This window comes from Pseudomonas sp. MWU16-30316 (assembly GCF_020515645.1).
GTDB lineage: Bacteria > Pseudomonadota > Gammaproteobacteria > Pseudomonadales > Pseudomonadaceae > Aquipseudomonas > Aquipseudomonas cerasi.
In genome coordinates this window covers 1-54,430 of record NZ_JAIZAZ010000012.1, presented here as the reverse complement: position 1 = coordinate 54,430, position 54,430 = coordinate 1, and the positions used below count along the sequence as shown (strand labels likewise).

Genomic DNA, 54,430 nt, shown 5'->3' with positions numbered 1-54,430 from the left:
GTCCTCCAGTATTTCCTGGATCGTGATCATGCGACGGTTAACCGGAAACATGTCGATCAGCGACTTGCCGAAAGTGGTTTTACCCGACCCTGGCCCGCCAAAAATGATGATGTTCTGGCGATTAGCGATGGCGATTTCCATGAATCGGTGCCACTCGCCGGCTGCGTGGGCTTCCTGCATATCGCGCTGCCAGGCTTTCAGGGTCAGTATCGGTGAAGCGATGGCCCTGGCTCGGTCATAGCGGCCACTGTTGACGTAATCCATATGGGTGAAGCGATCCAAAGAGGGTTTTCGAAACGTCATCGACAAGGTGCCCTCTTCGCACGCCGGGGCCATGACGATCTGGCCCCGCTCCCCGCCAGGTAATTTCACAGTGTGAATCGGTGAGTGAGGAGCCAATACGCGGTATCTCAGCGCACAGAGCGCATTGGCCAGCCGCCAGCACAGGTTGTAGGTGAGCCAAGGCGCTTCTTCGTGTTCCCAGCCGTTTGGACCGTCCACCCACAGCTCGTAAGGCCGGTTGATGGCCACGTCCTTGGTGCCCTGACGATTTAGGCGCTCGGTGGCACCTGCCTGGTCGAGGAAGTCCAGGACCAGCGTGTCTTCGGTAAGTCCTTGCTCTTGCGTCATGAATACTCCTTAGCGGTTCTCGAAAACCGATGAAAAGTCGATGTCTCGGGCCACGATGACAGTGATTACGGTGCCCGGCAGCAGGTGTGCGGTGTCCGGAATGTTGATGGTGCTGTCCAACGCCTTGTTGGCCATGCTCTCCACGTTCTGCTCGCTGTTGTTCACCGTGTAGCCTCCGGACCCCGAGCTTTTCTGCGTCGTGTTGGACGCGGCCTGAAGCGCGTCTTGGATGAACGACAACATCACTGCACCGCCAAAGCGCTGCATGTAGTGGCGATTGATCCAGGCTTCGGTCCCGCTGGCTCCCATGGGGCCTGCACCCAAGCTGTCGATCTTGGCCCGCACACCCGCTTGGGTTTCGATTTCGGTCCAGGTGGTGAACACGCTGGTTTCGCCTGGCCCAACCTCAACCGTCTGTTCACCGGTGAGCTTGTCACCTGCTGCCGCAATCACCGTGGAGCCATCAGCGGAATACAGCGGATCGGTCAGACGACAATCCACCATTCCTGGGTGTGTACTGATGATTTCGGTGTACAGCGCGCAGCGCGTGTAGGTGTTGTGGCTGACCAGGTACTTGCGGTTCGGTGCCAGGTAAGCCTTAGCCGGGGTAAAGGTGGTGCCGCCCAGATTGCTCAGGCTGCTGCGTTTTCTGCTGGACGATTCACCACCCAGACCGCTGCTCGATCCGCCCTGAATGTCGGCCAGCATTGAAGGCGGCAGGGATGGCTGCTCGCCGGAAGGCTGTTGCGGCTGAGTATTCCCAGCACCAGTACCCTGCGCGTCTTCCGAGGTGACCAACATTTCACGTCCCAGTTTGCGTTGCCGGGGGGTCTGTTCCACGGGCGGGTTCTGGCCGGGCGAGCCGGGCGGAGGCGGCGCACTACCGGCATGGTCCTGACCGTTTTTTCCGCGCTCGGCATCCTCTTTATCTTTTTGCTCCTTGGCCAATCGCTCCCTTTCCGCTCGGGCTCGCCTGTCCTCTTCGGCTTTGTCTGCGGCCAGCTTGGCTTCCCGTGCCTTTTTCATGCTGTCATCGGTACCCAGATTCACGTCCAGGGTCGCGTCCTTCTTGACGTTGGTTTCATCGACCTCGGAGCCGGTGGTTTTCATCTTGGAAATGGTGAAGTACCAAAGTCCGCCTATCCCCAGCAGACCAACCAACACCAGCCCGACCAGGCCCAGGTAAAGCGTTCTCTTGTTTTGGGCATCGCCTGATCGTTTGGCCCGCACGTCAAAGGCGCCGCGGGCCTGAGTGCTATCAGGCTCGGAGACCGGGGCCGGTTCCGGAGAAGCTGCTGTGGACGCTGCTGCTTCGGGCGGCCCGATGCTGTCCGGCCCTTGAGTGTTCTCCGGAGCCTGGTCGTTGTCATTGTTCTGCATGCTTGAGCTCCCGAATCTCGCCGGTGGTGGTCCCGTTGAAGTTGTACCCCGTGTTCACCTGGGCAGTAGGCCGGGCCTCTACAAGCAGACCGTTCAGGCGAAACCGAAACAATCGGCTGACCCCATGCACCACGACCACGTTCTGTTCGTTGTGCATGTCGGCCACCGTTTCGGTGCCGTCTGGTAGAACCTGGTACAGCACCGGGCGCGGCCCGTTGCCAGTAAAGCGGAAGCAGGTCAGCATGCCGTTGTCCCAGCCCTCATAGGGCGCGATGGATCGACTCTCTTCGTTCGAGCGCTTTTGGTAGGGGCCGTTTTGCACCGGGCCGTCACAGGGATTGCCGGGATCACGGCGGGCTGCTCCAGACTTTTTCGGCGGCTCGGGGTAGGTGAAGCGCAGCAGATAGGTCGAGTCTTGGTAGCGCTCGACCAACTTCAGCTCAATCAGATAGGTACGCCGATTGGTGTTGATGGTCAGGTTCGTATCGGGCTCTTTATCGGTAACCGGTTTGAGCGAAACCATATTGCCCGCTTTGTTTGGACCAATAGACCAAGCTTTCGGATCGCCCGATACCATCAGCCCGGTGTCTTGATTGATCGTCTCGTTTGATTGAAGCTGGACCAGCGCTCCACGGCCCACCGTCGCTTGAATCCTGTACACCTCGTCAGGTGAATAAATGGCCGTCTGCACGCGCCGGTCCAGTGCCGAGCCAGTGCCCATGCTCTCGGCAAAGGCAGGCAGACCGAATGTCATGAGTAACAAGGCCGTGAGGCCTGAAGCGGCTTTATTTGCCATTGGACACCCCAACTTCCTGAGTCATTGTGTAGGCCTTGATCCCGAAGCCACGGGGGTTTAGCCACTGGTCACCGGCTTTTTTGGCAGGGTTTTTGTAGTCGTAGGTCACTGTGGCCACCCAGGTCACCGGGTGCAGCTGGGGGTCGGGGACGCCGTTGCGGTCCAGCACGGTTTTGGTGATCCGCACCTGGGCGGTGCCTTCCCGATCTTTACGATCAAGGAAGTTGATATTGTTGATATCTGTGCGTATTTGCCGGTTGGTCCCCAGCACTTCCAGATAGCCCTTGGAGGACAACTGGAAGTTGCGGTACTCGGTAAAGGTCTCGTCATAGGACATCAACTTGACCATGCTGTAATTGGCATCGTTACTCGAAAAGTTGTAGCTCTCGCGGAAACGCGTGTACGCGGAAAGCCAGAACTCGTCATCGATCTGCTCCTGTGGCTTGCCTTTGTCGTCGGCCCACACCACATCCGTGTAGCCGGAGTTTCTGTCTACACGTACCAGGCCCAGTTGAACGGTCTTGAGTGGGGTCAGGCCCATCACGGCGGCAACCGACATGACGGCAATGGTCCCAAACACATAATTCAACCGCGTTGCTCGTTTGGTCTTGGCCTTTTCATCGGCGGCGATGCTCTTTTCAAAGTACCGCGCTGCATGGATCCAAGCCTGTTCAACCAGGCTGATTTCTTGTGCGGTGGCCGCGTCGATGCTGGTACGGGCGGCCAGTTGCCGCTCCTGCTCGATCACGTCCTCTTTGGATTTTCGAAACTTTTTCATAAGTCACCTAAACCTGGACAAACACGTGCTGCGCGGATCAGTTCGCGGAGCATTTGGAGTCGTTGGGCGGAGCCTCTGCGGGCTTTGCCGGGGAGGCAGGCGCCGAACGCTTTGGACTGGTGGTCTTGAGCGACTGGGCCTTGGGCGCAGGGCTCGCTGCTGGCAGCACCCGGCCAGGCACGGGAGCAGGCGTTGTCACCGGGGCAGCGCGAGGCACAGGGGCATGGGTGAAGGGCATGTCTTCCCACTGCCCTTCCGGTTCAGACAGTTTGGGTGCAGAGCCACACCCTGACAGCAAGGCAGCCGAAAGCAGCCCGCTCAAAGCAAGTTTGAAATTCATAGTGGAGTACCTGAGAGAGGCTAGGATGTTGCGAGTAGGGAGAGGGCGTAGCCGGTAACGATGGTGCTATTGGATCAGAGAGCTATTTGATGTTGTTGCCTCCCCTCCCACGCAGTTTGGAAATACCGGCGGCGACACCGCGTGTCATGCCTCTTGCTGCACTAAATCCTGAGATTTTACTGACAAGTCCTCCTCCGGAGGGACCACCGCCCATGATGGAGGATGCTTGGCTTGGAAGTTCGATGACAAGTGCTGTAAACGTGCCAAAGACAAGCAGGATGACGAAATTACCCGCCAGAGAGGTGTTTAAAGAACCATCTTTGATCATCGCAGTGTTGATAAAGCCAATCTCGATAGCAAGCACGACCGAAACCAGTACCTGAGCCAACATAAAGCCTCCGATGGCTGATGCCCAACCCCAGAAATACTGCTTGGTCTGATCAAACAACAGAAAGGCAATGAATAGAGGCCCTACGGATACAATAGCCGTTGTCGACACCTTCAGCACAAAAAGCGTAGCAACGGCGGCGAGCAAGAACGGGATACCTCCGAGCACATAAAACACCACTCCTTGAATACCCAACCAAACATTAGCAAAACTGGTTGTTATGATATTGAAGTTCATGGCACTTATAAGCGCTTGCAGGTTCTCGATATACGTAGCAATCAAACTGTCTATCTGGTTGGTTTGCAAACCCTCCTGGCCGGACATGGCCCCTCCCATGGCCCCCCCCATCCAATTGGGGAGGCCGGTGACAAAGGGTACGATTGTATTTACGTACCACTCCAGGTTGAATGCACATGCGGTGATAAAAGCCATTTTTGCAATTTCTTTCGCCACGTCTTCGAAAGCGACGTTCATGCCACGGTACAACCATTGAATGTTTCGAAGCGTGAAGTTGATCAACCACATGGTTCCGAATAGCGCTCCAAGTCCCAGCATCACTTTTGCCATGCCGGTGACCAAAGCGCTCTGCAGAGCGGCATCAACGAAATCAAACAACGTCTGGGCTATTTTTGTTACGTCCATGCCGCCTCCGTTATTTTGATCGGCTATACGTTGTGCCGTCGAAGTGAATAACCTTACCTTCCAAGCGCATGGTTGCAAGACCACCGGCCATGCTTAGCACACTGTCTGACTCTGCTTTTGCTTCAAGTCGCTGCAGGTCTTTTTTCATTTTCCCATACCCCACAATATCAGCTGTGGTTTCAAGGTTAATGTGGAAGACTTCTCCATCCTTTGATATGTCCATCACATAGGTTGGCTTGCCCATTCTGGTTTTGTTTTCACCGGTCCATCGCCCAACAAATTCTTGCCCTTTATCATCACCGCACCCGGACAGTGCAAATGCAAACAGCACTAAACAAAAAAAAGAACTCATTTTTTTAAGCATAGGTCATATTCCCTTGTGAACTTAGTAATCAATCGTAGCTAGGCCGTACGCTAGTTTTACCTTTCATGTAATCACTAAACGCTTGGGCCCGCTGTTCATTTTCCATTTTCTCTTGCTGCTGCTGGAGCATCTGCATGTTGGCCAGCCGCATCTGCTGGTTTTGCTGCTCGATCAGCTCCTGTTGGTAACGCAGCTGTAGATCTTCCTTCTGTTGTGGGGTCTGCACCTCGTTTAACCGGGCCCTTAGCAGCTCGGCGTTCTTGACCCGTTCAGTGCTGGCGTTGTAATTGCGCTCCAGCGCATCGGCAGCCGACATCATCTGATCGAATTTCGCCTGCACGCTGGCATTATCCGAAGTTAAGCCGTAGCGGTCACGCAAACTGGCGATATCCCGTCCCGTGCTATACACATCGGCCCAGTCCCCCAGAGGCATTACCTTGTTCAAGGCTGGGTCGTTCAGGAACCCACCCAACATGTCGTTGCCGGTGATGATGCTTTTGTAGTGGTTGTATTGCTGCGCGGTCTGTGTGATCGCGTCTTTGGCCGTGCTCAGCGCGTCCATCGCCTGCTTGGCCTGGGCCAACGCATTCGCCTTCAGCGCTAGCAGGTTAGACGGATCTAGGACCGGAACGCCTGGTACTGCCGCATGCGCAGCAGGCAGGACTGTGGTCAACATGAGCGCGCTAAGCGCGTAAGCCATCACGTGATTTTTCATGACGAAACCTCGATTTCATACTGTTCCTGAAGGGCTTTCCAGGCTTTTTGAAAGGCCGGCATCCAGCGCTGTGCATCCCGCGTCTTCATGGACTGGCGCAGGCCCTCGGCATAGTCGAACGCGGGCAGCCATACAGCGGGATCGTCGGTGTTCAACCATTGGCGCACGGCCTCGGCCACCAGGAACGCATCGACCCAGACCATGGGATCGGTCGTGCCCAGGTGTTGCCGAATACGTTCAGCCACTGCCAGGTTCTTTTGAGTGGCGGATAACAGCGGCAACCAATACTTGAGCGGGCCGTCCAGCTCCATTTTCAGCTTCACCGTCTGGTGCCCCTGTTGCACCACCATTTCCCGGCTCAGCGGTCCCATATCACGCACTGCCTCAAACACCTTGCCGGTGACGCCGAACTTGGCGTAGCTCTCGGCCTGGGCTTTCTTGTTTGGGAGCCAGATAGGCGTTGTCACTTGCTGAATGACGGCTGCTGCGTAAGGCGTCGCCAGTGCTTGCTCGGGGTACTGGGTGTCCATGATCAGGATTTCCCCGCGCATGCGTCCGCTCTGCAGGACCTCTTTGATTGCGTCCGCCGTGCTTTTGAACGACAGCGGTGCCCAATACTCGGCCACCACGTTCAACAGCAGATTGCCGGGGCGGGCTTCGTGCATTTCGCGTTTCATGTAGAACAACGTGTTCAGAAACGCTTCCATGACTTCGGGGTGCTTCTCGGCGTAGTCGTTTTTGAGCAACTGCGTGCAGTCAAAGGCCAGACGCCGGTAGGTCTGCGCATTGAACTGGTTGATCGGCGAGTCCAGAACCCAGGCGTACTGACCTTCGCGGCCTTCACCGGCCAAACGGCACCATTTCGACAGCCGGGTGTGCAGGCAATTGCCACCTCGATGGGGGATGTTTTGCAGCAGCAGCGACATGCCCCGAAGTCGTACATTGGTATGCGCCATGACCGCTTCGACCGAATCCTTGATCGTGCGCTGGTCGGCTTCATCGGTCTTCGCTGGACCACCGGCGCAGCACAGCACTAGATCATTCAGCATTTGCCGCAACCCAGGACTGTCGTGAAACTGAAACGGGTTGACGCCGGTGAAGTGCCCAGGCTGCACGGTGTAATACTCGGCACCCAACCCACACAGCAGATGTCTCAAAGACTCGTTGTAGTCGATGCTGAAAATCAGCGGATCGAAGCGGCTGAGAAAGGTCAGCAGGATGGCCTCAGCGGTGGTTTTACCCACCCCCGTTTGGCCTGTGTAAACCGCATGACCTGGCAGCATTTCACCGAGGTTGTTCTGGCCGGGTGGGCTGTCATGCACGTTGAGCACATATAAGGCCTTGTTGACCGTCAGCACCGGCATCACGCCCGTTCCATCACCGATGGGGTTGCCCTTGACCTTGCCCGTGGGAGTGGAGTGCAGGGAAAAGCTGCACGCCAGGTTCTCGGTCGACTTCATCATGGGGTACATGGCCTCGGTCACACCGGGGAACTGCGTGTACCAGGTGTCGATGTTGCTCATGGTCGAACGCACAAAGGTCGCGTCACGCACCGTGAACACCGACGCCATTTTCGTGCCGTTCTCGATGGCCTGGTCCGGGGTGTTGCCGTAGACGATCAGCGAGGCGTGATAACGACCAAACGCCTTGTCGCCCAGGGTGATGGCATCGATGGCATTTTCAAGCTCCACGGTTTGCTTTGAATCGCGCTCGACCGAACCCAGATCCGCCACGTGCTTTTTGAATTTGTCCTTGGCCTTGTTGCGGTCTTCGAACAGAAACGTTTGCACCAGGGTGAACTCGAACTGCTGCTCGATGGCCTCGTCCCACATACCGGGGTAGGTCCCGCCACTGGGGTAGTCACGCAGGTCAAAGGTAGTCGCGAAACGCTGGCCACCCCGATTGGGCCGGTTCTCGACAAAATCGTAGTTTTCGAAGTTGGTGACGCTATCAATGATCGCGTCACCCAAGCGGGTGTCGCTGACCAGCACGTCTTTTTCGTGCCCGTTAATCAACAGGCTGAAGTAGCGCCCGATCTGCGAGAACAATGCACCGTGTTCGCTTTCCTCAAGGCCCATGATGACCGGGTCATATTCGGCCAGCAACGTAGAGGAAAGTGACAACAGGTCGCTCATACGCTCGATCCCTTCATCAACCTCGCGGTACTTGAGGATCAGCGCAATGCTGTACCCGACCTGGAAGAAGGTGCCGTTGCGAAAGGGTGTGGTGTAAGCGTCCACGAAGTCCTGCAGCGCGGGCAGCGGCAAGGTGTATTGCGTGTCCAGCTCGATGCCTGTCTTGGTGATGTAGGTTTGCAGCATCAGGTGCTTGCCTTCCTTTTTGCCCAGGGCCAGGAAGTAGCGGTTGAGGTTGTGAAACAGTTGGATCAGTTCGTTATCACTGCGGGTTTCACTGGAAACCCCCTTTAACTGGATCAGGCTCACCAGGCGATTGCCGGGTAGGGTCACCATGTGTTCGTGGACCGGATAGCGCATCAATGGCACTTTCTTTTCCGGGGGCATAACGCTTGTGTGAAAATCGTGCGCCATAGAATTCGCTCCATTGCGGATTAAAAGGGGTCAGCAATAACGGTTTGCCGTACTTGAGATTCAGCCAGAGACGCCGCCGTGCAAAGCGGATACGGCGCAAATACTGAGGATCGATCAGGCCCACGACCCTCAAGGCAATGAGGGCAATCAGGAACGGGGAGGCAGCAACCAGGCCCCACACCCAGGACAGCAGGAACGTCGCGGCAACACTGAAGACCAAGCCGCCCATCAGCAACCCCACCATCGGCATGATGGGAATGTTCCAGAACATCGCAGGCCGACTCATGGCGTTGTAGCTTTCGAAGGTCAGTTTCTTGAGTACTTCGTTACTGGCCATAAGCGCTCCTGGTCAACCCGGCACGCCGGTGCCGAACACCTGCCAAGCCGCTGTGCCGAGGAGCACAGATCCACCAACGACCAGCAGCACACCTACCTGCTCCAGGTAGTCCATGAAGGTGTGCGAGCGGTCGCCCGTGGAGCGAGCAATCAGCCACTGGGCACCTGACCAGATCAGGCAAATCAGGCCCAGGGTGCCCGCCAGGGTGTAAAGGCCCAGGCGGATATTGCTGCCCCACTGGTTCAGCGTGGTGAGCCAGTCAGCGGAGGCGATACCGGGCAGGTAGGCCAGAGCCACCAGCAGAATGCCCAGCTCGCCTTTGTTTGGCACAAGGGTACGTTTGATCATCATTGATCCTCTTTGGGGGTGGTTGAGGGCTCTTCAGTGGATGCAGCGGGTGGAGCTGGTGCAGCGGGAGTAGCAGAAACAGCCGGTGTTGCCGGTGGCAGATAGCGCGGGTACTGGCGCAGTACGTCCCAGCTTTCGTAGGTCGGATCAACGGTGGACGCAGGGGCCTGAGCGCGCTGGTGCTTGTTCGGTTCAGGTGATCCGCCTTCTAGCGCAGGGACCGTCACGGTGGTCGTGCCTGCATTGGCCAACACACGTTGCACGTGGCTGCTGCCACCAAATTCGGCCTCGGCCTTAAAGCCACGTTTGGGGTTGCCGCTGTAGTAACAGGAAATGGCTTTGTGCAAAGCGCTTTGCACATCAGGATCGGTTTTCCTGGCCTTTACATAGCAGGCCTGTAGCTCTCGCGCTGCCATGCGCAAGTTGGTGCAGGGTTCGAACACAGGTTCGGGTCGGCTGACATCGAAGTGCTGCCGGTTGATTTGGCCCAGGCCGATGCTGAAGTCAGCGCCCTCTGCGACCAGCTTTTTCACCGCCAATACGGCTTCATCCAGGCTCTGCGGTTGACGCGGCAACACTTTGCCGCTCACGCCGATGGCATAGGGATTGAAGGAGGATTCTGTCTTGACGATGGGGGTCAGCGTGTCTGGGTGTATCGAGGGAGCGCATTGCATAGCCAGGGCCAGAAAGGCACTGGTGGTGAGCATTACAGGTTCCTTTTAATCTGGGGACGTAAGAGGTTTGCCGGGTACCGATTTTTTGGAGTCTTCAATCAGCTGCCCAACGGCCATTTCAAGAAAATTATCGATCAGATACCGAGCGAGCTCCGAGGGTGAAATCTGCCTGGAGCTTTGGGTTTCATAGCTCACCCGTATCGCAGCTTTATTCAGCGCCTCCACCCTGATCGGTCGGATATATACGCTTGATGTCTTGGTGGTTGCTTCATCTTCGGATGACGCCATGGGAACTCCTAAGGGCTGTGAGAACGCAAAAAAACACCGCCAGGCGAGACCTGGCGGTGAAATGGGAAATCGTGGAAATAGGTAATGCCTAGGCGGCATTCACCGTCGAATAGAAAACGGTCCCAGAACGCCCGACAAGGCGCTCCAGCGCGGCGTTCTGCGATAGAAGCGCGAAGAAAGCCGCCCTGCGGGCAGCTTCAGATTTCATGTCTATGATCAGACGGAGCGTTTTTTCTAGCTCTGTCGGCACATTGCGAAACTCGATGCAATCGAGTGAACGGTTAGATCGAATCAGCGAAGCAGCCTTTAATTCCTCTACCGTAGAGTCCTGCAAAACACAGGTTCGACCGCCGAACTGAACGAACCCATGAGCACCATTCAACGCTGTGATGGTTGTGGTGTGTGTCACCTCGGGATCGAACCGTAGCAGCAGATAGCCAGGAAACAAACGAACCTCCTTTTCTATCGACGAAGGGCGATCCGTACGTTTGCGAGAGGTAATTCTGACGGGGGAATACACCTCAACGTCTAACCGTTCTATCAATGTCATAAGTGACTGATAAACGGCAGAATTATGCATCAAAACGTGCCAGTTTTTCATAATCAGAACCTTTTGATCAGGCGCTCTTTCGAATTCCGGAACCGCTGGGCCCAGGGGAGAATCATGAGCCATGGAGAGCCGGCTCTACCCGCTTCTGGATCGAAGGAGCTCAATCAGGAAACGGATTTCTAGGAAACAAAATAGATGGAACAGAAAAAAAAGTAAACACTTTTGTATCTAATAGACATATTTGTGACTTTGTGAAGGCGCAAGCAGATGAAATTATTGGTTTTTTTTGGAGACACTGTGGACACTCTCAGGAGCGTGGTAGGAGCAAAAATCAAAGCCCTTCGGAAGTCTTCTACGTTGAGCCAAGCGGACTTGGCGGAAAAGATTGGCTGCGACGCTCCGCTGATAGGACGTTACGAACGAGGCATAAACCTGCCTGGCATCGAGCAGTTGGTAAGAATCGCAACCGTTTTCAATGTCTCTCCAGGAGAGCTGCTACCTGGTGGCCAAGATGTTCTACGCACGCGATTGATATCGCTCCGACAAGAACTTTCAGAAAAAATCAACCAGGTCGATTCTCCTGAAAGTCTTGAGGAAATCATCCGTCTTACCGATAAATTCATCGCATACAATAACCCGTCCAAAAAGACACAGTCTGAATAGATGAAAACTCGTTAAATCAGGCCATATTTTTGAGATAACTCCTCTATACGGCTTTTTCTCTGGAAGTTATATATACTCGATTGCACATCTAGAGGTAAGAAACCGTCTGCAACCAACGCAGCATATTTCTCATCCATTCTAACGAGTTGCACCAGCTCTTTGATTTCATCCCGGTGTGGTTTTTCTAGTACAGCGACTGAGGTAGTCATAGCTGATTCTGTCCTCGAATCTATACCATCACTTTAGCGTTCTACTTAGACGAATCTACGCAAACGCGCTCAATATTCACGGCAAAAATTTCCGGCTTAAATACCACTCTTCACTTTGACCCAAGCGCGTGTGCGAATTCGCTCTAGCTTCAACGGAAGGGGCTCTAAAGGGAAAAGCCTACTAATAGTATCTTTATCCAAATAAACCGAAGCGTTATCTCTAAGTTTTGGCTCTACAAACTGCGTTGCATCTTTATTAGCACTAGGGTAAAGGGTGTGATTTGAAGTTTTAGCAATCACTTCAGGGCGCAAAATGTAGTTTATAAACGCCATGCCTTCTTGTGGATGAGGGGCATCCTTCAACAACACCATATTCTCTGACCATACCAAAGCGCCTTCGCGAGGGATGGAGTATGCTATCCGACGTCCAGTTTTGTTTTTCTCATTCAACTCTTGCGCTGCAAGCGCACCATTTGCCCATCCTACAACCATACAAATATTACCATCAGCAAGATCAGCATCAATTTTAGATGAGTCAAAATAGCGTACATAAGGACGAATCTTGAGCAATAAGGCTTGAGCTTTCTGATAGTCGTCTGGGTTTTTGCTGTTGTGAGGCAGACCAAGGTAGTGCAAGGCAATGGAAATAATTTCACTCGGAGAGTCGAGCATTGCTACACCGCACTGCTGGAGCTTACTAATATTTTCTTCCTTGAACACCAAATCCCAACTATCCACCGGAGCGTCATCACCTAGTGCGGACTTTATCTTATCGACATCATATCCGATTCCGGTAGTCCCCCAAAGGTAGGGCACTGCGTACTGGTTTCCAGGGTCATTAACAGAAACCTTAGCCAGTATTTCGGAATCAAGGTGCGACCAGTTGCCGAGCTGGCTACGATCCAGAGGTTGGAGCACTCCTGCAGTGATCAAGCTCGGCAACACGTTTGAGGTAGCTACTACTACATCATACCCCGTGCGCCCAGCCATGACCTTGCTCTGCATGATCTCGGCGCTGTCAAAGGAGTCAATGAGCAGTTTGCTGCCGGTTTCGTGCTCGAATTCTTTAGGGGTATCTGGTGCAATGAAGGCATACCAGTTGTATAGATGCACGCTGGTTGGGCTCGCAATCGCAATATTTAGCCCAGCGCTGAACAAAGAGGCAGTAATGATGGTCAACATACGAACGCTTTTCATAGGCTTACTCCATGCCATTGGTCAGTCCCCATTGGTAGGTACCGAATCCATGAGGGCGCAATATAAACGTATCAAGTCAGGTTTTAAATAACCCAATAGGGGTAGACGATGCCAAACCAGCTCCAGGGCCAAATTTGGCACAGATCGATAGCAAAACTAATCGAAAAGCTCAACAGGCCTGAGTTTTGGAATTCGCTAGTCAGATTGCTGAAGGAATATGCACCAGTCGACAACTGGGTTGTGCTGATGTTTGGCAGCGAAGGGGTACAGGCAATTTGCTATCCTGATACCGCTGACGAAGAAGAAATAGATGGGCTGCTCAACCGGTATGTCAAAGGGCTATACATGCTTGACCCCTTCTACATAGCTAATCGAGAAAATCAGCAAAGCGGTTTCTTTCATCTATTGGATATTGCACCGACTCACTTTTTGGAAACAGAGTATTATCATCTTTATTTTGAACAATTCGTATCAGTAGATGAAGTTCAGTATAACGTTCAGCTTGACTCTGAAAGAACACTTTGTTTATCCATGGGTAGCAAAAGTCGGTTTACTCAGGAGCATATTGCTATATTTGACTTAATCAAACCTTGGGTATTGGCTTTGATGAAGCAACGTATAGCTTCTGATGTTGAAGAAAAAGAAAGCTCTCGACCCCAGCAATGGCAGGACAAGATTATAGAGCTTGCTCCACAACTAACGGGGCGTGAAATTGAAGTTTTAAAGCTGGCTTTGAGTGGTTTTTCAAATAGCGAAATTGCTGGAAAGCTATCAGTATCGCCAGAAACAGTGAAAGTACATCGAAGAAACTTTTACAGTAAGCTCAATATAAAATCTCAATCAGAACTTTTTGCTTATTTCTTTCAAAGCACTATCAGTTAATATCAGTGCCCTACTTATTGTCCCAACAGCCAGAATACGTCTTTACTCTGCGACGCGAATTGGGGGCAGGACAGGGGCGCGTATAACGCGCTAGCAGTGAAAGCGAACGCGCTAAGCTGTGAGCTTGATCCAGCTAATGCGCTGCTGGTCAACATCAAGCCAGGCAGAGCCTCTGTGTAAGACTGAAACTTACGCTTCAGAGCGCTCTCTGACTGTCACTTCAATCTGCAGGCCTGCGCCGGGCAACATCTTCACTAAAGCATCAAGGGAAAATTTATCAATTTTCCCTTTAAGCAGGTCGTTCAGCCTAGGTTGCGTTACCTTCAATCTCAGCGCTGCGTCCTTTTGGGCAAGCTCCCAAGAGCGTACCTTTCGGGTGAGTGCCCGCATCAGCGTCGAACGTAACTGCAAATTTTCAGCTTCTTCCGGCGACTCAACCAACGCATCCCAAATATTGGCGTGGCGTTCGTTTGTCATCATATTTACCTCGATTGATGAATTTACTCGATACATACCTCATAGGGTTAGGGCTATCGTAGTGCACCTAATGCTTAACCCCTAGCAGATGCAAGGGGGTGCCAGTCCGTCTTAGCCCTGCGACTTCAATCTTGTTTTCGCAAGATCAATGTCACGCTTTTCCGTCTTTTTAGTGGTTTTCTGAAACGCATGCAGTACCGAAATCACGCCTGCTCGATTCGCCACATAAAACACGCGAAAAGCCCCTTGTTTTGCTCGAATTTTAATCTCGTATACGCCTGGTCCAACAGTTTTCACAGGCTTGAAGTTGGATGGATCTTCTCCGTGCTTTACCAAGTCAAGCTGGTAGACCACTCGGTCACGAATAACGGGTGGAAAGCTCGCGATATCCTTTTCACTGCTGCCACAAAAATCTACTAACTTCGATACCTCTGCCATTGGTAACACCTTAGTAAGTTTTTGATAAAATTGAGTTTTTTCTCAGTATATGAGTAAGCCATCAGCGTTCCCCAGCTTGGTCACCTGCTTGTTTGAACTGCGACGGCGCGCCGCAATCCAGAAAATCTTGCACTCCCGGCAGGAATGCCATAGGTCCACACCTATGTCTTGCTTTACACCCGAAGGTGTACATGCACATTATATCAAAATCAGTATAAGTCAAGGCATTTTGTGGCGTCTCGTGTGCGTAAAGAGAAAAGTCGCTTAGCTCCGTCAAAAACTGGTGATAAAATAGGTTATCACCACTTATTGCCGTTTATCGGTTTTAGCAACGGCGGACTGATATAGCGATGATTTTGTGACCGAAAGCTTTGAGAGCGATTGCAGGATAGCCAATGATGAGAACGATATGCAGGAACTGACGAAAAACCATACGAATGATCAGCGTCGGCTCACGGCGGTCGAATTTCAGACGCTGGCCAAGGTTCCAGCCGCGGTCGAGTGGTTTGCCAACCTGGACAACCCTCGAACACGACGTGCTTACCAAAACGACCTGGAAGACTTCTGTAGTTTTATCGGCTTGGCTTCGGCCGATGAATTTCGGGTCGTGACCCGATCGCATGTTTTAGCCTGGCGAGCCCACCTCGAGCATCGCGGTTTGGCCGGAGCCACGATCCGGCGCAAATTGGCCGCGCTGGCCAGCCTCTTTGATCACCTCCTGGAGAACAATGCGATCGCCGGCGGCAATCCAGTGCATGGGGTAAAACGTCCCAGGATAGAAAGCAATGAAGGCAAGACGCCGGCGTTGGGTGACCACCAGGCGAAGGCGCTGCTCGAGGCGCCGGATGAAACAACACTTAAAGGGCAGCGCGACCGGGCGCTATTGGCTGTTCTTCTCTATCACGGACTGCGCCGTGAAGAAGCGGCGCTGCTGCAGGTGAGCGACATTCAGGAGCGCCGCGGTATTCAGCATCTGAAGGTTCACGGCAAGGGCGGCAAGGTGCGATACCTCCCGTTGCACCCGATCGCAGCCGGGCGTATTCATCAGTACCTGGAAAACTCAGAGCATCATCTGGCCGAACGGAAGGTGCCACTGTTCATGCCGCTGCGAGGTAAATTGACCGGCGCCGGTATCACGGCAAACGGCATCTATGCCGTCGTCACGGCCTACGCGAAAAAGGCCGGGATTGAGGTCGACGGCCTTGGGGTTCATGGACTCCGAGCAACGGCAGCCACCAACGCCTTGGAGCATGAAGCCGATATCGCCAAGGTCCAGGCCTGGCTGGGTCATGCCAACATCAGCACGACCAAGATCTACGATCGGCGGGAGAACCGGCCGGAGGATTCACCCACCTATAAAGTGAAGTATTAATTGAAGTGATCGAGGCCTAAGCGGCAGCTCACCCACGCGCACTGCCAAGGATGTGGTGCAACGCTGCCCATGGATGATGACCTTCCACATCGCTGGCTGGACAGGTGTCGGCATGTAGAAAGGGGCTTTCGCAGTCTTCCAGCGCTTGGCTTTCCATGCAGCCAGTGCATACAGCACGTCCGGCAACGATCGACCATCGACCGTTCCGTTCCTCAACACCTCGTTCAGTCTCCACTGTTTCGACTCCTCAGCGTACGTTTGTTAGATGCTGAAGGTAGCGCTGTGCGGGCCGATTTGATACGCCCAAAACCATACCCTTGTTTGAGTTGTAAGCCATGCGCACCAACCAACAAAGCGACGCCTGTTGGTCGGCTTATTAACGGCAGCTTTCGGCCATAAGCAGACCTTCGCCCGCATATTTACGATGCCCTACCGTTCTAATTGGCGTTGCCTCAGAATATCGGTCCACTAGCGGCTGGATGGAACCACCATGCGCATCGTCACAGACTCCCGGCCAAACGAAATCCTCAGGCTGGCGTTACGGGAATACGTCCAAGGTGTACCGTACCTCGGCCCCATTTTTCGTTGAAATGATCCATCAAAGATTTATGAGGCGCGGCGGCTGTATGTTGGCGAAAATATCAGGTGTGTATTCTTCTGGTTTGCGCCACTGACAAAGCCAGTGGCGTAAGCCAGCCTATTAATTATTTGACGTTACGGCTTGGCAACGTGCCAGACTTGGTTGACGCCGTCACCGGTTGTATCCCCTGGCTTGGTATCTTTGACCCAGCTGTAAAGTGGCATGCCTTTGTATGCCCATTGTTTTGTGCCATCGTCTCGAGTGATGACAGAGTAATCATGACCCGCTTTCGCGTCTGCGGATACCGGTAGAGGTGGCCAGTTTGAAGCGCATGGCCCATTGCAGACCGACTTGCCCGAGGTGTCCTTACCGAAGGTATAAAGAGTCATACCTTTTGCGTCTACGAGTACTTTTCCCTTGTCCGTTTCAGCAAGCTTGACTGGCGCATCGGCGAGCGCCAAACCCGACATGCAGCTGGCGGCAACAGCGACGGTGAGAATCATCTTTTTGAACATATGTATTTCCTTTGGTCATTTTTAATTTTTAGAAGACCCACCTGCCTCTGAAACGGCAAGCGATCAGACAATAGACGAGCCACAAACAGGTTAATTCGACTCCATAGAAAAAACGTCCCGATATCATTTTTTGCTGGAATGCTGGGCTCTCCCCCCCCCCGGACCCTGTGCCTTCCTCAATTGAGCAAAGCGACGCTCACGGTCAAGCATCATTGGCTCATCTCAATGAGCGACGGCGATCCATCATCCAGGACTCATCATTTTCACTCATTATTATTCACTTGGTCGTGGAGTATCAGCAGGCCCCCATGAAGGCCTGCGCTGTTCAATCAGTCGGCCTTGAGCGTCGACACCACCTTGTTGCTGGCGAGATCGACTGTGGAGATACTCAAGTCCTCATTGAGGACATACGCCTTCGACTTGTCTTTGGTGAAGACAATGGCCTGGCGGGGTGCCTTCAAACCGGTCACAGTGGTGGTCACTTTCAGCGTTTTGGTGTCGATCACTGAAAGGCTGTTGTCACCGAGGTTACCCGAGTAGACGTGCAGCCCGTCTGGAGTGAGGGCTGCGCCGTAGGGGTCTTTGCCAACAATGACGGTGGTTGTGATGGCGCGTTTTTGAGTGTCGACAACTGCGATGCTGTTACTGCCGCTGTTAGCCGCGTACAGCGTATTGCCGTCCGCCGATATGGAGATGGCGCGCAACTTGTTGAAGCCAGTGATCTCACCTTCAATCGTATTGGTCTTGCTGTCGACCAAGGTAATTTTGTCCCCAAGAAAGTTGGTGACATAGACGGTTTTGCCGTCAGGACTTACTCGGATGCCCTGGCGCGGTTGGGAGAAGCCAGGTACCACAGCTACTGGCCGCTGGTGATCAAGGTCAATGACCGACAGCGTGCTGGCCGCTTCATTGTTGACGTAGAGCAGGCTTCCGTCCTTGCTGAGTGTGGTACCAAAAGCACCTGCGCCCAACGGAATATCTGCGATCACTTTTAAAGTCTTGGTGTCAATCTTGCGCACGACCCCCAAACTGCTGTCGGAGAGGTAGAACACATCGCCAGTTGGCGAAAACACAATATTTCGCGGCGTGACGTAGCCGGTGAGAACCTGGCGAACCTTACCGGTTTTCAAATCATAAACCACTACATCTGGACGCTGACTGTAAGAGACCACCGCCGTCGTTTCATCAGGGCTGACGGCCAGCGAGTTGTTGTGAATATCGCCGTCAAACGTCCAGCGATCTTGCGCGGCCCACGCGCTCATCGATGCGGCCAACGCAACACCCAACGTCAGGGCTGTGACGGTTTTCTTTATCACATTCATCAGAATTTCCTCATAGGGTAAGCAAGGCACCCAGTCGCGCCTTGGCATATACAACTCGTTCATCGCTGCAGGGCAATGAGTTGACTTTATGCGTCGTTGATAAATTCCGGAAACAACTTGTTTTGGTAGCTCTTACCTGTTTTATAAATAGGTCTAGCTACTCCTGGCTCACGAATTGACTGCATTTTTCCCAGAATCGCTCAAGCCCAGGCGAGATGTATTTGTCCCGGTGACGGATCAGAAAAAAACGTCGGGTCAGTGCAGGCAACGCGTGCGGCAGTTCAACCAAGACTTCAGAGGCCAGTAGATCCCGAACGACCCAGCGGGACAGGCAACTGATGCCGATGCCTTGTGCGAGGGTATGCTTGATGGCCTCTGAACTGCCGATCTGGCGCGTTTCGGCGAGATCGTGCAAATGACGCAGCAGCAATTGTTCGACTTCTTCACGGGTACCAGAACCTGGCTCGCGCAGTAGCCATTCAGCGGTACGAAGATCATCAAGTGTGACCTGCTGCTTTAGTGCCAAGGGGTGCCGTTGGCCTGCGGCAATAAGCAACTCATCAATTAGCCAAGGCTCGGCACTGAGTTCGGGCAGGTGGCAAGGCCCCTCGATCAGGCCCATATCAATCTCGAAATCAGCGACTCTTCTTGCGATAGCCATGCTGTTGGCCATGTCGACATCGACCCTCAAATGTGGTGTTGATTGACGTAGCTCACCGAGAATCAATGGCAGAACATAATTGCCTATCGTGGTACTGCATCCTACCCGCAAGCGTGTCTTCAGCCCGGCATGGCCGGGTAAGAAACTGGCCTCTATCTGTTGTGCATTCTCAAGCATCCTTCTGGCTTGAGGCAGTAAGGCATGGCCGTTATCGTTCAGCACTAAACGCTTGCCTACACGGTCGAACAGCCTGGTATCCAAGGCGCTTTCCAACTCGTTCAGTGCGGCGCTGGTTGCAGATTGGGACAGTGACACCGAAATGGCGGCGCTGGTGGTGCTACCGTGCTGCGCGACGGCGCAGAAAATTTGTAGCTGGCGTAGGCTTAGCTTCATGTAATCTACCTTCTTTATAGGTCATATAAACCTATACTATCCGTTTTTACCGCTATTCCCATCAAGCTATACTTCAACCATGTCATATCGAAGGCACACTGAAGCGGGAGCGCGAAAATGAGTGAGACACGACTCGCAGCTATAATGGGCGGCAGCCATCCACTGGCGGCTTTGTCCAATCCACGAGAAGCGATCCGGCAGTTCACACCCAACTGGTTCGCCGCCACGATGGGCACCGGGATTCTGGCGCTGGCTCTGGGCCAACTGCCCTTTGTTGCGCAGTGGCCCAAAGCGTTAGGGGAAGCCTTGTGGTTTTTTAATATCGTGCTGTTTTGCCTGTTTACGCTGATGTACGCGAGCCGTTGGGTATTGTTCTTCGATGAGGCCAAACAGATCTTCGGCCACTCCACTGTATCGATGTTTTTTGGAACTATCCCCATGGGATTGGCGACCATCATCAACGGTTTTCTCCTTTATGGTTTGCCACGCTGGGGGGGTGGGGTAGTCGCTTTAGCCGAAGTGTTGTGGTGGATCGATGTCACCATGGCATTGGCCTGCGGGGTGCTGATCCCGTATATGATGTTTACTCGCCAGCAGCACAGCATTGATCAGATGACAGCGGTATGGCTGCTGCCAGTAGTTGCGGCTGAGGTGGCTGCCGCCAGTGGCGGTCTATTGGCTCCGCACCTCGCTGATGCGAGCGCACAGTTCACCATGCTCATCACCAGCTACGTGCTGTGGGCCTACTCGGTGCCCGTCGCCTTGAGCATACTGGTGATCCTGTTACTGCGCATGGCTCTGCACAAACTACCTCATGAAAGCATGGCAGCATCGAGCTGGCTGTCTTTAGGGCCGATCGGTACCGGGGCTTTGGGGATGTTGCTGCTGGGCAACGATGCTCCAGCAATCTTTGCTGCCCATGGAATGGCAAGCATCGGCGGCGTAGCCGAGGGCATTGGCTTGATCGGTGGTGTGCTGTTCTGGGGGCTGGGATTGTGGTGGATGGTATTGGCGCTGCTAATTACCGGGCGCTACTTCAGGGAGGGCATTCCCTTCAACCTCGGCTGGTGGGGCTTCACCTTTCCGCTGGGAGTGTACGCCGTAACAACCCTCAAATTGGGCTCTATGCTGCACCTCACGTTCTTTAGCTTCTTTGGCGTGGTGCTGGTGTTGATGCTGACTGTCATGTGGATGATCGTCGCGGCTAAAACCCTGGCTGGTGCCTATCGCGGCAACTTGTTCGTCTCGCCGTGTATCCACTCGCTGAGCAAGGCGAGCAAAACCTGAGCCTTTGGCTACTTGATCGACTGTTTGGCGTGACGCAGTGTGGACAAAATGCGCTGCCTAACATTCGGGTGAGTGCAAACGGAAAGGGGGCTTGGGTGTGGCATTTCCAGCAATGAAAAATTAGGGAAGGCGAGCCGAACACGCGGTATGGCTTTCTGGGCAACACGTCCGGCAAACACGATAGTGACGAGATCAGGGAAAAGCGTCAGTAGCGTGATCAGCATCTCGATACCTTCCTCAATTTGCGCTCTGCGGAGCGGACCCTTGGGCTTATCGAGATCTGGTAACCAAGGGTACAAATTCCAAAGGACGGTTTTGTGACGTGCCAGTCCAACCTGCTCAATGAAACCTTTCAGGTTGCGTTGTGCAGGCCCCGGATTGTCTCTTGAGACATACCGTGGAAGACTGACCGTTCGAGCGGGCGATTCCAACAAGATCAATACCCTTGCGAAGACGCCGCCATCCAGTGGATCGAAATACGGTAATGTTCTTTCGCCCGTGGACTGGGCCATTACCCAGCGCGTCAATTCAGCAGTTTTCGGCAGCAGCAAAAAGTCTTCTCTTACCTTAAGAGAAATTTCCTGCTCTGCGCTTTTCTGATTGAGTAACACTACTTGGAAGCCTCCTTCTTCAGGTTATAGGCCGCTACCGATTTACGAATATCTTCCCGCGCTTCGTCTGCGCTCCCCCAGCGGCCCATTTTCACCCACTTACCCGGCTCTAACGCTTTGTAGTTTTCGAAGAAGTGCTGAATCTGTGCGAGGAGTAACGCAGGGAGGTCAGAGCATTCCTTTACATTGCTGTACATAGAGCTGAGTTTTTCATGAGGCACTGCGATTACCTTGGCATCCGCACCAGCTTCGTCCGTCATGTACATCACACCTACTGGGCGACTGCGGATGACAACGCCAGGTGATACCGGGTAAGGGCAAATCACGAGGACGTCCAAAGGATCGCCGTCATCGCTCAAGGTATTTGGAATGAACCCGTAGTTAGCCGGGTAGAACATCGGCGTGCTGAGGAAGCGATCAACGAAGATCTGTCCACTTGGCTTGTCCACCTCGTACTTGATCGGCGAGTGGTTTGCAGGAATCTCGATAACGGTGAAGAAGTCATCGGGGATCGCGTTACCAGCTGGAATATCCGTGTAGCTCATGCTCATATCTCCAAGCGTCTAGGAAAGGCCAATGCCACTGACGTTTTTGCCAACAGCTATACGTGGTTCGTTTTTTTACGGTAACCAGTCCAACAGGTTTACCGGCGATAGGCCGTCAGCGCACGAATGCATCATGTCCTGCATAAAACGCACGGCTGCCAAGATCCTCTTCTATTCGCAGAAACTGATTGTATTTCTCGACCCGCTCCCCCCGGCATGGAGCTCCTGTCTTGAGATGGCCAGTCCCCATCGCGACAGTCAGATCAGCGATGGAGCTGTCCACCGTCTCCCCGCTACGATGAGAAACCATCGCCCCCCAATTTGCCCCATAGGCCATTTCGATGGCGGCTTTGGTCTCAGTCAGCGTTCCGATTTGATTAGGTTTGATCAATACGGCATTGGCGACGTTTTCTGTGATGCCTCGCTGAATCCGTTCGACATTGGTGACAAATAGGTCATCTCCAACCAACTCGATCCGGTCACCCAGAGCTGCATTCAATAGCTTCCAGCCTGACCAATCGTCTTCCGCGAGTCCATCTTCCAGTACCGCAATCGGATACTTGTCGACCCAGGAGGAATAGAGATTAATCAGCTCTTGAGCATCGACCTTACGACCCTCAGAGCGCAGATGGTAAAGGCCGTTTTCATAGAAGCCGCTGGATGCTGGATCGATAGCGATCTCGATCTGAGATCCAGGGGTGTAACCAGCCCTCTCGATTGCCTTGATGATCAGCTCAATGGCGTCTGAGTTTTTCTTGAGTGCCGGCGCAAAGCCGCCCTCATCTCCGACCGCTGTTGAATAGCCGGCGTCCTTAAGCACCGCTTTCAGCTCGTGGTACACCTCGGAGCCCCATCGCAAGGCTTCCTTGAAACTGCCAGCCCCTGTAGGTGCAATCATGAATTCCTGAAAGTCAGGGCCTTGCCAGTTGGCGTGAACACCGCCATTGAGAATATTGAACATCGGGACGGGCATTCTTGCTGCTTGCTCGCCGCCCAGATATTGGAACAAGGGCAAGTTCAGCGCAGAAGCCGCCGCTCTGGCAACGGCGAGGCTCACGCCCAAGATCGCGTTTCCTCCAAGCCTGGATTTATCAGAGGTTCCATCCAGCTTAATCATCAAATGATCAATTTGTTCCTGGTCAATCGCATTCATGCCCCTCAGAGACTCAAGTATTTCGGTATTCACATTGCTAACGGCCTTTAACACTCCCTTGCCGGAGTACCGCTGTGTATCTTTGTCACGCAACTCAACTGCTTCGTGAGCGCCTGTAGAGGCACCGGACGGTACTGAAGCCCGGCCCATGGCGCCGCACTCCAAGGTGACGTCGACTTCAACGGTAGGGTTACCGCGTGAATCGAGAATTTCACGTGCATGAATGGCCTGGATTTGCGTTTTCATTGATCTTCTCCAAGTAACGATTCGGGAGCGTCATTAACCATTTGAATCCGTTGAGAGGCCTCTATGTCGGACGTCAGCTCTCCATGAGTATCCTGAACAGCTGCACTGCCGACACCGCAATTGCGGGAACCAAGAAGCCTCCAATAATTAGTTCAGGAATCTCTCCCACCAAGGGCATGAACTGCCCTCTTTTTGCCATCTGGAAAAGCTCCATCATTTGGTTTGAAGCAACCATTACAGGGCAGCAATACGCCGTCTGGGCTTGTAGCCTGACGCGCCTTTGATTTAGCAGATGAAAGGTCAGCAAGGACACTCCAACGCTTACGATGAAAAGCGCGGCGAACTCATAGACGGATCCTGTGAAAAACCTGCCCATCACAAGCCCGAATACGATGCTCAGCGTCACTGCGCTCATGTGGTCTCCCAATTCTCTAAAATGATTTTGATGAGCCGACGTCGGTGAGCTCCATTTCGCGATCTCATCTTTGGATTGCCAACCGCCATCGCGCTCAATGTTGCTGTGCTCTCAGCTCGTAGCCCGGTACGCAGGTCTGGGCTACGTCGGCCTTGCAGGACTTTTCACTGGGCATACGCATCGTGACTAATGCGCCTTCGAGCGGGGTGACGACGTACCACCCCTCGCTCGAAATCTTTTGATTGTCTGCGATGCCCGCCAGAAAAAGCGACCAAAAAACCAGTCCTACGAGGAGCTGCCTGTTGTCATGAGCCCAGTTAGCGGGGGCTGGCTGTGGACGTAGGTTATAAACTCGGTACATGGCGTTTATCCTTTTTATCGGTTGTCCAACAAGGTGCGTTTTTTAGTTTTTCGCCTGGCCCACTCGACCGTATTCGATGGGCAATTTGATATAGCTCAGTGAAAACGACTCCTTGGCCAATGCCTCCAGCAACCTGTCGCACCCAATTTCATCAGTGGATATAGTCACCGTGACGGGATGGTCGGCACCGCCGAGGAAATGCGCCGTATGCAAATGCCCCAAATGATCTAGCCCCTCTGTACCGCTCACCAACGTCGCACCCAACGCGCCCTCTCGCTTGGCGAACTCGACCAACCACTCTCCCAGTGGAAGGTGCTGGTAGTTGGTACTCTGTTCGGTGAAAAACGTCAGTTGAAAGCCGTTCATAGCTACATCCTCTAATGTCGCGAGTGACCGACGCTTCGGTCGGCCTTACCTCTTCATTTCCGAGCTGTTTTCAAACTGAATTACGACGCGTCAGTGAGCGGTAACTCACATAAGAGAAGAACTGCTCGCACCTTGCGTAACTCGTCAGCGTGGTCGCGCAGGTATGCGCGCAGCTTGTCCTCTGTATCTAGCAATTCCAGACACTGGGGATGACGCATATCGCCAAGCTCCGGGTGATGATGGGAGATGCGATGGCCTGGCAAATAACCTGCAGAAATCGTCTTGAGCATGACCTGCTCAATTCTTGCTTTTTGAGCAACTTTAAGGAGGTGCTGGGCTAGTGCAGGTGCGCTTAGGTGGTGCCAGAAGCTGGTCACGCGAGCCCGGCTAGCGCCAGGAAAATAGAGTTGCAAAGCTGTCAGGCGATCTTGGTGATGTTCAATCATTTCTCTTCCCCCGCAAGAGTCACTTTCCGCTCGCTGGCGGATTCACTTTGAGCATGAAATTGCTTGATATCAGAGAGCCGGATTTCCTCCGGAAGAGGACGGTGATGCTTGCTGTGGCCGACGCGCTGGGCGTGATAGATCCCGGTGTGTCCGGATACGAGGTAACTTGCGATACAGGCAATGGCTGCAAGCGGAGCAATTTCGGGCCCGAAGAGCTCCATGGCCATAACGATGGTTGCCAGTGGCGTATTAGCTGCACCGGCAAAGACGGCGACAAAGCCGATACCAGCCAGCATGCCGAAGGGAAGGTGCAAGAGGGGAGCCAGCGCATTCCCCAAGGTGGCACCGATGTAAAACAGCGGTGTGACTTCGCCGCCCTTGAATCCAGTCCCCAGGGAGACAACGGTGAACACCATCTTTCCAAGCCAGTCCCAAGGGGCCATTGGCATTTGAAAGGATTGGACGATGCTCGGAATGCCTAGCCCGATGTACTTATCAACGTCGATGTAATGGTTACTACCGAGCGCCCACACTGCGACTGCGATCAGCAGGCCGCCGGCGAAGGGTCTTAATGGTGAATAGGTGATAAGCCGCTTAACGAAGGCTCCGAGCTTGTGGGTCGCAGTCGCGAATAGCAGGCCGGTAAGGCCAAAGACAATCCCAGCTGCCACCACAGCCATGACGCTCCACAGCTGCACCGGAACCACTTCGCCAATGACGTAATGCGTGTGAACCACGCCCCAGGCTTGCCCCACCTGGTCAGCAACGATTGCCGCAACCACGCAAGGGAAAAGCGCGTCGTAACGCATACGTCCAATGGCCAATACTTCAAGTCCGAATAAAGCCCCGGCAAGAGGGGTGCCGAAGACGGACGCAAAGCCAGCACTGATACCGGCCATGAGAATCACCCGACGGTCTTCGCGGCGCAGACGGAAGACATGCGTCAGTTGATCGGCAAGGGCACCGCCCATTTGCACCGCCGTCCCCTCACGTCCCACAGATGCACCAAAAAGGTGGGAAACCACGGTTCCGATCAGCACCATCGGCACCATGCGCAAAGGCACGATCTTCTTAGGATCATGGATCTCATCGATGATCAGGTTGTTTCCGGCATCAACGGGTTTGCCTATCAAGTGATATGCAAGTCCCACAGCAAAGCCGGCCACTGGCAGGAGCCAGATTACCCAGGGATGGGTTTCTCGCCACTGGGTGGCATGATCCAAAGAAAGCAGGAATAACGCAGAAGCAGAGCCTGCCAAAAGAGCTACAAGACCAGCAAGCGCAAGCCATTTCGCTATATAGGGCAGTAAGTCGAGTTGTTCAGGTCGTCGAAATTTAGACATTTGGCCAGCCACAAAAAATAAGTGGGCCTGACCAAAGAAGGGATTCTAAGCGCGAACGCCTACAGACCTGGTTTGATCAGGTTTCTGTAGGCATCATCAGCTGCTACGGGCGCAGCGGTTTGTTAATGGAGGAATGCCATCTCCAATGCGCCGATCTTAGCTAGGTCTGTCCAAAATGTAAAATCGTGTTTCGGAGTACGAGGCAAGCGAAGGCGTCTTCGAGTCACCGCTTACGAAAGAGGGCCAAACTAGGTGACCTCTGTTCCGACGAAGCCCAGCTCAACTGGGGTTTTTATGTAAAACAACGAGATATCTTCAAGCTCCAATCGCTTGAATAACTGTTCAGATTCGTCCTCGGTAATGGCCATACGAATTTCGGTAGGCTGATCCGCTAGTTCAAAAAAATGCGAGGAATGCAGCCGGCCGGTATGCCCAAAGCCTTCGATACCTGTGGACAGAGTCGCACCCCGCAGTCCCATTTCTTTCGCCAAATCAACGACCCAGTCGCCGAGCATCTTTCCCTGATAGCGACGATTCTGTTGAGTAAAGAAGGTCACCAGAAAAGCTTTCATGTTCCTCTCCTCAGCGCGTGTTGATTATTTGATAGGACAGAAGCCCGGCAGCCGTCATTACCAGCGAGCCCACGACGTGTAGTGAAACTGAGCCTAGCGCCCAGGGCAGCCTACCCATCACGACCAATACAGCCGCCATAGCCGGTACAGGCATCCAGGCCCATGCGTTGTTCCAGCTTTCAACGATGCGTGATCTCTTTGCCCCGGCAGCTGTTGCTACCGCTAAGACCAAAGGCAAAGCGATCAGCATCACAAAGGCCTCAACAAATGGGCCTATAGAAATGACCACTGTTGAGTCGTTACCCAGCATGAAGGTCAGGTACACCGGCAGCAGTACAAGCTGCATCAAAAGAAGCAATGGGGTGGCCGCCAGAGTGAGTTTGGAGTCGCCTTTACCGATATGGGTAAAAACCACCACATAGTCGATACAAGGCGTCAGCAAGACCAACAGGGCACCCACCAAAATCGCCGGGTGATTGGTTATCCCCATCGTCAATGCCCAAACCAGCAAGGGGATGGCCACGAAGTTGGCTGTGAGCAGCGCCGCCATGAAACGCTTATTTGCGAGGCCATTACGGAGATCCAAGAACGGGATCTGTAGAAACATGGCGTACATCAGCACTGCGATGGTGGGTGTCACCGTCGACCCTAATGCTTCAGACGCATTGGGGGCGAGCAGGCCTCCGAGGGCCGCGACAATGACCGCGACGAAGTAAATGGGAATCTGGTTAGTCTCTAGCTGTTCTCTGTCCACAAAATGCCCTTCAAGCGCGTGAAATTATTTTCTGAAGACAGGTTAATATCTGTAGCTGCTACAGGTTCAAGAAAATGCTTGGGGAGTTTGCATGTCAGGAATCGGGGCGCTGTCGAAATCAACGGGTTGCCACATTGAAACGATTCGCTACTACGAGAAAATAGGCCTTTTACCTCCCGCCCTGCGGTCGACTGGGCGTCATCGAATCTATACTGAAAAGCATCGATCAAGACTCGTCTTCATCCGGCAGAATCGTGAATTGGGTTTCCCGCTCGAAGATATCCGAGAACTCATCGCGCTCGCAGCAGATGCTGATCGTCCGTGCGCTGACGCGCTTTCGGTGGTCAAGAAGCACCTAGCGGAAGTAGAGTCGAAGGTAGCAAAGCTTCAGCAAATCCGGGTAGAGCTGCTCTCAATGGCAGGTATGTGTGAGTCAACATGCTTAGGTTCGAACACTCCAGACTGCACGATTGTTGAGTCACTTTTTGAACCTGCTGCTGGGGTTCGCTCTGGTTGCTGCTCCTAGACGAGTCAAGAGCATAGGGGGAGCAAGCTGCCATCGAAACCGAATAGCGCGATAGCCTCGACAGGGTGTTTCGAGCGTCCGTCTACACCAAACGGGCTGGTACAAGATGTGTTCGGCAGACGCTTACGACCTGATCAATTCCTGGTGGAATGAAAGGCGTGACGCTGGCCCGGGAAGCCAAGCGCTTTTACCCCACTCCAAAGGTGTCGCTGAAAACTGGTTATTCCGAAAACTCGCTAGAGCCTACGGATGCGGGGGGATTTTGATGTTATCCAAATCTTACGTGCCCATCGATCTGGCTAAGAAGGTGAGGCAAGTGCTGGAGGGGCCCAACGGGGTCAGATGACTATTCGTTCTTGTTCAGTGCAGCCGTCAAAGCCCGCCAGCTTGCTCTAATGGTGCATTGATACACCATGCGAGACTGAGCTGACTACTAAGCGTGCGACCACTGCACCTGGACAATACCGTGCCGCTTGGCGAGTGGCTTGCTAACGATCTGGACCCTGTCTCGGCGATATTTCGGGATCTGCGCTACCCCCGAATCCACTGCAGCCCAGTGCCAGGCCTCAGCATTGCTCATGATTTCCGCGCTGACGTAAAAGCTCTTGTCGGCACCATTGTGCACGTACTCGATTCGATAATGAGCGGAGTGTGGCATGGGCAATTCCTTTCCCGGAATGTGACGAAGTTCCCTTATTCGGAAAATCCCCAAGTTCCTAAGTTCCGTCTCTTTGAATCACCTCACCAGCTCCGGCAATGGCGGCATAGTGTTTAGTCCACACTGAGGCCTAAAGGCAAGTGGCGAATCCCCGATCTGTTATCAACCAATCTTCAGGCCATGAAGCTCAATTGCTGTGGAGTCACTCAGATTGCTGACCGGGTGGAGCGACTGGCTCATACCCATGGCAAGACGTGGCACACCTGGCACACCGATCAAGACAAAACACTTCCCCTAGGTGTTCCACAACTGATGATGGGGTTCACAGCTGACGGCCAGGCTGATCCCGCAATGCAGCAACAACGCAACCAACGCTTGGGAATCGTCAAGTCGGCAATCAAAGCTCAACGAGCCGATATTCAGATCCCCAAAGCAGATCCAGGTGCGGATGGATGGCAGCATGGGAAGACAATTCAGATCAACGATCCTACGGGACATCTTCACGGGCCCGCAACGTCACCCACCCCACAAAACACAAACAGCCGATCAACCCAATAGCCAATAGACTGTGCAATCCCTGCAGGCTCACGCTCAGGGAGGACGGTATATCGCCAAGGCACAGTCGACAGTCTAGGTCCGATATCCAAGGACATCGGACGAGTCCGCTGACGTACGTGAATACCTTAAACCTTGAAACGATTGACCAGCTGATTCAGACTAACCGCAAGCTTCGACATCTCGTTGCAAGCGCTTGCAGTCTGGCTTGCACCTGCAGAACTTTGGGAGGCCAGCTCGCGAATGCTAACCAGATTGCGATCGACTTCCCGGGCGACGTGCGCCTGTTCTTCCGAAGCGGTGGCGATGAGAATGTTACGCTCGTTGATGCCCGTAATAGCTGTCGCGATCTGGTCAAGCGAACTGCTGGCATCGCCTGCGACGCTTAGGGATTCTGCAGCCAGTTCTCTGCTGGTGGCCATCGCCTTCACGGCCTGGTCAGAATCGTTCTGAATGGCCTGAATCATCTGCTCAATTTCTTGCGTAGACACTTGCGTGCGGTGAGCGAGGGCTCGAACTTCGTCAGCAACGACTGCGAAGCCTCGGCCTTGTTCACCCGCCCTAGCGGCCTCGATCGCGGCATTGAGCGCAAGCAGATTGGTCTGCTCAGCAATGGCTCTGATCACCTCAACCACTTTGGAAATGTTCTGTGCACGATTGGACAAGCCAGTGATCTGCTCGCTGGTGTCGCGCACGTTGCTCGACAGCTTTTCGATGGACTTAAGCGTCTGCGATACACGCTCCAAACCAACCTCCGTATAGCCCTGACCTTTCCTGGACTCTTCGGAAGCTGATTCGGCATTGCGTGCTACCTCGTCCACTGCAGCGCTCATCTCGGTGACAGCAGTTGCAGCCTGATTTACTTCATCATTCTGCGACACCAGGCCAAGGCTGGATTGCTCAGTCACCGCGGTCATTTCTTCCGAGGCGGCAGCCAGTTGGGATGAGGAGTCAGCGATCTGCATGATCGTGCTTCGAAGGTTCTGCTGCATCGTGGCCAACGCGCTCAAAAGCCTGCCTGCCTCGTCGGTACCGCTTACCTCAACCTCCTTCGTCAGATCGCTTGAGGCAATGCGTTCGGCGACGCTAAGGGCGCTCCCGATGGGCGACGTAATCGTTTTGGTTAGAAGAGTTGCCAAACAAAGAGTCAGGAGCGCGACGAAGATAATCAGGCCGATGACGATGTAAAGACCTGAATCATAAACTTGCGTCGCTTGAACACCGGCAAGCGCAGCGCCTTTGTTATTGAATTGTGTTAATTCCTCGACCTGAGTTTCCATTTGGTTCGTGAGGGGACGTATACCGGTAGCGACGAGTTTGACAATCGAAGCGGTGTCGCCTGCCTTCAACAAAGGTTCCAGCAGATCCAGTTGGCTTGCGTAATCGTCGTAGGACTTTTTCACGGCCAAGAACAACTGTCGCTCCTGGTCACTCGCAATGAGGGTCTCATAGTTATAGACCGCATCCTTCATGGCTTTCCGGTAGGCAGGAAATTTGACGATGGTCTGCTGAACGGTTTGAGGATCGGCAACGGCCCGCTGGGTCTCCAACCGGACGCGAAGGACGGTGGAGTTCATCATCGCGGTTTGCCGAATACTGGGTAGCCAATTCAGTTCGACATCCTTTTCCGTATCGCGAAGCTTGCCCATCTGCAGTATGGCGATGACGCCCAAGACCACGACCAGCAAAATGATGGCCGAAAAAAACAAGGTGGCGCGTGGAGCGAGGTTTATATTTCTGAGCCGCATAGGACTTCCCACTGCAAGATGGCCAGAGGCCTGGTCTTGAAGCTATCGGCTAGAAATCGTGAAGGATTATGGCTGTTCGTCAGCTCGTTGACACCACGTCCCCCGGCGGCGCATGCGTACCATTGTCGGTTATGGCCGTTACTTACCAATGTAAGAAATACGTTATCACCAATTTTTGCCGTTTGTCGGTTTCAGGACCAGCGACCGCAACTGACGTTGCTTTCGCGACTAGATCCATGACCAATGATCGCAACCGGGTCAATCGAGAGAACGACATGCAAGAACTGACGAAAGCCCATCACAATGATCACCGTCGGCTCACTTCGGTCGAATTTCAGACGCTGGCCCAAGTTCCGGCCGCCGTCGAGTGGTTTGCCAACTTGGACAACCCTCGGACCCGACGTGCCTACCAAAATGACCTGGAAGACTTCTGCGGTTTTGTTGGATTGGTTTCGGCCGATGAATTTCGCGTCGTGACCCGATCACACGTTCTGGCCTGGCGTGCCCAGCTCGAGCATCGCGGCTTAGCCGGAGCCACGATCCGGCGCAAATTGGCCGCGCTGGCCAGCCTCTTTGATCACCTCCTGGAAAGCAACGCGATCGCCGGCGGCAATCCCGTGCATGGTGTAAAACGACCGAAGATAGAAAGCAACGAAGGCAAGACACCGGCACTGGGCGATCACCAGGCTAAAGCGCTGCTCGACGCGCCGGATGAAACAACACTTAAAGGGCAGCGCGACCGGGCGATATTGGCTGTTCTTCTCTATCACGGGCTGCGCCGTGAAGAAGCAGCGCTGCTGCAGGTGAGCGACATCCAGGAGCGCCGCGGCATTCAGCATTTAAAGGTCCACGGCAAAGGCGGAAAGGTACGTTACCTGCCGTTGCACCCCGTGGCGGCCGGTCGTATTCACCTGTTTCTGGAAAGCTCAGGGCATCATTTGGCGGACAGGAAGGTGCCATTGTTCATGCCGCTGCGGGGCAAGCTGACCGGCGCCGGCATCACGGCTAACGGCATCTATACCGTGGTGGCGGCGTATGCGAAGAAGGCCGGGATCGAGGTCGACGGCTTAGGGGTCCACGGACTCAGAGCAACCGCAGCTACCAATGCACTGGAGCATGAAGCCGACATCGCCAAGGTCCAGGCCTGGCTCGGCCATGCCAATATCAGCACCACCAAGATCTATGATCGCCGGGAGAACCGGCCGGAGGATTCACCCACCTATAAAGTGAAGTATTAACCGCCATTTGCCGGCTTGGTTAATGCTCAACCTGACTTTTTTGTAACCCTCAACTCAGCCAACTGAAAGCCTCTACTCGTTACCTTGGACCCAGCGGCATGTGCCGCCTTCCCAATACAAGGTAACTCGTTATGAACCCTTCCAAAGCCGTACTCCTTACCCTCGCATTCAGTATCTCCTCAGTCGCCTTTGCTGAAGGTGGTGCCGACCGTGTGTTCGCTCGAATGATGGATGCGCAACAAACAACCCTAAACAAAAAAGCTGAGGCGCAAAAAGCTGAGCCGCAACTGGCTTCTGCAGATACTAAAAAAGCTGAAAGCTCTAAGGCATGTTGCTAACCAACCCGGGGGTTCAAGCTTACAGAAATGTAATCGCGCCGCTTACGATGCTGTGACATCGTCCACTACAGTTCCTTAAACCCAGCACACGGCTTAGTTGCCGTCCTTGCCTACCTGGACCCGCGCGTATGGAATCAAGAACTTCTCGACGTACTTTCGTCAAAGGCCTCGCGGCTGCCGGCGTGCTAGGTGGGCTAGGCTTGTGGCGTTCGCCCAGTTGGGCGGCGTCCGGCTCGGCGGCGCTCAGCGTGTTGAGCGGTACGGAGTACGACCTGTCTATTGGCGAGATGCTGGTAAACATCACCGGCAAACGTCGCACAGCGATGGCGATCAACGGCGGGCTGCCTGGTCCCTTGCTGCGCTGGAAAGAGGGTGACACGGTCACGCTCCGGGTACGCAACCGACTCGACGCTGCAACCTCCATACACTGGCACGGCATCATCCTGCCGCCAAACATGGACGGTGTACCAGGGCTGAGCTTTGCGGGCATCGAGCCGGGTGGCGTGTACGTCTACCAGTTCAAGCTCCAACAGAACGGGACGTATTGGTACCACAGCCACTCCGGGTTCCAGGAACAGGTAGGGGTGTATGGCCCTCTGGTTATCGAGGCGAAAGAGCCCGAGCCTTTCAAGTACGACAGTGAACATGTGGTGATGCTGACGGACTGGACGGATGAAGATCCAGTCGCGCTGATGCGTACCCTCAAAAAGCAGTCCGATTACTACAACTTCCACAAGCGCACAGTCGGTGACTTCGTCAACGATGTGGCTGATAAGGGCTGGGCCGCAACCGTCGCGGATCGCAAGATGTGGGCCGAGATGAAGATGAACCCCACAGACCTTGCGGACGTGAGCGGGGCCACCTACACGTACCTGCTCAATGGTCAGGCCCCCAATATGAACTGGACCGGCTTGTTCCGTCCTGGCGAAAAGGTGCGCCTTCGGTTCATCAACGGCTCGGCTATGACGTACTTCGACATCCGTATTCCAGGCCTGAAAATGACCGTGGTAGCGTCGGATGGCCAGTACGTGAACCCGGTTAAGGTCGATGAATTACGCATCGCCGTGGCCGAAACCTTCGATGTGATCGTTGAGCCCACTGCCGAAGCGTACACGGTCTTTGCTCAATCCATGGATCGCACGGGCTACGCTCGCGGCACCCTGGCCGTGCGGGAAGGCTTGGTAGCCCAGGTTCCCCCTCTTGATGCTCGTCCGCTGGTTACGATGGACGATATGGGAATGGGTGGTATGGACCATGGCAGCATGGGCAGCATGGATTCGGGTGCTGACGACGGCATGCAGACCATGAGCAGCATGGGAGGCAATTCTATGCCCGCCATGGACCACAGCAAAATGTCGACCATGCAGGGTATGGACCACGGCGCTATGCCGGGCATGGACCATGATTCGATGGGCGGCATGGTAATGCAGAGCCACCCTGCCAGCGAGAAAAACAACCCGCTAGTGGACATGCAGGCCATGAGCCCCACCGCCAAGCTGAACGATCCTGGCCTAGGCCTGCGTAATAACGGGCGCAAGGTGCTCACCTATGCCGACCTTAAAAGCACCTTCGAAGACCCAGACGGGCGTGAGCCGAGCCGGACCATTGAGCTGCACCTGACGGGGCACATGGAAAAATTTGCCTGGTCGTTTGATGGCATCAAATTCGCGGACGCTCAACCTCTGGTACTCAAATACGGCGAGCGGGTGAGAATCGTGCTGGTGAACGACACGATGATGACTCACCCAATCCATCTGCATGGGATGTGGAGTGACCTGGAGGACGAGGACGGAAACTTCAGGGTGCGCAAGCACACCATCGATATGCCGCCAGGCTCCAAGCGCAGCTACCGTGTCACCGCCGATGCCCTGGGGCGCTGGGCCTATCACTGTCACCTGCTCTACCACATGGAGATGGGTATGTTCCGCGAAGTTCGGGTAGAGGAGTGAAGCCAATGACTGTTTTGAATCGACTCCACGTTTGCTCACTGCTCGCGGTCACCGGCCTGGGAATGCTCCCAGGGGGCGCGTTTGCGGCAGAGGCCGTGATGCCTGGCATGGACCATTCTCAGATGCAGGGCATGGATCATTCCAAAATGCAGGGTATGGACCATAGCCAGATGCAGGGCATGGACTCGGACATGACGACCATGGCCCCCAGCAAGCCTGCGGCACCTACCCAAAGCCGCACGCCTATTGCGCCTGTCACCGATGCCAATCGGGCAGCGGTCTACCAAAGTGCCAAAGGCCACACCGTTCATGACGAAGCAGCTAATTACTTCCTGCTGTTCGACCAACTCGAATGGCAGGACGCCGACAACGGCAGCGTACTGAATTGGGACGTTAACGGCTGGGTGGGTGGTGACATCGACCGGCTCTGGATTCGCTCTGAGGGTGAACGTACCAACGGCAAGACCGAATCGGCCGAACTGCAAGCGCTGTGGGGCCATGCGATTAGTCCTTGGTGGGATCTGGTCGGCGGCGTCCGGCAAGACTTCAAACCAGGCTCGCCACAAACCTGGGCTGCATTTGGCCTTCAGGGCCTGGCCTTATACAACTTCGAAGCCGAAGCGACTGCGTTTGTTGGTGAAGGCGGCCAAACCGGGTTAAGGCTGGAAGGCGACTACGACATTTTGCTAACTAACCGGCTGATTTTGCAGCCCACGGCTGAGGTTAATTTCTATGGTCAGAGCGATCCTCAGCGTGGCATCGGCTCTGGCCTGTCTGAAACCGAAGTCGGCGTACGACTGCGCTACGAAATCCGCCGCGAGTTTGCCCCGTACATTGGCGTCACCTGGAACCGCTCCTACGGTAATACAGCCGACTTTGCCCGCGAGGAAGGCGAGGGCCGCAGCGAGGCCCGTCTAGTCCTGGGTGTGCGTATGTGGTTCTGAGCCGCTCTAGTCTGAAAAATCTGATACGCCCACGAACGGCTTTTTTGAGCTGTAAGGAGTTCGCATGTTGTTGAACCGCACACGTTTCGTCACGCTCTTTGCCGCTGGGATGCTGGTCAGCGCACTGGCCCAAGCCCACCCCAAGCTGGTTTCTTCGACTCCGGCTGAAGGCAGTGAAGGTGCGGCCCCTGGCAAGATTGAGCTGCATTTCTCCGAAAACCTGGTTACCCAATTTTCCGGCGCGAAGCTGGTCATGACGGCGATGCCAGGCATGGAACACTCACCGATGGGAGTCAAAACAGCGGTGTCAGGTGGCGGTGACCCCAAGACCATGATTATCACCCCAGCCTCACCTCTGACGGCGGGCACCTACAAGGTCGATTGGCGGGCAGTGTCTTCCGATACCCACCCGATTACCGGTAGCGTGACGTTTAAGGTCAAATAAACATGGAAGATCCGCTCAGCATCGCAGTTCGTTTCGCGCTGTATACCGATTTGATGATGCTGTTCGGGCTGGCCCTCTTTGGCCTCTACAGCCTACGCGGCGCAGAACGCCGCTCGGGCGCCGTGTTGCCCTTCAGGCCCCTGCTGAGCACGACCGTTTTGATCGGCCTGCTGCTGTCGGTTATCTCCATTGTGCTCATGGCCAAAGCCATGAGCGGTGCGTCTGAATGGCTAGAGGCTGTGCCTCACGTCAAGATGATGGTGACGCAGACGGAGCTTGGCACCGCCTGGCTCATCCGTATGTCCGCACTGGTGGGGGCGGCTGTGGCCATCGCCTTCAACCTTCGGATACCTATGGCAAGCCTGCTGATGGTTTCGCTGCTAGCAAGCGTGGCCCTGGCTACCTTAGCGTGGATGGGCCACGGTGCCATGGACGAAGACTCCCGGCGCTTTTGGCACTTCAGTGCGGACATCCTTCATCTGTGGTCGTCCGGGGGCTGGTTCGGCGCGCTGGTGGCCTTTGCGCTGATGCTACGGCCCAACAAGGTCGAAACCCTACAGTCGGTCCAGGTGCTATCACGCACGCTCACCGGTTTCGAACGGGCGGGCACGGTGATCGTGGCGCTAATAGTCATCACGGGCGTGGTGAACTATCTGTTCATCGTCGGTCCCCAGGTCAGTGGCGTGGTGAAAAGCACCTACGGGGTATTGCTGCTGGGCAAGCTGGCACTGTTTGGCCTGATGGTCGGATTGGCCTCGGCTAACCGCTTTATCCTGAGCCCGGCGTTTGAACGGGCGGTCCACCACGGCCAATACGCGCGAGCGGCTCGGTCGATCCGCTATAGCATGGCTCTGGAGTTGGCTGCTGCTGTTGTGGTGTTGGGCCTGATTGCCTGGCTTGGCACGCTGTCCCCTGAGATGGAAGCGGGGATGTGAGTGTGCCTAGCCCTGTTTTACCGTCACACTGGGCCGGTGCCGTGGAGGGTCAAACATGAAACTGCTGGTAGCCGAAGACGAACCTAAAACTGGAATCTATCTGCAGCAAGGCCTGCGGGAGGCTGGCTTCAATGTGGACCGCGTGGTCACAGGCACAGATGCCGTTGACCAGGCGCTCAATGAAGCCTATGACCTGTTGATTCTCGACGTGATGATGCCAGGCCTCGATGGCTGGGAAGTCATCAGACGCCTTCGCACCGTTGGCCAATCCGTACCGGTACTGTTTCTGACCGCACGCGACGGGGTAGACGACCGAGTCAAGGGGCTGGAGCTGGGCGCCGATGATTACCTGGTTAAGCCATTTGCTTTTTCAGAATTGCTGGCACGGGTGCGAACGCTACTGCGGCGCGGCAGCAGCAACCTCCCGGTTCAAACTAGCTTGCAAATCGGAGACCTTCAGGTGGATTTGCTCAAGCGTCGAGCCACCCGGGGCGGCAAGCGAATCGACCTCACGGCCAAAGAGTTTGCACTGCTGGAATTGCTGATGCGCCGGCAAGGTGAGGTGCTGTCCAAATCGCTGATAGCTTCCCAAGTCTGGGACATGAATTTTGACAGCGACACAAATGTCATTGAAGTGGCCATACGGCGGTTAAGGGCCAAGATTGACGATGACTTCGAGGCAAAACTGCTGCATACCTGCCGGGGAATGGGTTACATGCTAGACGCGCAGGACGAAGGATGAAGCCTGGCTCACTCACCCTGCGCTTAAGCCTTCTGTTTGTGGTCGCGGTCGCCGTCGTCCTTATCATCGTGGGGGTCGCCTTCAACGAACTGAGCCGTCACCACTTCCGCGCCCTGGATGCGCAGACACTGGGAGAAAAGCTCGAAGCGATTAACCAGATCGCCATTGAATCAGGCTCGAACCCGGACCTGCTCGAGGCGCGCTGGCACACCCTCCTTGGGGCCCATCCCGACCTCAGCGCTGTATTTCTGAAGACGGATGGGACGCCTTTTTTTGCAGAACCTCCCCAATCAGCGGCGCCATCGCTCACGCAGGCCACCCAGCGCGATGGCGTCTGGGAGTGGGAAAACAAAGGCCGCATGTTTAGGGCATTGACTGCCTCGGTATCGTTACCCACTGCCAGCCCACCATTGACCGTGTGGCTTGTCCTGGACGTCACCACGCATATGCACTTCTTTGCCATGCTTGAACGCTGGTTCTGGGGCGTTCTATTGGCTAGTACCGCGTTAAGCGCGGCCCTCGGGTGGCTGGTCGCCAAGAACGGACTGCGGCCGGTGGCAAGGGTGACCCAGACCGCCGCCTCAATGTCCGCTGGCTCGCTGAAGGAACGCATTCCCTTGGGGCCGGTACCGGATGAGTTGCGTGAGCTCATCACCGCGTTCAATTCCATGCTTGGTCGCCTGGACGATTCCTTTGTGCGCCTATCGAATTTCTCTGCTGACATTGCGCACGAGCTTCGTACCCCGATCAGCAACCTGCGGACCCACACCGAGGTGATCCTGGCCAAAAAGCGTGCGCCCGAGGTGTACGAAGAGAATCTGAGCTCCAATCTGGAAGAGCTCAATCGTCTTTCGGGTATCATCGACGGCATGCTGTTCCTGGCCAAGTCTGATAACGGGCTAATTGTGCCCGAGGCTGTTGAACTGGATCTGAGAACAGTCATCAGCAAGCTGTTCGGCTATTACGAGTTTCTGGCCGAGGACAAGGGGATTCAGCTACAAGCATCAGGCAACGCCTCGATCTTCGCTGACAGCGTGATGATCGACCGTGTCGTGTCGAACCTGCTGTCCAATGCCCTGCGCTATACGCCGTCCGGAGAGACGATCAAGGTCAGCATCCACGATCACGGAGGAAGGGTAGAGCTTCGGTTGGAAAATCCTGGCCCTGAAATAGCACCGCAGCACCTGGACCGCATCTTTGACCGGTTCTACCGGGTTGATCCGGCGCGGCGCGAAGGCGCCGGGAATGCGGGGCTGGGGCTGGCGATTGCCCGGTCCTTGATGCAAGCGCATGGCGGTACTATCTCGTGTACATCCCACGAGGGCCGAACGACCTTCATCCTCACCTTCGTGCGGTCATCTGGCCCACGAACATGACATGCCGGCCTGATAGCCTGGGCACCGCTAAGCCAGGCCCCCCAGGCTTGGCGGACATGAAACCGGTTGTCACTGCGCCGGGTAGTCAGCCACCACCTCCTGCTCGCCGGTCTTTTTCAGTCCGATGATCTGATAGGCGCTTTTGTGCCCTGTTTCCATGCCCGGTGAGCCCATTGGCATGCCGGGTGCCGCCACGCCGATTAGGTCAGTCCGGCGTTCAAGCTCAGCGATCTGTTGGACCGGGACATGCCCCTCGATGAACTTGCCGTTCACTACACCGGTGTGACACGACATCAATTTCTCAGGCACACCCAGCTTGGCCTTCACCGGGCTCATGTTTTCTTCCAGATGGTCATTAACCGTGAAGCCATTGTCCCGCAGGTAAGCAATCCACTTGGAACAGCATCCGCAATTGGGGTCCCGGTAAACGTCAATCACGTGCGCAGGAGCGGCTTGTGCCACTGACGCGACAGCCAGTGCCATGGCTGCGACCGCGCGCCGTCCAGCGGTAGTAAGACTTATAAATTTCATGTGCGACCACTCTATAAAATGAAGTGATTTCCAGCCTACCTTGCCTCGATAAGCTGGCTAAACGGAACAATTGGCCCTGGGGGTGTTGCACTGTTCAAGCGCTTGCGCCAGTACCCGACGTCATGCCATTTGCCATGCTTGAAGCCGACTTCGGTATAGGTGCCCAGGTGCTCGAAACCTAGCGCTTCATGTAGCCCTACGCTTCCCGCGTTTGGGAGCGCGATACCGGCATAAGCGGTGTGAAATCCCTGGCGTTCCAGGATCGGAATCAGGCGTGCGTACAGCACGCGGGCGATGCCGCTACGATGCGCTTGGGGAGCCACATACACGGTCACGTCCACTGACCATTGGTAAGCTTCTCTGGTTCTGTGCTGGCTGGCGTAGGCATAGCCCACCACTTGACCCTCGCGCTCCGCAACCAGGTACGGGTATTTGGACAGGGTTGATTCGATGCGATGCGCCATCTCTTCAACGGTCGGCGGTTCCAGCTCAAAGGAAATTGCAGTGCGCTCCACCATTGGGGCATAGATACCCTGGATGGCAGCGGCGTCGGTAGGGGACGCGCTCCTGACCATGCTGCTGACGCTCATTTCAACCTCTTTGTGGTTTAACAGCCCGCCTAACTGGGCCGCTGATTCACACGCTGGGAAAGCGCTTCGGCGCTCTCCTTACGCTCGGAGTAGCGATTTACCAGGTACTCCTCCCGGCCGCGAATCAGCAGGGTGAATTTTATCAACTCCTCCATGACATCCACCACTCGGTCGTAGTAGCTGGACGGCTTCATGCGGTCAGTCTCATCGAACTCCAGAAAAGCTTTGGGTACGGAGGATTGGTTGGGGATTGTGACCATGCGCATCCAACGGCCTAACACCCGCATCTGGTTGACCGTGTTGAACGATTGCGAGCCTCCGCATACCTGCATCACCGCCAGGGTCTTGCCTTGTGAGGGACGTACCGCGCCCAGTGCCAAAGGAATCCAGTCGATCTGCGCCTTGAACACCGCAGACATCGAGCCATGGCGTTCAGGGGAACACCACACCTGCCCTTCTGACCACATCACTAGGTTCCTTAGCTCCTGCACCTTGGGATGCCCCACCGGTGCGTCATCGGGCAGCGGTAGACCGGAAGGGTCGAAGATCGCGGTCTCCGCGCCCATGAGCTCCAGAATGCGAGCCGCTTCCTGGGTCAGCAGTCTGCTGAAGGAGCGCTCCCGAGTGGACCCGTAGAGCAGCAGGATTCTTGGACTGTGTGTCGGTGGCTCGCCCTTGGCGAGTTGATCCTGGGTAGGAATGTTCAATAGCGATACATCCAGGCTCGGAAAATCGCTCGGATCGGTCTTCACCGAATCGTTCATCACAGTGCACCTATCTCATCGAGGACACGTTTCAGCTCCGTGGAGTCGAGCGCGTTGAAGTCAAGTGCGAAGAAGGCGTCGAAACGCCGGCGAATATGCGCCACGGTGGCGTCAAACGCGGCCTGGACCTCCTCATCGCTGCCCTCGACGTCCGAGGGGTCGGACAGGCCCCAGTGGCTTTTGATGGCGGGTCCGAAGTATACCGGGCATGGCTCGCCTCCGGCCTTGTCGCAGACAGTGATGACAATATCAGGCAGGTTTTCCTGGAAACTCTCCGATCCCTTGCTGTAGAGCGCCGAAGTATCCACGCCTAGACCTTGCAAGGTACTCACTGCGCGGGGGTTCAAACTTCCGCTGGGAAAGCTGCCAGAGCTGACGCCCACCATTCCGTCAGGCGCAAGGTGGTTGAACAAGCCTTCAGAGAGCACGCTCCGGCAGCTATTGGCGGTACACATAAATAGAACTTTCATTATTGATCCTAAGCGTGAAGACTCAGCCGCAGGGCCAATGCGGCCAAGGTGACGAGCAGGATGGGAAGGGTCAGGAGGCTGCCGACCTTGAAGTAATAACCCCAGGTAATGCGGATGTCTTTCTGCGCAAGGACATGCAGCCACAGCAGGGTAGCCAGGCTACCAATAGGGGTGATTTTTGGGCCCAGATTACAGCCGATGACATTGGCGTACACCATGCCCTGGTGCACGATGCCCGAGGCATTGCTAGCCTGAATAGAAAGGGCTCCGATCAAAACACTAGGCATGTTGTTCATGACCGAGGACAGCAGGGCGGCGGCTAGGCCAGTACCCAGGGTAGCTGCCCACAGGCCTTGCTCAGCCAGCGCATTGAGTAACGCGGTAAAGGCATCTGTCAGGCCGGCGTTACGCAACCCATACACGACCAGGTACATTCCCAAGGAGAAGACCACGACCTGCCACGGGGCATGCTTGATCACGTTTCGGGTCGAGATGACGCGGCCCCTGCCAGCGACGATCAGGAGGATAAGCGCGCACGCCGCTGCCACAGCGCTGATGGGGATACCCAGCGGCTCTAAGGCGAACAAGCCCACAAGCAGTAGCACCAGTACCCACCAGCCCGCAATAAAGGTCGCACGGTCGCGAATGGCGCGCCTGGGCACGTCCAGCTGCTCAGGCACGTACCGTGCGGGAATGTCTTTTTTGTAGAACAGCCAAAGCATCAACAACGTGGCTGCCACGCTGATCAGGTTCACCGGCCACATGATCGAGGCGTACTCCCCGAAGCCTACGTTGAAGAAGTCAGCAGAGACGATGTTGACCAGGTTGGAGACCACCAGGGGCAAGCTCGCAGTGTCTGCGATGAAACCTGCAGCCATGACGAACGCTAAAGTAGAGGCAGGGCTAAAGCGCAAAGCGTTCAGCATGGCAATTACGATAGGCGTTAGGATCAACGCTGCGCCGTCATTGGCAAATAGAGCCGAAACGGCAGCACCTAAGAGGATCATCAGCGCAAATAATCGTCCTCCACTTCCCTTTCCCCAGCGCGCCACATGAAGCGCAGCCCATTCGAAAAAGCCGGCTTCATCGAGCAACAGGCTAATGATAATGACGGCAATAAAGGTAGCGGTGGCGTTCCATACAATGTGCCATACGGTAGGTACGTCACTCAGGCTGACAACGCCAGTTAGCAGAGCAAGAATGGCTCCTGCCGCTGCGCTCCATCCGACGCCCAAGCCCTTGGGCTGCCAGATCACCAGTACCAATGTGAATACAAAAATTGCAGCCGCAGTAAGCATCACGAAACTCTCGTCAGAAGGTCAGCAGCAAGCAGCTTGGCGAACAGGACGGTCCTGCATGGATTCGAGCCGATTGGAGTCTTGATCAACCCAGGCATGATTGGCTTTGAGGGTTACCTGGAGCACGTCTAGGACCCAGACCGGCAATTGGGGGTGAAGGCGGTAGTAGATCCATTGTCCTTGCCGGCGATCCTCCAGCAGCCCGCAGGTACGCAACTGGGCCAGGTGACGAGAAACCTTGGGTTGGTTGTCGTCAAGTGCCCAGATAAGTTCGCACACGCATAGCTCACCCTGCGCAGCCAGCATGAGCATGATGCGGGTTCGTGTCTCGTCGCCTAAACATTTGAAAAGGGTTACCGGGGAAAGGTGCATGGGACGTTCAATTTTAATATTCGTATATCCGAATATACAGATGTAACTCATTCTGCGAAAGGTCTGAGTACGCTTGATACGTATGGACCAATCAGTTGTGTCATAAGCCTGCTGCGTACGACACGCAATTAGGATTTATTCAGCCCGAATTGCATAGGGGGGAAGGGTATGAAATCATAGGTATAGGTAAGGGGGGTATACTATGACTCACGTAGCATCAAACAAAGACGATCTGCTTAAACGCGTAAAGCGCATTGCAGGCCAGATCCAGGCTGTAGAACGGGCTCTTGAGTCAGATCACGACTGTGCCAAGACGCTCCACCTTGTGGCCGCCACGCGCGGGGCTATCAATGGCCTGATGGACGAAATCATCGAAGATCACGCCCGGGAGCATGTGGCTAATCCGGCGCTGAGCGATGAAGAGCGGTCCAAGGGCGTCGAAGAGCTTCTCGAAGCCATTCGACGTTATTCCAAGTGATGAACGCAGGCTCGAACTTCATGAACAGCAACACCAGCTTTACGCACGAGCACGTATATCTCGGCTCGGCACATGATGAGAATGCAAAACGTACCCTTTGGGTGGTAATACTTACCGTTGTGATGATGGTAGGGGAGATTACTGCTGGGTACCTCACAGGGTCTATGGCTCTGTTAGCCGATGGATTTCATATGGCTACCCATGCGGGTGCGCTGGGGATCGCAGCGGCGGCTTATGCGTACGCCAAGCGTCATGCATCCAGTACTCGCTTCAGTTTTGGCACCGGCAAAGTGGGAGATCTGGGCGGCTTTGCATCAGCGCTTATCCTGGGATTAGTATCTTTGGGAATTGGCGTTGAGTCCATCATTCGGCTGTTCCAGCCTACTAACGTCCAGTTCGGAACGGCAACGCTGATTGCCATCGTAGGCCTGGGAGTCAACATCGTAAGCGCTCTGCTGCTCGGCCACGGCCACAGGCATGACCACGGCCACGGTCATCACGACCATGACCATAGTCCTCATGGAGGGGATAACAACCTTAGGTCAGCGTACATTCATGTGATTGCCGATGCCCTGACGTCTGTTCTTGCCATCGCTGCCCTGCTTGCTGGCCGCTACCTCGGATGGGTCTGGCTTGATCCAGCCATGGGTATCGTGGGTGCAATTGTGATCGCACGGTGGGCCTGGAGCCTGATGGGCGCTACTGCGGGAGTTCTGCTGGATCAAACCGACGATCATGTTGCAGATGAAATTCGCGAGCTGGTTGAGCAAGCTGGCGATGCCAAAATTACCGACCTGCACGTGTGGCGTGTTGGTCCGGAAGCCCATGCTGCAATTGTCAGTGTTCTTGGGGCCTCTACAACAAATGCGGATAGCATCCGTGATCGGTTGAAGCCTGTTCACGAAGTTAGCCACCTCACGATTGAGTTTCGAGCAGCATCGCCTGCTACGTAGAGCTTGATGATAATCGGCAAGGCCCCCTTCAACGGGCGCGAGCGCACGCCTTGCCTACTCACGCTATTGATTCTGGAGCCACCATGACTTCAAGCAAACGTGATCACGCTCGCATTGAGCTCCGTTTGATTGCAAGTCTCACAGAAGCATGCGAAGCCGCCAAGGTTGGAATTGTCGGCTTCGACTGGATATCCCATGAGCCGACTCCAAGCGTTCCTTTAAAGCCAGCGGCCCGTCTGGCATTGCTGACTCCGCTAACTACAACGTATCAAGCATCTGTCGCTGCTTACCAACGTAAGAAATACGTTATCACCACTAAAAGGACTGATAGTATGAGTAATGGATTTCACCCTTACACCGATACCAAAAACTATCGCTGCTCGAATTGCGGCACATCTGGATTGATCAGACTTCAAGATTTTGATCGGTTCTGGGTTTGCTTAGGCTCTGCATGCGGAAGACCAGTTGACATTGAAATGCACCACACCAACGCAGGTATCACATGGGTCAATCGAGTTCCCGCGTCTGCCTTGCATGCTAAAGATCAGCTGGCCATCGAAAACAAATTAGCAATGACCACAGAAGTCTTCGCTTCAAATGCGTCTGGGATCAAAGGCAAAAAGTGGTTCCTACTACTCCAAGAAATAGGTCCCGTGACGGTGGATCCAGACCGGCTGTACGACCGGGTGAAGTAACTGCCTCGGCATAGCCCAAGAGGACGATATGCCTAATCAAATGAACAGCCACTTGACTCATCTGCACGTTGCCGGCGAACGCCGGCTGAGTGCTGTCGAATTCCAGCAGTTAACTTCGGTACCTGCTGCAGCGGAATGGTTTGCCAATATCGACAACCCGCGCACGCGTCGTGCGTACCTAAATGACCTGCAGGACTTCTGCAGCTTTGTCGGTCTGGCCGGCGCCGAGGAATTCCGCGCTGTGACCCGCTCTCACGTTTTAGCCTGGCGCGCAGAGTTGGAGCTGCGAGGCCTGGCCGGTGCCACGATCCGGCGCAAACTGGCGGCGCTGGCCAGCTTGTTCGATCATCTCCTGGAGAACAACGCAGTCGCCGGTGGCAATCCCGTGCATGGCGTCAAACGGCCTCGCGTCGAGAGCAATGAAGGCAAGACACCGGCCCTAGGTGATCACCAGGCCAAGCAGCTGCTCGATGCTCCGGACACTGAAACGCTCAAGGGTCTGCGCGACCGGGCCATTTTGGCTGTGCTGCTTTACCACGGCTTGCGTCGGGAGGAAGCGGCGCAACTGAAGACCGGCGATCTGCAGGAGCGACGAGGAATCAAACACCTTCGGGTACATGGCAAAGGGAGCAAGATTCGCTTTCTGCCTCTCCATCCAGTGGCCGCCGACCGCATCTATGCTTACTTGGAACTGGATGTAAAACGAGCTGGTGGGCCAGGTCCGCTGTTTCGCTCGATGCGTGGCACCACCACCGGTGCCGGTATCACTGCGAATGGTCTTTACACCATTGTTGCGCAGTGGGCACGCGTGGCAGGCATCGAGGTCGAGCGATTGGGTGTGCATGGTTTGCGAGCAACAGCGGCAACCAATGCGCTGGAGCATGATGCGGATATCCAAGGTGCAGATGTGGCTGGGCCATGCCAACATCAGTACCACGCGGCTATACGATAGGCGCGGCCAGCGGCCAGAGGATTCACCGACTTTCAAAGTGAAGTACTGAGACTAGCGCTAGCGAAAGGTTCAGTTACTGTCTTGATGGCTCGGAGCATTGACCGCTCGTCGGAAAAAAGCATTCAACGATTAGTTGACTACAGATACCCTAGCAACACTTACTAAAAAACTGCGAAAACGAGCACCTTGGTCACCGACGAACGGTGAGGCTCAATGATTATGAGGGGTACAGTGGCGAATACTTTTAATTGATATCATCCCACGATACACCTTTTGCAAATTTTTACTCAGAAACGACGAGGCCCGCAAACTGCGGGCCTCGCGGCGTTTTGGACTCATCCACACGTAGCGCCTAGCGAACTTCTTCCTTCGTTGCTAAGCGATTGGTAACATGCAGGGCAAGACGAAACGCAATACTTCTTTTTACTTGGCAGTTAAAGGGTATTGCGGGATGACACCGCCGTCAACTTTAAGGCTATGTGCTGTCCGACTCGCCGACACCCTCGCTCGATCTGGGCGAGCCCTTTAACGCACGAGGTTTACTCTATGAAAGCAGTTTTCGAACGGTTTCTGCCGTCTGAACTGATTCGCGCGCTGCAAGCGGCTTACTGGTCCATTCGCTTGTATCGCGTGATACAGGAATTCTAAGGACTAGCCGCACCAGAGAAGAAACGGGAGCCTTGGCTCCCGTTTTTGACTCTCCAAAAAAACGGCTAGCAGTTACCTGGTACTGCCATAGGCCCAATCAAGGGCAGGTGGTGCAGCGAAATGCCTATCATCAAGGGTCACCGGAAGTCCCGGAAAATCACGGCCATTCATCAAATTTGGTTGACACACGTGTCACCTTGTATATGATTGCAAGTGAGCGCGAAACCAGTGGCCTTCAGCGGCAATGACTGGCGTAGGAACCCCGGCGATGGCTGAACATCGGCGTAGGGTGAGACCTCCACACCCCTGCTTGAGGGTGTGTATATGAATATCAAGCTTCAAATTTGAGGGCTACTTTCACAAGTAGCCCTTTTTCTTTGCTCTGAAAAAAGCGTGTAGCGCTTGTACAGCAGCTCGCCATGACGATGCTTGTTGAGCGATTTGGCGTCCGTGTGCATAAAATTCCAGAGCATCTGGCCCTCGATGAACACAACGCTTACGAGCATCTGCCGCTTAGACTCATACGCACCAATGAAAGCCAGGCGGTCAGTGCCGTCCGTGAAAGCCACTTTCCAGACCTCTAGCGGCCCAGTGAGAGTGTCTAAAGCCAATCTTACGTAGCGCTCCCGGGCATCCAGTCGTTTTTCGACGATGTGGTAGATGCTGCTGCGCAGAATAGTCACATCCCCCATAGGCGTAATGACGGTTATGGACAAAATCGCAGAGTCGATGAACCCCAGATGCAGAGCTGTCACCTCAATGGCGTCTTCATGGCTGGACGCCGCAGTGACTTCCTCAAGAGCATGTGTACGCAGCTCACGCGCCAAGGTACGCAGGTCAGGAAGATTGCTATCAACCCACGTGGGCTGGCCTTTTACTTCAGAAATTTTGGGTAGGAGAGTATCCGTGCTCAAACGTCGTCGCTCAATCTTGGCGGTTGTTAGGTCGTCATTGTGCCATGTCTAGAGAAAGACAGTAGTGATGCCGAGCCTGGCGGTAGAGGTTCAATTCAGCGAGCGGAGTTCCCTCGATATTCAGGGTTGCCGGTGACAGCCAGCGCGACAAGTCAGCCTGTCCGTCACCAGCTCCAGGTAAGGCTCATCACATGTCCACAATCAGCCGATCTGCCGGGTACTGGTTCATAAACGCCGCGCTCTGCTCTGGCCGCGCAGTCAACCAGTCCGCATACGAGCCCTTGGGCAAAATAACTACCATGCGCTTTTCATCCTTGGGCTTGTGGTACGCCTTCATGAAGTCGTGATCATCTGCATTCACGGTCAGCATGGTGTAGCTGTGCAGGATCTGGTCGGTGGACGGATCGCGCCACTGCTCCCACAGCCCAGCAATGCCCAGCAGCTCGCCGTCTGCACGGGCTATACGCGTGGCTATTGCCTTGCCTGATCGCCAGTCCGGCTCGTAGATGGCCACCGCTGGGATAATGCAATGTTGCGCTTGGCGCCATGCATGTCGGAACGACGGTTTCTCGGCCACTGTCTCTGATCGAGCATTGTAGGTGTGTTTGGCAAACTTGCTGTCCTTGCTCCAGGACGGGATCAACCCAAAGGAGCCGGTCAGCACTTCCATGGTTGCGGGAGAATCGTTGTCATTTGCCCGGCCATCTGGGCAGCGCAGGAATGGACCGATGTAGCCAGGCCACAGATCGAGCCTGCCCTGGTCGAACAGTGCGACCCCGAACACTTCAGCGACCTGGTGCGGTGACGGTGCTTCATAATGGCTACACATAGTGGCTCGCAGGGGCATGTGGATGTACTAATGTGAGACGCCGCCCTGCCCTGCCGTTCCATTTAATCGACTGGTTACAGCCTAATGCCAGAAACGATAAAAGGTGCCTTAGGCACCCTCTTCGTACTATACGTAGCCAAAAAGCTGGCCACCCTGTGCCCGGCCCATTTGAGAATGAGCAAACCAGTAATTATTATTTAATAATTACCAATTAATCCAGAGTGTAACCTTGCGCTTCCAGCGCATGCTTAACTATCGCACTGACCGTCCTGAGTGCTTTTCCGGAGCGCTTATTTTCACGCACATCGTCCTCAATTTTCTCCAGTATGCCTGGGGGCAAGCTGATCGATACGGGAACGGGCTTCCGCTTATCCGGTGCCTTTGCCAACGGGGTTGAGTCATAAGGCTTGTCAGCAAGCTCTCGGGCCAGGCGTTCAGATGCTTCCTCGCTGACCTGCCCTCTCCTATTTGCAGTCTCACTAGCCTTTTTAATTGCCATGGAACACCTCTTTCAACAGACTCTTTATCTCGTTAGCTGCTTCACGGTTTTTCCCTTCTAAAACTGACATTCCCGAAGGAATCGAGTCTTTGTATGCTTTCCGATAGAAGCCGACTGAATCCAAAGGCTTGATCTCAGGATACTCGGAAAGAAATTCCAGGAATTCGCGCCTCTCCGTGACACGAACTGCAGGGTTTGGGGAAGCCATAGATTGATAGGCATATGCCTGCAGGTTTGGGTTTAGATCTCGGCAGCGCAAGACTTGCTCTTGCAGCTCCCCAAGGGTGTCCAGATCGAGCTGGCTGCATTGGTTTGGAGCAATGATGATGTCCGCCACTACTGCTCCGGTGATCAATTCACGCGAGTTTCTACCAGCGACGTCGACAATCACATAATCAAATTTCTCGCTCAGTGTTCGCAGCGTAACCGTGATGTTGTCGCGTTTTTCAATCAGGGTGATCTTCGGTTCCAGTTGTGCCGCTTCACGCTCTGCGTACCATTTCGAGGCGCTGCGTTGCGCATCCGCGTCTACTAAACAGACATCGTAGCCTTCCATTGCCAACCCAATGGATACGTTTACCGCAGTGGTAGTTTTGCCTACGCCGCCTTTGTTCCCGCCAACCATCACGATTGTGCCCATGTGGGCCTCCTAAATTAATTAGCAATTAATAATTCGCAAATAACAATTAATAATCAGCTCTGCGGGGCTTCTAGTCAAGACCGATCCAGCGCAGATCGGTCCATTCCCCTTCTCAACGATCTAGAACGACCCGTCGCTTGGCTTTGATACCGTCGATGTCAGTCGTTATAAGGATCAACGTGCCGGTAAAGCTGTTACCTGTGTAGAAGCGGATCCACTCAGCTGCACGTGCTGCACTGGTGGTGAATTCGTTGATGATCGTAGTAACACCCTCGTCATCAATGACCGCTCCAGTAAGCGCATAAGAGGTCATATGCCATTCCCTTAGCCCAAGATTGGACGGCACAGCACCCTGCGTATCCGAGCGGACACGCAGAGGCCATTCGCTGCAGCTAAAAACAGCTTTCAGGTGATAAGGGGATGCTTACGAAGGAACGACATGAGCGACTCGGCTATGCAGGGAGCTGCAACCTCACCGGCAAACTGTTTTATCCAATAGCGATATTTAGGGTCTGCAAGGTCACGTAACAGCAAAGGACGAGCTGTGATACATTTCATGTTGAGCATGATTTTCCACCAGGTTTATTGTGTTCACGCTGGGGGTGGTTGCACCCATCCCCAGCACCTTCTTTGACTACCTTCTCCTTCTATTAGCCCGTGAATGCCAGAATCGGCACGATGTCCTGCGGCACTCGGCCTGTGAGGATTAGAAAATTTCGCCAGATCTCGTAAGGCACGTCTTGGCTCCCCTCCTTGAACTTCCTAATTCGTCTGTCTGATGCGATGCGAAGCAATCCCGCCAGCTTTTTATCCGTCGCATACGCGTCGAAATGGTCCTGAAAGTGCCGGAAATAGGACCTGACTATTTCAGCGTGAGGTGCTTCCCAGCCTTCGTGCTTACGCAACAGGTGAGTACGCGGAAACAGGGCCTCGTCCAGATCCTTCGGACCAGGAATGCTTGGCGCGTGCAGGTTTGCTTCGAGCTGCTTTATTGCCTCGCGAGTAGCCATCTCGAAAATCAATCTCTGCTGTTCAGGGATACCAGGTAGCTCAATCTTCATTGTCATCCCATTATTTAATAAATCATAATTATTAATTGCCAATTAATAAAACACATTGAGCAACGTAAAGACTGGGGCCTTCCGGCCCCTTCTTCACCGTGGTGACAGTTCGATACGCTGAACGTCTGAAACACGGATGTTGACCAGGTTCAGCGTCCCTGTTGCCAACCTTTCCCAGTAGCCTTGCTGATGCACATGCATCAACGCGTAGAAAAGGTAGTCAGGTAGAACGATGTCTGTTCGGTTCACCAGGACACCTATGTGTTCAGGATTGAACACTCGCCCTGGTGCGCCGCATCGTTCTGCTGAACCCCGACGAATTATCCAAAAATGAGCCTCTGGAAAATTCGTCCGGATAGTCGCTACATCTGAAAGTCTCATCTCGTTCCTCGTAGGTGGCAACGACTAGCCCCCTCAGGTTCGAGTGGCTCTCTGCGTGCCACCAACAAAGACATAATAGGCCCATATGGGCCTAAAAACAAGAATTATTAATTACTAATTCATAATTAATATTTAAAGCAGCACGAGCGCTGGGAATTGATCACTTAGCCTTTACGACCCACAGCTGATCAAGTCGCGTCGTGTAGCTCTGGCTCATCAGCTCACGGCGCATCCGCCAATCCGGAACGACTGGTACTGATCCTGTACGCAGCGTCCCGCGTCCCCACTTGCCGTTGATCATGTCCAAAGTAGCCATCAGTCGATCTGAACTCGCCGGCTGATTGATGGTGAACAGATCGTCGGTGAATTCGCCTGGCTGGCAGATATCCATCAGCAAGACTTCTGCTTTGCTGTACCTGAAGCCTGGTCGAAAAATCCGCGAAACCGCCTCTGTCGCGAACTGGGTCATCACCCTCACATCGTTGGTGGGGTAGGGCAGCTGGACCAGAGCGCCGTTTGCATACTTGGCTTCGTCAGGATTGAACATGCCGGTGCGAATGCTCACCCGGATCTTTTTACACACCGATCCCTGGGCGCGTAATTTTTCAGAGGCACGCATCATGTAGGTGGCCACCGCCTCTTTGATCGGCCCCAGCTCGGTCAACCGCTTACCAAACATTCTGCTGCAGCAGATCTCCTGACGTGGTGGTTCGACTTCGTCCAGCTCCAGGCACGCGGTGCCCGCCAGCTCGCGTGCCGTTTTCTCGATCACAACACTGAATGTTTTGCGCAGCATCCAAGGATCGGCCATGGCCAAGTCCTTGGCCGATCGAATCTGCATGCCCTCCAGGTGCGCTTTCATCTTTCGACCTATGCCCCAGACCTCTCCGACAGAAGTATTGCGCAGCACCCAATCGCGTTTTACAGGGTCACAGATGTCAACGACCCCGCCGGTGTGCGCCTGAAGACGCTTTGCCGTGTGGTTGGCCAGCTTGGCCAGTGTCTTAGTCGGTGCAATCCCCACACCCACGGGAATGCCGGTACAGCGGTAGACTTTGGATCGAATTGACCTTCCCAACTCGGTCAGATTGCCAGGCAAGCCGGTCAGGTCTGCAAACGCCTCATCGATGCTATAAACCTCAACAGCAGGGACCATGGATTCAATAATGGCCATCACGCGCTGGCTTAAGTCGCCATAGAGCGAAAAATTACTGCTGAACACCTGGATTCCGTGCCGGCGCAAAATATCTTTGATCTGAAAATAAGGCGCGCCCATTTTCACGTAAGGTTTTGCATCGTAGCTGCGGGCAATAACGCAGCCATCGTTATTGCTGAGCACCACAATAGGCACCTTGGCCAAGTCAGGTCGGAAAACGCGCTCACAGCTGGCGTAGAACGAATTGCAATCGACCAGGCCAAAGACCGGGGCTAGCTTGTTACTCAAAGCTTGTGACGCCATGTCGCACAACGCCCCATATCGACAGCTCTTCACCTTCCAGGATATGCCGAGGCGGATAAGCGGGGTTGGCTGACTTCAACACCACATGATCGCCCTGCAGGATGAGGATTTTGCACACCGGCTCATTGTTCAGTGCCGCAATCACGATGCTGCCACTGGACGGCTTTCGCGAACGATCTACGACCACCAGGCTGTCATGAAAAATCTTCGCACCTTCCATGCTGTCGCCATAGATCTTGGCCACGTAGATGTGAGGCGCACGCAAGTCCATCAGCCGGTCGAATGAAAAGTCCTGCTCGATGTGATCCGCTGCTGGGTTAGGAAAACCGGCAGGGATTTTAAAGGTGTAGAGCGGGATGACCTTTCCGGACTCGCACAGCCGACCGAGTATTTTGACGTTCATGACGCGAACCTGACTGAGAACAGAGTTAACTGTATGGACGTACAGTTAACGGCGCGCTGCGGTTTCCCGTCAACTTAAGCCGACCAACAGCACATAAGCCGTTCTCTGATCGCACTGAACTCATTCGACCACGCCCCATCATGAACAATCGTCATGCTCTCCTTTTAAGGGCTCTCCGGCTTGCGGCCCCTGCGGGACCGCAGGTATCTGATGTACACCGGATTGCACACCCGGAGCGCGGCGATTTGCAGCCCGAGCCGGAGCGGGTTGGGGGGTAGTTGAATCGACTTGGCCAAGTGCACTAGACGCAGCCATAGCAGGCTGACGGGTGACCCTGAGAACGCTCACAGTGGATGGTTGAGAGACTTCAGTGAGAATGTACGTATAGCTGGCCACCGTTCTCACCGAAACGCCGGCGAGTGTCGCAATGGCAGAACGTATCAACGCTTTGCCCTGGTCTTGCAGCTGCCTGCACGCGGCGCGGATCTTAGATTCCGTGGCTTTGTGCCGCAGCTCATTGGTGCGCTTTGCAGCCAGGCTCTGCCGCTCGGTGAGCGACAAGCTGCCATCGAGCTGCATTGCGCCTCGATGGCAACGACGATCACCGGTGTACCGATCCCAAGTCCAGCGACCTACGGATTTGACCGTGGCGCGTATCGACGACAGCGGCAGGTTTTCCGAAAAACCCTGTTTTAGAAAGCTGTTGTGGTTGTACGCATACGCATCGAGCGAGCGCATGAAAGACTCAAACGACCCCAGCTCGCGCTCGCGATTGACGATGCTGTACGCAAAATAACGCAGCTGCTCGAACAGGATGCAGTGCCGCGAATGGCTGACCTGGTCAAGCTTGGGACCAGTGGCCCATGGCTTGACGGTCAGCTCTACCGCGCTCGCCAGTTCGCCCAGTTCATAGACGTGGCTGTGGAATTCGGTCGTCTCCCACCAGGGGTGACCGGGTGTTTTGGCCACAGGGCCACCGTGGTAATCCACGTCCGCGTCGAGGCGAGCGGCAAACGCGGCATAGATCGCTTTCATGTACTGAATCGGCTTGGCCCGTGCGTTCTCGGTGGTGCACACGGACGGGACGGCATAGAACAGCTGGGAATGGCCGCTTTTTCGGTTACGCACCATCAGGTTCGGCGCGGGCAACCCGGCATCGTCCCAGACCAAGGCGTTGGCGTGGTCCAGGTCGAACACCAGCCATGACACCATGCCGGGGCGATTGACCTGCATATAGGGATAACGCAGGGCGTATTCACGAGGACGAACGCGGGACGCGGTTTTATCGTCACTGCATCGCGCCATGTACGGCGCTTCCAGCAATAACCGATTGAGCGCTGTGCCGTCTTCGAAGAAACGGGTCGGTGGCATGTGGGTGCTGGTGGCCAGCGGATCGGCGTTGGCCGTTGGTGAGGTCGCGAGGACAAGACTGATCGCGTTGTCGTGGCTCAT

General features: G+C 54.6%; 63 protein-coding genes, 4 pseudogenes and 1 riboswitch (1 of these 68 cut by a window edge). Of the genes and pseudogenes, 18 read left to right on the top strand and 49 right to left on the bottom strand.

Annotated features, from left to right (window positions below):
* From virB11 to LCH65_RS25740, 14 genes are all read right to left on the bottom strand, one after another.
* On the bottom strand, window positions 1–630 hold the 5' portion of the coding sequence (gene virB11, locus LCH65_RS25805; protein ID WP_172689526.1) for a P-type DNA transfer ATPase VirB11. 402 nt of this gene lie to the left of the window's left edge; only the first 630 of its 1,032 coding nucleotides appear in the window; the start codon lies at window positions 628–630; its stop codon lies off the left edge, out of view.
* A gap of 9 nt (window positions 631–639) precedes the next feature.
* The gene (locus LCH65_RS25800; protein WP_025391084.1) at window positions 640–2,010 is read right to left on the bottom strand and encodes a TrbI/VirB10 family protein; all 1,371 of its coding nucleotides are present in this window, start codon (window positions 2,008–2,010) and stop codon (window positions 640–642) included.
* On the bottom strand, window positions 1,997–2,806 hold the full coding sequence (locus LCH65_RS25795) for a P-type conjugative transfer protein VirB9 (RefSeq protein ID WP_025391083.1): 810 nt from the start codon (window positions 2,804–2,806) through the stop codon (window positions 1,997–1,999). The genes LCH65_RS25800 and LCH65_RS25795 overlap by 14 nt, the downstream gene beginning before the upstream one ends.
* Window positions 2,796–3,584 (bottom strand): type IV secretion system protein, encoded by a 789-nt coding sequence (locus LCH65_RS25790; RefSeq protein WP_172689525.1) that lies wholly within the window; start codon window positions 3,582–3,584, stop codon window positions 2,796–2,798. The genes LCH65_RS25795 and LCH65_RS25790 overlap by 11 nt, the downstream gene beginning before the upstream one ends.
* 37 nt (window positions 3,585–3,621) lie before the next feature.
* The gene (locus LCH65_RS25785) at window positions 3,622–3,924 is read right to left on the bottom strand and encodes a conjugal transfer protein (protein WP_198706184.1); all 303 of its coding nucleotides are present in this window, start codon (window positions 3,922–3,924) and stop codon (window positions 3,622–3,624) included.
* Window positions 3,925–4,006: 82 nt separating this feature from the next.
* Complete coding sequence (locus tag LCH65_RS25780) at window positions 4,007–4,954, bottom strand: type IV secretion system protein (RefSeq protein ID WP_057445126.1); 948 nt, start codon at window positions 4,952–4,954, stop codon at window positions 4,007–4,009.
* Window positions 4,955–4,964: 10 nt separating this feature from the next.
* Window positions 4,965–5,318, bottom strand: coding sequence for a hypothetical protein (locus LCH65_RS25775; RefSeq protein ID WP_122257564.1), 354 nt, complete (start codon window positions 5,316–5,318; stop codon window positions 4,965–4,967).
* Between the two features lie 28 nt (window positions 5,319–5,346).
* On the bottom strand, window positions 5,347–6,033 hold the full coding sequence (gene virB5, locus LCH65_RS25770) for a P-type DNA transfer protein VirB5 (RefSeq protein WP_025391079.1): 687 nt from the start codon (window positions 6,031–6,033) through the stop codon (window positions 5,347–5,349).
* Complete coding sequence (locus tag LCH65_RS25765; protein WP_226439929.1) at window positions 6,030–8,528, bottom strand: conjugal transfer protein; 2,499 nt, start codon at window positions 8,526–8,528, stop codon at window positions 6,030–6,032. The genes virB5 and LCH65_RS25765 overlap by 4 nt, the downstream gene beginning before the upstream one ends.
* Window positions 8,443–8,919: a VirB3 family type IV secretion system protein gene (locus tag LCH65_RS25760; protein ID WP_053486256.1), complete on the bottom strand. Its 477-nt coding sequence runs from the start codon at window positions 8,917–8,919 to the stop codon at window positions 8,443–8,445. The genes LCH65_RS25765 and LCH65_RS25760 overlap by 86 nt, the downstream gene beginning before the upstream one ends.
* Before the next feature lie 12 nt (window positions 8,920–8,931).
* Entirely contained in the window at window positions 8,932–9,267 is a 336-nt protein-coding gene (locus LCH65_RS25755; RefSeq protein WP_025391077.1) for a hypothetical protein, read from the bottom strand.
* Window positions 9,267–9,974, bottom strand: a complete 708-nt coding sequence (locus LCH65_RS25750) for a lytic transglycosylase domain-containing protein (RefSeq protein WP_172689523.1) — start codon at window positions 9,972–9,974, stop codon at window positions 9,267–9,269. The genes LCH65_RS25755 and LCH65_RS25750 overlap by 1 nt, the downstream gene beginning before the upstream one ends.
* 12 nt (window positions 9,975–9,986) lie before the next feature.
* Window positions 9,987–10,229, bottom strand: a complete 243-nt coding sequence (locus tag LCH65_RS25745) for a hypothetical protein (RefSeq protein WP_172689522.1) — start codon at window positions 10,227–10,229, stop codon at window positions 9,987–9,989.
* A gap of 88 nt (window positions 10,230–10,317) precedes the next feature.
* Window positions 10,318–10,830: a transcription termination/antitermination NusG family protein gene (locus LCH65_RS25740; RefSeq protein WP_055005870.1), complete on the bottom strand. Its 513-nt coding sequence runs from the start codon at window positions 10,828–10,830 to the stop codon at window positions 10,318–10,320.
* Between the two features lie 216 nt (window positions 10,831–11,046).
* On the opposite strand from LCH65_RS25740, the gene LCH65_RS25735 reads away from it, so the two are divergent.
* Window positions 11,047–11,442 carry a helix-turn-helix transcriptional regulator gene (locus LCH65_RS25735; protein ID WP_046235773.1) on the top strand — a complete coding sequence of 132 codons (396 nt, stop codon included), beginning with the start codon at window positions 11,047–11,049 and terminating at the stop codon, window positions 11,440–11,442.
* Window positions 11,443–11,453: 11 nt separating this feature from the next.
* Here the strand turns inward: LCH65_RS25735 and LCH65_RS25730 are convergent, their stop codons facing one another.
* Window positions 11,454–11,651 carry a hypothetical protein gene (locus tag LCH65_RS25730; protein ID WP_025391074.1) on the bottom strand — a complete coding sequence of 66 codons (198 nt, stop codon included), beginning with the start codon at window positions 11,649–11,651 and terminating at the stop codon, window positions 11,454–11,456.
* A gap of 96 nt (window positions 11,652–11,747) precedes the next feature.
* Complete coding sequence (locus tag LCH65_RS25725; RefSeq protein ID WP_172689521.1) at window positions 11,748–12,848, bottom strand: polyamine ABC transporter substrate-binding protein; 1,101 nt, start codon at window positions 12,846–12,848, stop codon at window positions 11,748–11,750.
* Between the two features lie 108 nt (window positions 12,849–12,956).
* Here LCH65_RS25725 and LCH65_RS25720 point away from each other — a divergent pair, with 108 nt between their 5' ends.
* Entirely contained in the window at window positions 12,957–13,730 is a 774-nt protein-coding gene (locus tag LCH65_RS25720; protein ID WP_017279416.1) for a helix-turn-helix transcriptional regulator, read from the top strand.
* Between the two features lie 189 nt (window positions 13,731–13,919).
* Here the strand turns inward: LCH65_RS25720 and LCH65_RS25715 are convergent, their stop codons facing one another.
* Together LCH65_RS25715 and LCH65_RS25710 are read right to left on the bottom strand one after the other, a co-directional pair.
* Complete coding sequence (locus LCH65_RS25715) at window positions 13,920–14,207, bottom strand: XRE family transcriptional regulator (protein ID WP_025391072.1); 288 nt, start codon at window positions 14,205–14,207, stop codon at window positions 13,920–13,922.
* Between the two features lie 111 nt (window positions 14,208–14,318).
* Complete coding sequence (locus tag LCH65_RS25710; protein WP_025391071.1) at window positions 14,319–14,645, bottom strand: type II toxin-antitoxin system RelE/ParE family toxin; 327 nt, start codon at window positions 14,643–14,645, stop codon at window positions 14,319–14,321.
* 409 nt (window positions 14,646–15,054) lie between these two features.
* On the opposite strand from LCH65_RS25710, the gene LCH65_RS25705 reads away from it, so the two are divergent.
* The gene (locus LCH65_RS25705; RefSeq protein ID WP_003425065.1) at window positions 15,055–16,017 is read left to right on the top strand and encodes a tyrosine-type recombinase/integrase; all 963 of its coding nucleotides are present in this window, start codon (window positions 15,055–15,057) and stop codon (window positions 16,015–16,017) included.
* A 714-nt stretch (window positions 16,018–16,731) separates the two neighbouring features.
* On the opposite strand, the gene LCH65_RS25700 is transcribed toward LCH65_RS25705, so the two are convergent.
* The 3 genes from LCH65_RS25700 to LCH65_RS25690 form a co-directional block, all read right to left on the bottom strand.
* Window positions 16,732–17,112 carry a hypothetical protein gene (locus LCH65_RS25700; protein WP_003317528.1) on the bottom strand — a complete coding sequence of 127 codons (381 nt, stop codon included), beginning with the start codon at window positions 17,110–17,112 and terminating at the stop codon, window positions 16,732–16,734.
* 329 nt (window positions 17,113–17,441) lie between these two features.
* Window positions 17,442–18,434 (bottom strand): YncE family protein, encoded by a 993-nt coding sequence (locus LCH65_RS25695; protein WP_003317529.1) that lies wholly within the window; start codon window positions 18,432–18,434, stop codon window positions 17,442–17,444.
* Window positions 18,435–18,591: 157 nt separating this feature from the next.
* On the bottom strand, window positions 18,592–19,488 hold the full coding sequence (locus LCH65_RS25690) for a LysR family transcriptional regulator (RefSeq protein ID WP_003317531.1): 897 nt from the start codon (window positions 19,486–19,488) through the stop codon (window positions 18,592–18,594).
* Window positions 19,489–19,605: 117 nt separating this feature from the next.
* On the opposite strand from LCH65_RS25690, the gene LCH65_RS25685 reads away from it, so the two are divergent.
* The gene (locus LCH65_RS25685; RefSeq protein ID WP_010428856.1) at window positions 19,606–20,775 is read left to right on the top strand and encodes a TDT family transporter; all 1,170 of its coding nucleotides are present in this window, start codon (window positions 19,606–19,608) and stop codon (window positions 20,773–20,775) included.
* Between the two features lie 8 nt (window positions 20,776–20,783).
* Here the strand turns inward: LCH65_RS25685 and LCH65_RS25680 are convergent, their stop codons facing one another.
* The 10 genes and pseudogenes from LCH65_RS25680 to LCH65_RS25635 form a co-directional block, all read right to left on the bottom strand.
* Window positions 20,784–21,386 (bottom strand): uracil-DNA glycosylase, encoded by a 603-nt coding sequence (locus LCH65_RS25680; RefSeq protein ID WP_003317532.1) that lies wholly within the window; start codon window positions 21,384–21,386, stop codon window positions 20,784–20,786.
* Window positions 21,386–21,931, bottom strand: coding sequence for an inorganic diphosphatase (gene ppa / locus LCH65_RS25675; protein ID WP_003317533.1), 546 nt, complete (start codon window positions 21,929–21,931; stop codon window positions 21,386–21,388). The genes LCH65_RS25680 and ppa overlap by 1 nt, the downstream gene beginning before the upstream one ends.
* 115 nt (window positions 21,932–22,046) lie before the next feature.
* Window positions 22,047–23,330, bottom strand: coding sequence for a phosphopyruvate hydratase (eno, locus tag LCH65_RS25670; protein WP_003317534.1), 1,284 nt, complete (start codon window positions 23,328–23,330; stop codon window positions 22,047–22,049).
* A gap of 73 nt (window positions 23,331–23,403) precedes the next feature.
* Window positions 23,404–23,745 carry a hypothetical protein gene (locus LCH65_RS25665; RefSeq protein WP_226439928.1) on the bottom strand — a complete coding sequence of 114 codons (342 nt, stop codon included), beginning with the start codon at window positions 23,743–23,745 and terminating at the stop codon, window positions 23,404–23,406.
* Window positions 23,746–23,839: 94 nt separating this feature from the next.
* Window positions 23,840–24,106 carry a hypothetical protein gene (locus tag LCH65_RS25660; RefSeq protein WP_003317536.1) on the bottom strand — a complete coding sequence of 89 codons (267 nt, stop codon included), beginning with the start codon at window positions 24,104–24,106 and terminating at the stop codon, window positions 23,840–23,842.
* 42 nt (window positions 24,107–24,148) lie between these two features.
* Window positions 24,149–24,472 (bottom strand): DUF190 domain-containing protein, encoded by a 324-nt coding sequence (locus LCH65_RS25655; RefSeq protein ID WP_003425060.1) that lies wholly within the window; start codon window positions 24,470–24,472, stop codon window positions 24,149–24,151.
* Between the two features lie 80 nt (window positions 24,473–24,552).
* On the bottom strand, window positions 24,553–24,918 hold the full coding sequence (locus LCH65_RS25650) for a hypothetical protein (protein ID WP_003317538.1): 366 nt from the start codon (window positions 24,916–24,918) through the stop codon (window positions 24,553–24,555).
* Window positions 24,915–26,261: a voltage-gated chloride channel family protein gene (locus LCH65_RS25645; protein WP_011267047.1), complete on the bottom strand. Its 1,347-nt coding sequence runs from the start codon at window positions 26,259–26,261 to the stop codon at window positions 24,915–24,917. Before LCH65_RS25645 ends, LCH65_RS25650 begins: the two co-directional genes overlap by 4 nt.
* An 80-nt stretch (window positions 26,262–26,341) precedes the next feature.
* Window positions 26,342–26,414: riboswitch (Fluoride riboswitch) on the bottom strand.
* Window positions 26,415–26,509: 95 nt separating this feature from the next.
* Window positions 26,510–26,833, bottom strand: a complete 324-nt coding sequence (locus LCH65_RS25640) for a DUF190 domain-containing protein (RefSeq protein ID WP_003425054.1) — start codon at window positions 26,831–26,833, stop codon at window positions 26,510–26,512.
* Window positions 26,834–26,948: 115 nt separating this feature from the next.
* Window positions 26,949–27,587: pseudogene (locus LCH65_RS25635) on the bottom strand (arsenic resistance protein); the annotation flags it as partial.
* 663 nt (window positions 27,588–28,250) lie between these two features.
* On the opposite strand from LCH65_RS25635, the pseudogene LCH65_RS25625 reads away from it, so the two are divergent.
* Window positions 28,251–28,459, top strand: a pseudogene (locus LCH65_RS25625) (hybrid sensor histidine kinase/response regulator); the annotation flags it as partial.
* A gap of 87 nt (window positions 28,460–28,546) precedes the next feature.
* On the opposite strand, the gene LCH65_RS25620 reads toward LCH65_RS25625, so the two are convergent.
* Window positions 28,547–28,771, bottom strand: a complete 225-nt coding sequence (locus tag LCH65_RS25620) for a DUF6555 family protein (protein WP_003425025.1) — start codon at window positions 28,769–28,771, stop codon at window positions 28,547–28,549.
* Window positions 28,772–28,993: 222 nt separating this feature from the next.
* On the opposite strand from LCH65_RS25620, the pseudogene LCH65_RS25615 reads away from it, so the two are divergent.
* Window positions 28,994–29,329, top strand: a pseudogene (locus tag LCH65_RS25615) (DUF1264 domain-containing protein); the annotation flags it as partial.
* Window positions 29,330–29,454: 125 nt separating this feature from the next.
* On the opposite strand, the gene LCH65_RS25610 reads toward LCH65_RS25615, so the two are convergent.
* The gene (locus tag LCH65_RS25610) at window positions 29,455–31,074 is read right to left on the bottom strand and encodes a methyl-accepting chemotaxis protein (protein WP_003425021.1); all 1,620 of its coding nucleotides are present in this window, start codon (window positions 31,072–31,074) and stop codon (window positions 29,455–29,457) included.
* 275 nt (window positions 31,075–31,349) lie between these two features.
* Between LCH65_RS25610 and LCH65_RS25605 the strand changes: the two genes are divergently transcribed.
* From LCH65_RS25605 to LCH65_RS25570, 8 genes are all read left to right on the top strand, one after another.
* On the top strand, window positions 31,350–32,312 hold the full coding sequence (locus tag LCH65_RS25605) for a tyrosine-type recombinase/integrase (RefSeq protein WP_011267049.1): 963 nt from the start codon (window positions 31,350–31,352) through the stop codon (window positions 32,310–32,312).
* A gap of 131 nt (window positions 32,313–32,443) precedes the next feature.
* Entirely contained in the window at window positions 32,444–32,650 is a 207-nt protein-coding gene (locus LCH65_RS25600; protein ID WP_087672776.1) for a co-regulatory protein PtrA N-terminal domain-containing protein, read from the top strand.
* Between the two features lie 128 nt (window positions 32,651–32,778).
* Complete coding sequence (locus LCH65_RS25595; RefSeq protein ID WP_011267050.1) at window positions 32,779–34,599, top strand: copper resistance system multicopper oxidase; 1,821 nt, start codon at window positions 32,779–32,781, stop codon at window positions 34,597–34,599.
* 62 nt (window positions 34,600–34,661) lie between these two features.
* The gene (locus LCH65_RS25590; RefSeq protein ID WP_226439930.1) at window positions 34,662–35,543 is read left to right on the top strand and encodes a copper resistance protein B; all 882 of its coding nucleotides are present in this window, start codon (window positions 34,662–34,664) and stop codon (window positions 35,541–35,543) included.
* A 64-nt stretch (window positions 35,544–35,607) separates the two neighbouring features.
* The gene (gene copC, locus LCH65_RS25585) at window positions 35,608–35,988 is read left to right on the top strand and encodes a copper resistance system chaperone CopC (protein WP_011267052.1); all 381 of its coding nucleotides are present in this window, start codon (window positions 35,608–35,610) and stop codon (window positions 35,986–35,988) included.
* Between the two features lie 2 nt (window positions 35,989–35,990).
* A complete protein-coding gene (gene copD, locus LCH65_RS25580; protein WP_011267053.1) occupies window positions 35,991–36,923 on the top strand; it encodes a copper homeostasis membrane protein CopD in 933 nt (310 codons plus the stop codon).
* 55 nt (window positions 36,924–36,978) lie between these two features.
* On the top strand, window positions 36,979–37,665 hold the full coding sequence (locus tag LCH65_RS25575; RefSeq protein WP_011267054.1) for a heavy metal response regulator transcription factor: 687 nt from the start codon (window positions 36,979–36,981) through the stop codon (window positions 37,663–37,665).
* The gene (locus tag LCH65_RS25570; protein WP_017278811.1) at window positions 37,662–39,041 is read left to right on the top strand and encodes a heavy metal sensor histidine kinase; all 1,380 of its coding nucleotides are present in this window, start codon (window positions 37,662–37,664) and stop codon (window positions 39,039–39,041) included. Before LCH65_RS25575 ends, LCH65_RS25570 begins: the two co-directional genes overlap by 4 nt.
* Before the next feature lie 69 nt (window positions 39,042–39,110).
* Here LCH65_RS25570 and LCH65_RS25565 read toward each other — a convergent pair whose 3' ends face one another.
* Genes LCH65_RS25565 through LCH65_RS25540 form a run of 6 tightly spaced genes read right to left on the bottom strand, consistent with a single transcriptional unit; the run spans window position 39,111 to window position 43,066 of the window.
* Window positions 39,111–39,572 (bottom strand): DUF411 domain-containing protein, encoded by a 462-nt coding sequence (locus LCH65_RS25565; protein ID WP_011267056.1) that lies wholly within the window; start codon window positions 39,570–39,572, stop codon window positions 39,111–39,113.
* Window positions 39,573–39,607: 35 nt separating this feature from the next.
* Window positions 39,608–40,162, bottom strand: coding sequence for an arsinothricin resistance N-acetyltransferase ArsN1 family B (locus LCH65_RS25560; RefSeq protein ID WP_011267057.1), 555 nt, complete (start codon window positions 40,160–40,162; stop codon window positions 39,608–39,610).
* 29 nt (window positions 40,163–40,191) lie between these two features.
* On the bottom strand, window positions 40,192–40,926 hold the full coding sequence (gene arsH, locus LCH65_RS25555; protein WP_011267058.1) for an arsenical resistance protein ArsH: 735 nt from the start codon (window positions 40,924–40,926) through the stop codon (window positions 40,192–40,194).
* The gene (locus LCH65_RS25550) at window positions 40,926–41,396 is read right to left on the bottom strand and encodes an arsenate reductase ArsC (protein WP_011267059.1); all 471 of its coding nucleotides are present in this window, start codon (window positions 41,394–41,396) and stop codon (window positions 40,926–40,928) included. The genes arsH and LCH65_RS25550 overlap by 1 nt, the downstream gene beginning before the upstream one ends.
* Before the next feature lie 8 nt (window positions 41,397–41,404).
* Entirely contained in the window at window positions 41,405–42,694 is a 1,290-nt protein-coding gene (gene arsB, locus LCH65_RS25545; RefSeq protein WP_011267060.1) for an arsenical efflux pump membrane protein ArsB, read from the bottom strand.
* 21 nt (window positions 42,695–42,715) lie between these two features.
* Window positions 42,716–43,066: a metalloregulator ArsR/SmtB family transcription factor gene (locus LCH65_RS25540; RefSeq protein WP_017278814.1), complete on the bottom strand. Its 351-nt coding sequence runs from the start codon at window positions 43,064–43,066 to the stop codon at window positions 42,716–42,718.
* A gap of 202 nt (window positions 43,067–43,268) precedes the next feature.
* Here LCH65_RS25540 and LCH65_RS25535 point away from each other — a divergent pair, with 202 nt between their 5' ends.
* The 4 genes and pseudogenes from LCH65_RS25535 to LCH65_RS25520 all read left to right on the top strand — a co-directional run bounded on the left by LCH65_RS25535 (window position 43,269) and on the right by LCH65_RS25520 (window position 46,193).
* Window positions 43,269–43,544, top strand: coding sequence for a metal/formaldehyde-sensitive transcriptional repressor (locus LCH65_RS25535; protein ID WP_011267062.1), 276 nt, complete (start codon window positions 43,269–43,271; stop codon window positions 43,542–43,544).
* Between the two features lie 20 nt (window positions 43,545–43,564).
* Window positions 43,565–44,497 (top strand): CDF family Co(II)/Ni(II) efflux transporter DmeF, encoded by a 933-nt coding sequence (gene dmeF / locus LCH65_RS25530; RefSeq protein ID WP_226439927.1) that lies wholly within the window; start codon window positions 43,565–43,567, stop codon window positions 44,495–44,497.
* An 83-nt stretch (window positions 44,498–44,580) separates the two neighbouring features.
* On the top strand, window positions 44,581–45,192 hold the full coding sequence (locus tag LCH65_RS25525) for a hypothetical protein (RefSeq protein WP_172689516.1): 612 nt from the start codon (window positions 44,581–44,583) through the stop codon (window positions 45,190–45,192).
* Between the two features lie 40 nt (window positions 45,193–45,232).
* Window positions 45,233–46,193: pseudogene (locus LCH65_RS25520) on the top strand (tyrosine-type recombinase/integrase).
* A 937-nt stretch (window positions 46,194–47,130) separates the two neighbouring features.
* Here the strand turns inward: LCH65_RS25520 and LCH65_RS25515 are convergent.
* The 10 genes from LCH65_RS25515 to LCH65_RS25470 all read right to left on the bottom strand — a co-directional run.
* Window positions 47,131–47,706 (bottom strand): PBECR2 nuclease fold domain-containing protein, encoded by a 576-nt coding sequence (locus LCH65_RS25515; protein ID WP_172689519.1) that lies wholly within the window; start codon window positions 47,704–47,706, stop codon window positions 47,131–47,133.
* Between the two features lie 187 nt (window positions 47,707–47,893).
* On the bottom strand, window positions 47,894–48,535 hold the full coding sequence (locus tag LCH65_RS25510; protein WP_110768561.1) for an SOS response-associated peptidase: 642 nt from the start codon (window positions 48,533–48,535) through the stop codon (window positions 47,894–47,896).
* Window positions 48,536–48,746: 211 nt separating this feature from the next.
* A complete protein-coding gene (locus tag LCH65_RS25505; protein ID WP_003348585.1) occupies window positions 48,747–49,034 on the bottom strand; it encodes a hypothetical protein in 288 nt (95 codons plus the stop codon).
* Window positions 49,024–49,674, bottom strand: a complete 651-nt coding sequence (locus tag LCH65_RS25500) for an AAA family ATPase (RefSeq protein WP_003348583.1) — start codon at window positions 49,672–49,674, stop codon at window positions 49,024–49,026. Before LCH65_RS25500 ends, LCH65_RS25505 begins: the two co-directional genes overlap by 11 nt.
* A gap of 112 nt (window positions 49,675–49,786) precedes the next feature.
* On the bottom strand, window positions 49,787–49,987 hold the full coding sequence (locus LCH65_RS25495) for a hypothetical protein (protein ID WP_003348581.1): 201 nt from the start codon (window positions 49,985–49,987) through the stop codon (window positions 49,787–49,789).
* A gap of 337 nt (window positions 49,988–50,324) precedes the next feature.
* On the bottom strand, window positions 50,325–50,735 hold the full coding sequence (locus LCH65_RS25490) for a hypothetical protein (RefSeq protein ID WP_005782529.1): 411 nt from the start codon (window positions 50,733–50,735) through the stop codon (window positions 50,325–50,327).
* 93 nt (window positions 50,736–50,828) lie between these two features.
* Window positions 50,829–50,984: a hypothetical protein gene (locus tag LCH65_RS25485; RefSeq protein ID WP_015061790.1), complete on the bottom strand. Its 156-nt coding sequence runs from the start codon at window positions 50,982–50,984 to the stop codon at window positions 50,829–50,831.
* Window positions 50,985–51,276: 292 nt separating this feature from the next.
* Entirely contained in the window at window positions 51,277–52,575 is a 1,299-nt protein-coding gene (locus tag LCH65_RS25480; protein WP_079263583.1) for a Y-family DNA polymerase, read from the bottom strand.
* Window positions 52,553–52,978: a S24 family peptidase gene (locus tag LCH65_RS25475; protein ID WP_019372564.1), complete on the bottom strand. Its 426-nt coding sequence runs from the start codon at window positions 52,976–52,978 to the stop codon at window positions 52,553–52,555. The genes LCH65_RS25480 and LCH65_RS25475 overlap by 23 nt, the downstream gene beginning before the upstream one ends.
* 138 nt (window positions 52,979–53,116) lie before the next feature.
* A partial coding sequence (locus LCH65_RS25470; RefSeq protein WP_172689517.1) for a replication initiation protein occupies window positions 53,117–54,430 on the bottom strand: 1,314 nt, incomplete at its 5' end.

Bases quoted from the DNA above. Each gene is read 5' to 3' on its own strand.
- LCH65_RS25560 (WP_011267057.1), bottom strand. From the start codon at position 40,162: ATGAGCGTCAGCAGCATGGTCAGGAGCGCGTCCCCTACCGACGCCGCT.
- LCH65_RS25600 (WP_087672776.1), top strand. From the start codon at position 32,444: ATGAACCCTTCCAAAGCCGTACTCCTTACCCTCGCATTCAGTATCTCC.
- LCH65_RS25480 (WP_079263583.1), bottom strand. From the start codon at position 52,575: ATGGCGTCACAAGCTTTGAGTAACAAGCTAGCCCCGGTCTTTGGCCTG.
- LCH65_RS25745 (WP_172689522.1), bottom strand. From the start codon at position 10,229: ATGGCGTCATCCGAAGATGAAGCAACCACCAAGACATCAAGCGTATAT.
- LCH65_RS25505 (WP_003348585.1), bottom strand. From the start codon at position 49,034: ATGGCAATTAAAAAGGCTAGTGAGACTGCAAATAGGAGAGGGCAGGTC.
- LCH65_RS25685 (WP_010428856.1), top strand. From the start codon at position 19,606: ATGAGTGAGACACGACTCGCAGCTATAATGGGCGGCAGCCATCCACTG.
- LCH65_RS25595 (WP_011267050.1), top strand. From the start codon at position 32,779: ATGGAATCAAGAACTTCTCGACGTACTTTCGTCAAAGGCCTCGCGGCT.
- LCH65_RS25700 (WP_003317528.1), bottom strand. From the start codon at position 17,112: ATGTTCAAAAAGATGATTCTCACCGTCGCTGTTGCCGCCAGCTGCATG.
- LCH65_RS25650 (WP_003317538.1), bottom strand. From the start codon at position 24,918: ATGATTGAACATCACCAAGATCGCCTGACAGCTTTGCAACTCTATTTT.
- LCH65_RS25610 (WP_003425021.1), bottom strand. From the start codon at position 31,074: ATGCGGCTCAGAAATATAAACCTCGCTCCACGCGCCACCTTGTTTTTT.
- LCH65_RS25760 (WP_053486256.1), bottom strand. From the start codon at position 8,919: ATGGCCAGTAACGAAGTACTCAAGAAACTGACCTTCGAAAGCTACAAC.
- ppa (WP_003317533.1), bottom strand. From the start codon at position 21,931: ATGAGCTACACGGATATTCCAGCTGGTAACGCGATCCCCGATGACTTC.
- LCH65_RS25645 (WP_011267047.1), bottom strand. From the start codon at position 26,261: ATGTCTAAATTTCGACGACCTGAACAACTCGACTTACTGCCCTATATA.
- LCH65_RS25790 (WP_172689525.1), bottom strand. From the start codon at position 3,584: ATGAAAAAGTTTCGAAAATCCAAAGAGGACGTGATCGAGCAGGAGCGG.
- LCH65_RS25605 (WP_011267049.1), top strand. From the start codon at position 31,350: ATGCAAGAACTGACGAAAGCCCATCACAATGATCACCGTCGGCTCACT.
- LCH65_RS25525 (WP_172689516.1), top strand. From the start codon at position 44,581: ATGACTTCAAGCAAACGTGATCACGCTCGCATTGAGCTCCGTTTGATT.
- LCH65_RS25710 (WP_025391071.1), bottom strand. From the start codon at position 14,645: ATGGCAGAGGTATCGAAGTTAGTAGATTTTTGTGGCAGCAGTGAAAAG.
- LCH65_RS25740 (WP_055005870.1), bottom strand. From the start codon at position 10,830: ATGAAAAACTGGCACGTTTTGATGCATAATTCTGCCGTTTATCAGTCA.
- LCH65_RS25705 (WP_003425065.1), top strand. From the start codon at position 15,055: ATGCAGGAACTGACGAAAAACCATACGAATGATCAGCGTCGGCTCACG.
- LCH65_RS25725 (WP_172689521.1), bottom strand. From the start codon at position 12,848: ATGAAAAGCGTTCGTATGTTGACCATCATTACTGCCTCTTTGTTCAGC.
- LCH65_RS25765 (WP_226439929.1), bottom strand. From the start codon at position 8,528: ATGCGCTATCCGGTCCACGAACACATGGTGACCCTACCCGGCAATCGC.
- LCH65_RS25565 (WP_011267056.1), bottom strand. From the start codon at position 39,572: ATGAAATTTATAAGTCTTACTACCGCTGGACGGCGCGCGGTCGCAGCC.
- LCH65_RS25575 (WP_011267054.1), top strand. From the start codon at position 36,979: ATGAAACTGCTGGTAGCCGAAGACGAACCTAAAACTGGAATCTATCTG.
- LCH65_RS25690 (WP_003317531.1), bottom strand. From the start codon at position 19,488: ATGAAGCTAAGCCTACGCCAGCTACAAATTTTCTGCGCCGTCGCGCAG.
- LCH65_RS25735 (WP_046235773.1), top strand. From the start codon at position 11,047: ATGAAATTATTGGTTTTTTTTGGAGACACTGTGGACACTCTCAGGAGC.
- LCH65_RS25510 (WP_110768561.1), bottom strand. From the start codon at position 48,535: ATGTGTAGCCATTATGAAGCACCGTCACCGCACCAGGTCGCTGAAGTG.
- LCH65_RS25720 (WP_017279416.1), top strand. From the start codon at position 12,957: ATGCCAAACCAGCTCCAGGGCCAAATTTGGCACAGATCGATAGCAAAA.
- LCH65_RS25750 (WP_172689523.1), bottom strand. From the start codon at position 9,974: ATGCTCACCACCAGTGCCTTTCTGGCCCTGGCTATGCAATGCGCTCCC.
- LCH65_RS25550 (WP_011267059.1), bottom strand. From the start codon at position 41,396: ATGAAAGTTCTATTTATGTGTACCGCCAATAGCTGCCGGAGCGTGCTC.
- virB5 (WP_025391079.1), bottom strand. From the start codon at position 6,033: ATGAAAAATCACGTGATGGCTTACGCGCTTAGCGCGCTCATGTTGACC.
- arsB (WP_011267060.1), bottom strand. From the start codon at position 42,694: ATGCTTACTGCGGCTGCAATTTTTGTATTCACATTGGTACTGGTGATC.
- LCH65_RS25730 (WP_025391074.1), bottom strand. From the start codon at position 11,651: ATGACTACCTCAGTCGCTGTACTAGAAAAACCACACCGGGATGAAATC.
- LCH65_RS25590 (WP_226439930.1), top strand. From the start codon at position 34,662: ATGCTCCCAGGGGGCGCGTTTGCGGCAGAGGCCGTGATGCCTGGCATG.
- LCH65_RS25620 (WP_003425025.1), bottom strand. From the start codon at position 28,771: ATGCCACACTCCGCTCATTATCGAATCGAGTACGTGCACAATGGTGCC.
- LCH65_RS25495 (WP_003348581.1), bottom strand. From the start codon at position 49,987: ATGACCTCTTATGCGCTTACTGGAGCGGTCATTGATGACGAGGGTGTT.
- copC (WP_011267052.1), top strand. From the start codon at position 35,608: ATGTTGTTGAACCGCACACGTTTCGTCACGCTCTTTGCCGCTGGGATG.
- LCH65_RS25640 (WP_003425054.1), bottom strand. From the start codon at position 26,833: ATGAAAGCTTTTCTGGTGACCTTCTTTACTCAACAGAATCGTCGCTAT.
- LCH65_RS25780 (WP_057445126.1), bottom strand. From the start codon at position 4,954: ATGGACGTAACAAAAATAGCCCAGACGTTGTTTGATTTCGTTGATGCC.
- LCH65_RS25660 (WP_003317536.1), bottom strand. From the start codon at position 24,106: ATGTACCGAGTTTATAACCTACGTCCACAGCCAGCCCCCGCTAACTGG.
- LCH65_RS25475 (WP_019372564.1), bottom strand. From the start codon at position 52,978: ATGAACGTCAAAATACTCGGTCGGCTGTGCGAGTCCGGAAAGGTCATC.
- LCH65_RS25535 (WP_011267062.1), top strand. From the start codon at position 43,269: ATGACTCACGTAGCATCAAACAAAGACGATCTGCTTAAACGCGTAAAG.
- LCH65_RS25500 (WP_003348583.1), bottom strand. From the start codon at position 49,674: ATGGGCACAATCGTGATGGTTGGCGGGAACAAAGGCGGCGTAGGCAAA.
- LCH65_RS25490 (WP_005782529.1), bottom strand. From the start codon at position 50,735: ATGAAGATTGAGCTACCTGGTATCCCTGAACAGCAGAGATTGATTTTC.
- dmeF (WP_226439927.1), top strand. From the start codon at position 43,565: ATGAACAGCAACACCAGCTTTACGCACGAGCACGTATATCTCGGCTCG.
- LCH65_RS25795 (WP_025391083.1), bottom strand. From the start codon at position 2,806: ATGGCAAATAAAGCCGCTTCAGGCCTCACGGCCTTGTTACTCATGACA.
- arsH (WP_011267058.1), bottom strand. From the start codon at position 40,926: ATGAACGATTCGGTGAAGACCGATCCGAGCGATTTTCCGAGCCTGGAT.
- LCH65_RS25800 (WP_025391084.1), bottom strand. From the start codon at position 2,010: ATGCAGAACAATGACAACGACCAGGCTCCGGAGAACACTCAAGGGCCG.
- LCH65_RS25715 (WP_025391072.1), bottom strand. From the start codon at position 14,207: ATGACAAACGAACGCCACGCCAATATTTGGGATGCGTTGGTTGAGTCG.
- LCH65_RS25665 (WP_226439928.1), bottom strand. From the start codon at position 23,745: ATGAGCGCAGTGACGCTGAGCATCGTATTCGGGCTTGTGATGGGCAGG.
- LCH65_RS25655 (WP_003425060.1), bottom strand. From the start codon at position 24,472: ATGAACGGCTTTCAACTGACGTTTTTCACCGAACAGAGTACCAACTAC.
- LCH65_RS25540 (WP_017278814.1), bottom strand. From the start codon at position 43,066: ATGCACCTTTCCCCGGTAACCCTTTTCAAATGTTTAGGCGACGAGACA.
- LCH65_RS25570 (WP_017278811.1), top strand. From the start codon at position 37,662: ATGAAGCCTGGCTCACTCACCCTGCGCTTAAGCCTTCTGTTTGTGGTC.
- LCH65_RS25775 (WP_122257564.1), bottom strand. From the start codon at position 5,318: ATGCTTAAAAAAATGAGTTCTTTTTTTTGTTTAGTGCTGTTTGCATTT.
- eno (WP_003317534.1), bottom strand. From the start codon at position 23,330: ATGAAAACGCAAATCCAGGCCATTCATGCACGTGAAATTCTCGATTCA.
- LCH65_RS25785 (WP_198706184.1), bottom strand. From the start codon at position 3,924: ATGAATTTCAAACTTGCTTTGAGCGGGCTGCTTTCGGCTGCCTTGCTG.
- LCH65_RS25695 (WP_003317529.1), bottom strand. From the start codon at position 18,434: ATGAATGTGATAAAGAAAACCGTCACAGCCCTGACGTTGGGTGTTGCG.
- copD (WP_011267053.1), top strand. From the start codon at position 35,991: ATGGAAGATCCGCTCAGCATCGCAGTTCGTTTCGCGCTGTATACCGAT.
- LCH65_RS25755 (WP_025391077.1), bottom strand. From the start codon at position 9,267: ATGATCAAACGTACCCTTGTGCCAAACAAAGGCGAGCTGGGCATTCTG.